At 32.7% G+C, this 57435-nt stretch carries 65 protein-coding genes (2 of these 65 running past the window's edge); 34 read left to right on the forward strand and 31 right to left on the reverse strand.

All coding sequences use genetic code 11. The features are described 5' to 3' along the window. Together STK_RS03295 and STK_RS03300 are read left to right on the forward strand one after the other, a co-directional pair. Window positions 1-317: the final stretch of a DHH family phosphoesterase gene (locus STK_RS03295; RefSeq protein ID WP_010978561.1), read on the forward strand. Its footprint begins 658 nt before the window's first position; only the last 317 of its 975 coding nucleotides appear in the window; its start codon lies off the left edge, out of view; its stop codon occupies window positions 315-317. A gap of 99 nt (window positions 318-416) precedes the next feature. Then, window positions 417-1064 carry a peroxiredoxin gene (locus STK_RS03300; RefSeq protein WP_010978562.1) on the forward strand — a complete coding sequence of 216 codons (648 nt, stop codon included), beginning with the start codon at window positions 417-419 and terminating at the stop codon, window positions 1062-1064. Here STK_RS03300 and STK_RS03305 read toward each other — a convergent pair. Further along, on the reverse strand, window positions 1052-1714 hold the full coding sequence (locus STK_RS03305; RefSeq protein ID WP_010978563.1) for a metallophosphoesterase family protein: 663 nt from the start codon (window positions 1712-1714) through the stop codon (window positions 1052-1054). The two genes, STK_RS03300 and STK_RS03305, sit on opposite strands and share 13 nt — an antisense overlap. A gap of 36 nt (window positions 1715-1750) precedes the next feature. On the opposite strand from STK_RS03305, the gene STK_RS03310 reads away from it, so the two are divergent. Genes STK_RS03310 through STK_RS03320 form a run of 3 tightly spaced genes read left to right on the forward strand, consistent with a single transcriptional unit; the run spans window position 1751 to window position 4668 of the window. After that, the gene (locus tag STK_RS03310) at window positions 1751-2902 is read left to right on the forward strand and encodes a DUF763 domain-containing protein (RefSeq protein WP_010978564.1); all 1152 of its coding nucleotides are present in this window, start codon (window positions 1751-1753) and stop codon (window positions 2900-2902) included. Beyond that, the gene (locus STK_RS03315; RefSeq protein WP_010978565.1) at window positions 2880-4001 is read left to right on the forward strand and encodes a citrate synthase/methylcitrate synthase; all 1122 of its coding nucleotides are present in this window, start codon (window positions 2880-2882) and stop codon (window positions 3999-4001) included. Before STK_RS03310 ends, STK_RS03315 begins: the two co-directional genes overlap by 23 nt. A gap of 7 nt (window positions 4002-4008) precedes the next feature. Next, the gene (locus STK_RS03320; RefSeq protein WP_052846896.1) at window positions 4009-4668 is read left to right on the forward strand and encodes a DUF47 domain-containing protein; all 660 of its coding nucleotides are present in this window, start codon (window positions 4009-4011) and stop codon (window positions 4666-4668) included. Here STK_RS03320 and STK_RS03325 read toward each other — a convergent pair. Then, window positions 4657-5622, reverse strand: coding sequence for an inorganic phosphate transporter (locus tag STK_RS03325; RefSeq protein ID WP_010978567.1), 966 nt, complete (start codon window positions 5620-5622; stop codon window positions 4657-4659). The genes STK_RS03320 and STK_RS03325 overlap by 12 nt on opposite strands. Then, on the reverse strand, window positions 5619-5846 hold the full coding sequence (locus STK_RS03330; protein WP_010978568.1) for a ribbon-helix-helix domain-containing protein: 228 nt from the start codon (window positions 5844-5846) through the stop codon (window positions 5619-5621). The genes STK_RS03325 and STK_RS03330 overlap by 4 nt, the downstream gene beginning before the upstream one ends. A 154-nt stretch (window positions 5847-6000) precedes the next feature. Here STK_RS03330 and hel308 point away from each other — a divergent pair, with 154 nt between their 5' ends. Beyond that, window positions 6001-8115, forward strand: a complete 2115-nt coding sequence (gene hel308, locus STK_RS03335; RefSeq protein WP_010978569.1) for an ATP-dependent DNA helicase Hel308 — start codon at window positions 6001-6003, stop codon at window positions 8113-8115. Continuing rightward, the gene (locus STK_RS03340; RefSeq protein ID WP_052846371.1) at window positions 8084-8266 is read left to right on the forward strand and encodes a hypothetical protein; all 183 of its coding nucleotides are present in this window, start codon (window positions 8084-8086) and stop codon (window positions 8264-8266) included. Before hel308 ends, STK_RS03340 begins: the two co-directional genes overlap by 32 nt. Here the strand turns inward: STK_RS03340 and STK_RS03345 are convergent. The 5 genes from STK_RS03345 to STK_RS03365 all read right to left on the reverse strand — a co-directional run bounded on the left by STK_RS03345 (window position 8238) and on the right by STK_RS03365 (window position 14398). Further along, complete coding sequence (locus STK_RS03345; RefSeq protein ID WP_010978571.1) at window positions 8238-9809, reverse strand: acyl-CoA carboxylase subunit beta; 1572 nt, start codon at window positions 9807-9809, stop codon at window positions 8238-8240. The two genes, STK_RS03340 and STK_RS03345, sit on opposite strands and share 29 nt — an antisense overlap. A 41-nt stretch (window positions 9810-9850) precedes the next feature. Continuing rightward, window positions 9851-10354 carry a biotin/lipoyl-containing protein gene (locus tag STK_RS03350; RefSeq protein ID WP_052846898.1) on the reverse strand — a complete coding sequence of 168 codons (504 nt, stop codon included), beginning with the start codon at window positions 10352-10354 and terminating at the stop codon, window positions 9851-9853. Continuing rightward, window positions 10354-11895: an acetyl-CoA carboxylase biotin carboxylase subunit gene (locus tag STK_RS03355; RefSeq protein ID WP_010978573.1), complete on the reverse strand. Its 1542-nt coding sequence runs from the start codon at window positions 11893-11895 to the stop codon at window positions 10354-10356. The genes STK_RS03350 and STK_RS03355 overlap by 1 nt, the downstream gene beginning before the upstream one ends. Window positions 11896-12044: 149 nt before the next feature. Continuing rightward, window positions 12045-13670, reverse strand: a complete 1626-nt coding sequence (locus STK_RS03360) for an ABC transporter permease (RefSeq protein ID WP_052846899.1) — start codon at window positions 13668-13670, stop codon at window positions 12045-12047. Between the two features lie 5 nt (window positions 13671-13675). Further along, window positions 13676-14398, reverse strand: coding sequence for an ABC transporter ATP-binding protein (locus tag STK_RS03365; protein WP_010978575.1), 723 nt, complete (start codon window positions 14396-14398; stop codon window positions 13676-13678). A gap of 258 nt (window positions 14399-14656) precedes the next feature. On the opposite strand from STK_RS03365, the gene STK_RS03370 reads away from it, so the two are divergent. From STK_RS03370 to STK_RS03390, 5 genes are read left to right on the forward strand one after another with little or no spacing between them, the layout of a single operon-like run. Continuing rightward, window positions 14657-14941 (forward strand): twin-arginine translocase TatA/TatE family subunit, encoded by a 285-nt coding sequence (locus tag STK_RS03370; RefSeq protein ID WP_010978577.1) that lies wholly within the window; start codon window positions 14657-14659, stop codon window positions 14939-14941. Between the two features lie 29 nt (window positions 14942-14970). Further along, on the forward strand, window positions 14971-15336 hold the full coding sequence (locus STK_RS03375; RefSeq protein ID WP_069168177.1) for a hypothetical protein: 366 nt from the start codon (window positions 14971-14973) through the stop codon (window positions 15334-15336). Then, on the forward strand, window positions 15333-16169 hold the full coding sequence (gene tatC / locus STK_RS03380) for a twin-arginine translocase subunit TatC (protein WP_010978579.1): 837 nt from the start codon (window positions 15333-15335) through the stop codon (window positions 16167-16169). Before STK_RS03375 ends, tatC begins: the two co-directional genes overlap by 4 nt. A 57-nt stretch (window positions 16170-16226) precedes the next feature. Beyond that, entirely contained in the window at window positions 16227-17474 is a 1248-nt protein-coding gene (locus tag STK_RS03385) for a 3-isopropylmalate dehydratase large subunit (protein WP_010978580.1), read from the forward strand. Continuing rightward, a complete protein-coding gene (locus STK_RS03390; RefSeq protein ID WP_010978581.1) occupies window positions 17471-17977 on the forward strand; it encodes a 3-isopropylmalate dehydratase small subunit in 507 nt (168 codons plus the stop codon). Before STK_RS03385 ends, STK_RS03390 begins: the two co-directional genes overlap by 4 nt. Before the next feature lie 233 nt (window positions 17978-18210). Here STK_RS03390 and bluB read toward each other — a convergent pair whose 3' ends face one another. Both bluB and STK_RS03400 read right to left on the reverse strand, forming a co-directional pair. Further along, entirely contained in the window at window positions 18211-18876 is a 666-nt protein-coding gene (gene bluB / locus STK_RS03395) for a 5,6-dimethylbenzimidazole synthase (protein WP_052846372.1), read from the reverse strand. Window positions 18877-18906: 30 nt separating this feature from the next. After that, a complete protein-coding gene (locus STK_RS03400) occupies window positions 18907-20076 on the reverse strand; it encodes a pyridoxal-phosphate-dependent aminotransferase family protein (protein ID WP_010978583.1) in 1170 nt (389 codons plus the stop codon). Window positions 20077-20087: 11 nt separating this feature from the next. Between STK_RS03400 and STK_RS03405 the strand changes: the two genes are divergently transcribed. Further along, window positions 20088-20531: a hypothetical protein gene (locus tag STK_RS03405; RefSeq protein ID WP_010978584.1), complete on the forward strand. Its 444-nt coding sequence runs from the start codon at window positions 20088-20090 to the stop codon at window positions 20529-20531. Here the strand turns inward: STK_RS03405 and STK_RS03410 are convergent. Then, a complete protein-coding gene (locus tag STK_RS03410; protein WP_010978585.1) occupies window positions 20511-20954 on the reverse strand; it encodes an EVE domain-containing protein in 444 nt (147 codons plus the stop codon). The two genes, STK_RS03405 and STK_RS03410, sit on opposite strands and share 21 nt — an antisense overlap. Before the next feature lie 125 nt (window positions 20955-21079). On the opposite strand from STK_RS03410, the gene STK_RS03415 reads away from it, so the two are divergent. Beyond that, window positions 21080-21343 (forward strand): hypothetical protein, encoded by a 264-nt coding sequence (locus STK_RS03415; protein ID WP_052846374.1) that lies wholly within the window; start codon window positions 21080-21082, stop codon window positions 21341-21343. On the opposite strand, the gene STK_RS03420 is transcribed toward STK_RS03415, so the two are convergent. The 3 genes from STK_RS03420 to STK_RS03430 are packed head-to-tail and all read right to left on the reverse strand — an operon-like array spanning window position 21317 to window position 23452. Next, window positions 21317-22051: a DUF1614 domain-containing protein gene (locus tag STK_RS03420; RefSeq protein ID WP_010978586.1), complete on the reverse strand. Its 735-nt coding sequence runs from the start codon at window positions 22049-22051 to the stop codon at window positions 21317-21319. The two genes, STK_RS03415 and STK_RS03420, sit on opposite strands and share 27 nt — an antisense overlap. Then, window positions 22051-22539, reverse strand: coding sequence for an NTP transferase domain-containing protein (locus STK_RS03425; protein ID WP_052846375.1), 489 nt, complete (start codon window positions 22537-22539; stop codon window positions 22051-22053). Before STK_RS03425 ends, STK_RS03420 begins: the two co-directional genes overlap by 1 nt. Beyond that, window positions 22502-23452 (reverse strand): AIR synthase family protein, encoded by a 951-nt coding sequence (locus tag STK_RS03430; RefSeq protein WP_052846376.1) that lies wholly within the window; start codon window positions 23450-23452, stop codon window positions 22502-22504. Before STK_RS03430 ends, STK_RS03425 begins: the two co-directional genes overlap by 38 nt. 27 nt (window positions 23453-23479) lie before the next feature. On the opposite strand from STK_RS03430, the gene STK_RS03435 reads away from it, so the two are divergent. Together STK_RS03435 and STK_RS03440 are read left to right on the forward strand one after the other, a co-directional pair. Next, entirely contained in the window at window positions 23480-24208 is a 729-nt protein-coding gene (locus tag STK_RS03435) for an ABC transporter ATP-binding protein (RefSeq protein WP_052846901.1), read from the forward strand. Further along, window positions 24205-25188 carry an ABC transporter permease gene (locus STK_RS03440; RefSeq protein WP_010978590.1) on the forward strand — a complete coding sequence of 328 codons (984 nt, stop codon included), beginning with the start codon at window positions 24205-24207 and terminating at the stop codon, window positions 25186-25188. The genes STK_RS03435 and STK_RS03440 overlap by 4 nt, the downstream gene beginning before the upstream one ends. Here STK_RS03440 and STK_RS03445 read toward each other — a convergent pair. Beyond that, complete coding sequence (locus tag STK_RS03445) at window positions 25178-25936, reverse strand: enoyl-CoA hydratase/isomerase family protein (RefSeq protein WP_010978591.1); 759 nt, start codon at window positions 25934-25936, stop codon at window positions 25178-25180. The genes STK_RS03440 and STK_RS03445 overlap by 11 nt on opposite strands. A gap of 180 nt (window positions 25937-26116) precedes the next feature. Here STK_RS03445 and STK_RS03450 point away from each other — a divergent pair, with 180 nt between their 5' ends. Next, entirely contained in the window at window positions 26117-27817 is a 1701-nt protein-coding gene (locus STK_RS03450) for a cbb3-type cytochrome c oxidase subunit I (protein WP_198429733.1), read from the forward strand. Here the strand turns inward: STK_RS03450 and STK_RS03455 are convergent. After that, a complete protein-coding gene (locus STK_RS03455) occupies window positions 27807-28046 on the reverse strand; it encodes a SelT/SelW/SelH family protein (RefSeq protein ID WP_052846377.1) in 240 nt (79 codons plus the stop codon). The two genes, STK_RS03450 and STK_RS03455, sit on opposite strands and share 11 nt — an antisense overlap. Window positions 28047-28189: 143 nt before the next feature. Here STK_RS03455 and STK_RS03460 point away from each other — a divergent pair, with 143 nt between their 5' ends. Beyond that, window positions 28190-28552 carry a hypothetical protein gene (locus STK_RS03460; RefSeq protein ID WP_010978593.1) on the forward strand — a complete coding sequence of 121 codons (363 nt, stop codon included), beginning with the start codon at window positions 28190-28192 and terminating at the stop codon, window positions 28550-28552. Here STK_RS03460 and STK_RS03465 read toward each other — a convergent pair. Continuing rightward, window positions 28546-28947 (reverse strand): rhodanese-like domain-containing protein, encoded by a 402-nt coding sequence (locus STK_RS03465; RefSeq protein WP_010978594.1) that lies wholly within the window; start codon window positions 28945-28947, stop codon window positions 28546-28548. The genes STK_RS03460 and STK_RS03465 overlap by 7 nt on opposite strands. Before the next feature lie 248 nt (window positions 28948-29195). Here STK_RS03465 and STK_RS03470 point away from each other — a divergent pair, with 248 nt between their 5' ends. From STK_RS03470 to STK_RS03495, 6 genes are read left to right on the forward strand one after another with little or no spacing between them, the layout of a single operon-like run. Then, complete coding sequence (locus STK_RS03470) at window positions 29196-29429, forward strand: sulfurtransferase TusA family protein (RefSeq protein ID WP_052846902.1); 234 nt, start codon at window positions 29196-29198, stop codon at window positions 29427-29429. Window positions 29430-29435: 6 nt separating this feature from the next. Continuing rightward, complete coding sequence (locus STK_RS03475) at window positions 29436-30590, forward strand: NAD(P)/FAD-dependent oxidoreductase (RefSeq protein WP_010978596.1); 1155 nt, start codon at window positions 29436-29438, stop codon at window positions 30588-30590. Between the two features lies 1 nt (window position 30591). Continuing rightward, window positions 30592-30975, forward strand: a complete 384-nt coding sequence (locus tag STK_RS03480) for a DsrE family protein (protein ID WP_010978597.1) — start codon at window positions 30592-30594, stop codon at window positions 30973-30975. Window positions 30976-30979: 4 nt separating this feature from the next. Beyond that, window positions 30980-32101 carry a DUF1641 domain-containing protein gene (locus tag STK_RS03485; protein ID WP_010978598.1) on the forward strand — a complete coding sequence of 374 codons (1122 nt, stop codon included), beginning with the start codon at window positions 30980-30982 and terminating at the stop codon, window positions 32099-32101. A gap of 49 nt (window positions 32102-32150) precedes the next feature. Beyond that, window positions 32151-33539, forward strand: a complete 1389-nt coding sequence (locus STK_RS03490) for a SelD-related putative sulfur metabolism protein (RefSeq protein WP_052846378.1) — start codon at window positions 32151-32153, stop codon at window positions 33537-33539. A gap of 47 nt (window positions 33540-33586) precedes the next feature. Beyond that, complete coding sequence (locus STK_RS03495) at window positions 33587-34462, forward strand: NAD(P)-dependent oxidoreductase (RefSeq protein WP_010978600.1); 876 nt, start codon at window positions 33587-33589, stop codon at window positions 34460-34462. On the opposite strand, the gene STK_RS03500 is transcribed toward STK_RS03495, so the two are convergent. Then, window positions 34455-34823, reverse strand: coding sequence for a DUF2203 domain-containing protein (locus STK_RS03500; RefSeq protein WP_010978601.1), 369 nt, complete (start codon window positions 34821-34823; stop codon window positions 34455-34457). The genes STK_RS03495 and STK_RS03500 overlap by 8 nt on opposite strands. Window positions 34824-34993: 170 nt before the next feature. Between STK_RS03500 and STK_RS03505 the strand changes: the two genes are divergently transcribed. Beyond that, a complete protein-coding gene (locus STK_RS03505) occupies window positions 34994-35314 on the forward strand; it encodes a hypothetical protein (protein ID WP_010978602.1) in 321 nt (106 codons plus the stop codon). A gap of 21 nt (window positions 35315-35335) precedes the next feature. On the opposite strand, the gene STK_RS03510 is transcribed toward STK_RS03505, so the two are convergent. Then, window positions 35336-36178 (reverse strand): hypothetical protein, encoded by an 843-nt coding sequence (locus STK_RS03510; protein ID WP_052846379.1) that lies wholly within the window; start codon window positions 36176-36178, stop codon window positions 35336-35338. 43 nt (window positions 36179-36221) lie between these two features. Here STK_RS03510 and STK_RS03515 point away from each other — a divergent pair, with 43 nt between their 5' ends. Further along, on the forward strand, window positions 36222-38567 hold the full coding sequence (locus tag STK_RS03515; protein ID WP_010978604.1) for a M1 family metallopeptidase: 2346 nt from the start codon (window positions 36222-36224) through the stop codon (window positions 38565-38567). On the opposite strand, the gene STK_RS03520 is transcribed toward STK_RS03515, so the two are convergent. The 4 genes from STK_RS03520 to STK_RS03535 are packed head-to-tail and all read right to left on the reverse strand — an operon-like array spanning window position 38547 to window position 44433. Beyond that, window positions 38547-39239, reverse strand: coding sequence for a hypothetical protein (locus STK_RS03520; RefSeq protein ID WP_010978605.1), 693 nt, complete (start codon window positions 39237-39239; stop codon window positions 38547-38549). The two genes, STK_RS03515 and STK_RS03520, sit on opposite strands and share 21 nt — an antisense overlap. 8 nt (window positions 39240-39247) lie before the next feature. After that, window positions 39248-42085 carry a leucine--tRNA ligase gene (gene leuS, locus STK_RS03525; RefSeq protein WP_010978606.1) on the reverse strand — a complete coding sequence of 946 codons (2838 nt, stop codon included), beginning with the start codon at window positions 42083-42085 and terminating at the stop codon, window positions 39248-39250. Between the two features lie 26 nt (window positions 42086-42111). Then, complete coding sequence (locus tag STK_RS03530; protein ID WP_010978607.1) at window positions 42112-43164, reverse strand: radical SAM/SPASM domain-containing protein; 1053 nt, start codon at window positions 43162-43164, stop codon at window positions 42112-42114. Then, window positions 43165-44433 (reverse strand): M20/M25/M40 family metallo-hydrolase, encoded by a 1269-nt coding sequence (locus STK_RS03535; RefSeq protein WP_010978608.1) that lies wholly within the window; start codon window positions 44431-44433, stop codon window positions 43165-43167. A 32-nt stretch (window positions 44434-44465) separates the two neighbouring features. Here STK_RS03535 and STK_RS03540 point away from each other — a divergent pair, with 32 nt between their 5' ends. Continuing rightward, window positions 44466-44771 carry a hypothetical protein gene (locus STK_RS03540; RefSeq protein WP_010978609.1) on the forward strand — a complete coding sequence of 102 codons (306 nt, stop codon included), beginning with the start codon at window positions 44466-44468 and terminating at the stop codon, window positions 44769-44771. A gap of 70 nt (window positions 44772-44841) precedes the next feature. On the opposite strand, the gene STK_RS03545 is transcribed toward STK_RS03540, so the two are convergent. From STK_RS03545 to STK_RS03555, 3 genes are read right to left on the reverse strand one after another with little or no spacing between them, the layout of a single operon-like run. Next, entirely contained in the window at window positions 44842-45051 is a 210-nt protein-coding gene (locus STK_RS03545) for a hypothetical protein (RefSeq protein ID WP_052846380.1), read from the reverse strand. Between the two features lie 24 nt (window positions 45052-45075). Beyond that, window positions 45076-45525 (reverse strand): DNA primase noncatalytic subunit PriX, encoded by a 450-nt coding sequence (gene priX / locus STK_RS03550; protein WP_010978610.1) that lies wholly within the window; start codon window positions 45523-45525, stop codon window positions 45076-45078. After that, window positions 45522-46478: an ATP-binding protein gene (locus tag STK_RS03555; RefSeq protein WP_010978611.1), complete on the reverse strand. Its 957-nt coding sequence runs from the start codon at window positions 46476-46478 to the stop codon at window positions 45522-45524. Before STK_RS03555 ends, priX begins: the two co-directional genes overlap by 4 nt. Window positions 46479-46514: 36 nt before the next feature. Between STK_RS03555 and STK_RS03560 the strand changes: the two genes are divergently transcribed. Continuing rightward, window positions 46515-47198 carry a hypothetical protein gene (locus STK_RS03560; protein ID WP_052846903.1) on the forward strand — a complete coding sequence of 228 codons (684 nt, stop codon included), beginning with the start codon at window positions 46515-46517 and terminating at the stop codon, window positions 47196-47198. Between the two features lie 23 nt (window positions 47199-47221). Here STK_RS03560 and cobB read toward each other — a convergent pair whose 3' ends face one another. Continuing rightward, window positions 47222-47974: an NAD-dependent protein deacetylase gene (gene cobB, locus STK_RS03565; RefSeq protein ID WP_052846381.1), complete on the reverse strand. Its 753-nt coding sequence runs from the start codon at window positions 47972-47974 to the stop codon at window positions 47222-47224. 67 nt (window positions 47975-48041) lie between these two features. Next, a complete protein-coding gene (locus STK_RS03570) occupies window positions 48042-48635 on the reverse strand; it encodes a hypothetical protein (RefSeq protein ID WP_010978615.1) in 594 nt (197 codons plus the stop codon). 217 nt (window positions 48636-48852) lie between these two features. On the opposite strand from STK_RS03570, the gene STK_RS03575 reads away from it, so the two are divergent. Then, complete coding sequence (locus STK_RS03575) at window positions 48853-49041, forward strand: hypothetical protein (RefSeq protein WP_052846382.1); 189 nt, start codon at window positions 48853-48855, stop codon at window positions 49039-49041. Between the two features lie 6 nt (window positions 49042-49047). Next, a complete protein-coding gene (locus STK_RS03580) occupies window positions 49048-50622 on the forward strand; it encodes a sodium:solute symporter family protein (RefSeq protein ID WP_010978616.1) in 1575 nt (524 codons plus the stop codon). Window positions 50623-50657: 35 nt separating this feature from the next. On the opposite strand, the gene STK_RS03585 is transcribed toward STK_RS03580, so the two are convergent. Further along, window positions 50658-51044 (reverse strand): hypothetical protein, encoded by a 387-nt coding sequence (locus STK_RS03585; RefSeq protein ID WP_010978617.1) that lies wholly within the window; start codon window positions 51042-51044, stop codon window positions 50658-50660. Between the two features lie 31 nt (window positions 51045-51075). Next, window positions 51076-52011 carry a hypothetical protein gene (locus STK_RS03590; protein WP_010978618.1) on the reverse strand — a complete coding sequence of 312 codons (936 nt, stop codon included), beginning with the start codon at window positions 52009-52011 and terminating at the stop codon, window positions 51076-51078. A 49-nt stretch (window positions 52012-52060) separates the two neighbouring features. Here STK_RS03590 and STK_RS03595 point away from each other — a divergent pair, with 49 nt between their 5' ends. The 3 genes from STK_RS03595 (at window position 52061) to sul7d (ending at window position 55375) form a co-directional block, all read left to right on the forward strand. Next, a complete protein-coding gene (locus tag STK_RS03595) occupies window positions 52061-53260 on the forward strand; it encodes a cation:proton antiporter (protein ID WP_010978619.1) in 1200 nt (399 codons plus the stop codon). Window positions 53261-53331: 71 nt separating this feature from the next. Then, a complete protein-coding gene (locus STK_RS03600) occupies window positions 53332-55086 on the forward strand; it encodes a molybdopterin-dependent oxidoreductase (protein ID WP_052846383.1) in 1755 nt (584 codons plus the stop codon). A 94-nt stretch (window positions 55087-55180) separates the two neighbouring features. After that, on the forward strand, window positions 55181-55375 hold the full coding sequence (gene sul7d, locus STK_RS03605; protein WP_010978621.1) for a Sul7d family chromatin protein: 195 nt from the start codon (window positions 55181-55183) through the stop codon (window positions 55373-55375). A gap of 1 nt (window position 55376) precedes the next feature. Here the strand turns inward: sul7d and STK_RS03610 are convergent, their stop codons facing one another. Continuing rightward, window positions 55377-56885 carry a M61 family metallopeptidase gene (locus STK_RS03610; RefSeq protein WP_010978622.1) on the reverse strand — a complete coding sequence of 503 codons (1509 nt, stop codon included), beginning with the start codon at window positions 56883-56885 and terminating at the stop codon, window positions 55377-55379. A 181-nt stretch (window positions 56886-57066) separates the two neighbouring features. Between STK_RS03610 and STK_RS03615 the strand changes: the two genes are divergently transcribed. Beyond that, on the forward strand, window positions 57067-57435 hold the 5' portion of the coding sequence (locus STK_RS03615) for a PaREP1 family protein (RefSeq protein WP_010978623.1). Its footprint extends 102 nt past the window's final position; 369 of the gene's 471 nt are visible here — the first part of the coding sequence; the start codon lies at window positions 57067-57069; its stop codon lies beyond the right edge, outside the window.

The raw sequence follows: 57435 nt of genomic DNA on the forward strand, positions 1-57435 counted from the left end.
GGAAAGGTCCGCCAGATATAAGTTATGCATCACAGTTCTTAATGAATAGATATAACGCTGTAGTATTTGCTTCTATTAATGGTAAGGCTATATCATTTAGGAGTAATTTGATTGAGGTCAGAAAATATGCAGAAAAGTTAGGTGGTGGTGGACATCCTTTAGCTGCTGGTGCTGGGTTAAAAGCTCCATTTTGGAGGTTCTTGCTTCATAAATTAGGTTATAGAAAACCTTTGTTAGATTGGGTGAGTAATATTGTAATTAATGTAATTAATGAGATAGGTTATGTGCCTTATCAAAGAAAAGACATAAGGATATAAACATCGATATTCGTCTTCTTAATATATAAACTCATCTATTAACTTTCATTTAAAAATAATTTAAAAACATGAAATGATACTAACTTATAGTGATTCTAAATGGTCAAACTATACTCTAAGTTCCCAGATGTTCAAGTATTAACAACAAAAGGTCCAATTGATTTCTACAAAGATATATTTGGTAAAGGAAAATGGTTATTCCTATTCGCTCATCCAGCAGACTTTACACCAGTATGTACAACAGAATTTGTAGCATTCTCGCAAAAGTATGAGGAATTCAAAAAACTTGGTGTAGAACTTGTTGGACTAAGTGTTGATAGTATTTACTCTCATATACAATGGTTAATGGATATTGAACAGAGATACGGCGTAAAAGTACCATTCCCAGTAATAGCAGACCCAGACAAGAAATTAGCAAGGATGTTAGATGCATTAGATGAGGCCTCCGGTCAAACTATAAGAATTGTTGTTCTAGCATCACCGGATGGAATAATCAGATTTGTTGCTCAATATCCAATGGAGTTTGGAAGAAATATTGACGAATTGTTAAGAATAACTAAAGCTGCAATAGTTAACTATAAAGCAAAAGTAGTACTTCCAGCAAATTGGCAACCTGGTCAAGACGTTATAGTACCGCCACCAGCCATATTTGATGAAGCAGAAATGAGAATCAAATTACCAAATGCAAAAGCATGGTACTTATTATTCAAGAAATATGAAGAACTTCCACCAGATCAGAAAGTCTGAATCAATACAATTTTTTTATTTGCCGGTAAAGCTACATTATAAACCCTCACGTTCCTGACCACGCTAAATGTTATTTTTGCATAATGTGCATGGCCATGTATTGCGATATGTGGCAAACATTCTGCCTCTTCAATAATTCTATCACCTAACTGTGGATAAGCACTCTTTCTTTCCCCAACCACAGTAGAAAAACTTGAGGCATAATGAGTTAATAATATTTTTAGATCTCCATCTTCACATAACATTCTAAGAATTTTCTCCTTTCTTTTTCTGTAGAATTCTTCATCAAATCCGTTAAGTTTTTGCCATTTAGTTGGTTCCTCTAATACACCTTCACTTCCTACTATAGTTACTTTTTTTCCATTGATATCCAATTTAGCAACTTCATCTTCAAGCCATATGATCTTATCAAAATATTTCCTATAATATTCTCTTTTTTCTGCAAAATCCTCATTACCAAACACTGCAACTGTAGTATACTTTTTCAAGACATCATATATAGGATAGAAATGATTATACTCACCTTCATTAACTAGATCACCAGCTAGGAGGAATAAGTCTATTTTTACATTTCTGATATTATTATATGCCATAAAGAATTGCGTAAGATATTTTGGTGAATGAATATCTGACGTAGAAGCTATAAGCATAATTTAAATTATTCTTTCTGCATAAGAAATTTAATTGTGAAATTAGAAGGAATAGCGGATTTACCGCTACATACTGGTCATGTTCCTCCATGGTTAGCTCAAATTATGAAAAGATTAAGTAAAGCCATTATAGATATTATGGTCATTGAATGGGGACCAGAAAAAGTTGTAGAAAGGCTTTCTAACCCATTATGGTTTCAAGGATTTAACAATATTATAGGAATGGATTGGGATTCTTCTGGTTCTACGACCGTAACTTTAGGAATACTAAAAGAAGTTATAAAACCTGAAGAGGAAGGAATAGCGTTTCTAGGAGGAAAAGGTAGAAATGCAATAAAAGTGCCAGAAGAGCTATTTATCCTTTCAAAAAAGTTCGACTTAGATTATGAAAAACTTGTGAGAGCTAGTAGATTAGTAGCTAAAGTCGATAGTGTGCTAATACAAGATTCTCACACTCTTTATCATCATTCTTTTATGGTAACAACAACAGGTAAGTGGGGTATAATACAACAGGGTATGAATATAGAAACTAGATTTGCAAGAAGATATCACTGGAAGGAAACAGAAAATTTTGTAAGTGAACCTCATTCTGGTATAGCTGGTACTAAGCAGAACCTAGCAATAAACGTAGTTGAAAAAGATAAAGAAAATACAAGAAAATTAATAGTAGATCTAGTTAGAGAAAGACCTTCTAATATTGTTGGTCAAGTTAAAAGAGCCATGTCTATGCTTAAAGGTCAAACTACCTTAGATTCTTTCAATAAAGCGTTCAACGTCATAATTTCTCCACAAGCTAAATTAATTTATATGAAGCCTATAGATGTAAACAAAATACAGAATGTATTACAGCAATTATATGAATATAATCCCTCAAATTTAGAGGAAGTTTTACTTAATGGACTAGGTCCCTCTACAGCGAGGGCATTATATTTGGTTGCTGATCTGATATATAATGAACCACCTTCATACAACGACCCGGTAAATTACCCATATGATCCATTTAAATATGCTTTTGCTAGTGGTGGTAAAGACGGAATTCCGTTTCCCGTAAATAGGAAAGTTGCATGGGAGGTTATTTATACACTAGAAGATATTATAGAAAAAGCTAAGCTTGAAAGGAAAGATAAAGATTTTGCCTTAAATAAATTAAAAGAGATGGTAAAGTATGGAGATAAAGAAAGGTCTTGAAGACGTTTATGTTAAAGAAACAGAGATAACATATATTGACGGGGAACTAGGTAGGTTATATTATAGAGGTTACTCCATATATGACTTGGCTGAATTCTCTAATTTTGAAGAAGTAAGTTACCTAATATTATATGGTAAATTACCAAATAGAGAAGAATTAAACTGGTTCCAGGAAAAGCTAAGGGAAGAAAGATACTTACCAGATTTTATAATAAAATTTCTAAGAGAAGTGAGAAAAGATGCCCAACCAATGGATATACTAAGAACTGCTGTGAGCTTACTTGGTATTGAAGATTCAAAAAATGATGAACGAACTGATATAAAGGGCATAAAATTAATTTCAAAATTCCCTACTATTGTAGCTAATTATGCAAGATTAAGAAAAGGGCTAGATATAATTGAGCCAGATCCTAAACTTTCACACTCGGAGAATTTCTTGTACATGCTATATGGAGATAGACCAAATGAAATAAAATCAAAGGCTATGGATGTCACATTAATCTTACATATTGATCATGAAATGAACGCATCAACCTTTGCCTCATTAGTTGTAGCCTCTACTTTTTCAGATTTATATTCTTCTATAGTAGCTGGGATATCAGCATTGAAAGGGCCTTTGCACGGAGGGGCAAACTATGAGGCACTAAAAATGTTTAAGGAAATTGGATCTCCCGAAAAAGTTAACGATTATATTCTAAATAGGCTTTCTAACAAACAAAGAATAATGGGATTTGGACATCGTGTTTATAAAACTTATGATCCAAGGGCAAGAATATTAAAACAGTATGCTAAACTATTAGCTGAAAAAGAAGGAGGAGAAATATATACTTTATATCAAATAGCTGAGAAAGTTGAAGAGATTGGAATAAAGTATTTAGGTCCTAAAGGTATATATCCTAATGTTGATTTCTTCTCCAGTATTGTTTTCTACTCTTTAGGTTTCGAGCCAGACTTCTTTCCGGCAGTTTTTGCTTCAGCCAGAGTAGTTGGCTGGGTTGCTCATATCATGGAGTATATAAAAGATAATAAGATAATTAGGCCTAAAGCATACTATAAAGGGGAAATAGGAAAGAAATATATTCCAATTGATAGTAGGTAATATTAAATTGATAAAAATTAGGATAAATAAAGAGGAAGAATTATTCAGTAAGTTAGTTAAGATGGGTGAAGATATTAAAACTGCTTGTGAAACATTAAAGCAACTATTTCTAGGTGCAATTTATAATAATGAAGATGCGGTTAGTAGTAATTTAGTAAAAATAAAGACTATAACTGAAAAAATAGCAATGGCTAGAGAAGAAATTTTAGAACTTTTATACGGTGGAGCGTTTTTACCCGATTTTAAGGAGGCCATGGTAATGTTAACTCAAGCATTATACCATACGAGTACATCTATAAAAGATTCAGCAAGATCTCTAGCATCAAGAAAGCCCTCTGAAAAATGCATTATCAGTATAAGGGAAAGTCTATTATCTTATCTTTCTCTTATTCAAGAAGCTTCAGAAAAAGTAATATTAATGCTTTCAACTCTTTCAAGAGATATGCAAGAAGCCCTGAAAGTAGGCAGGGAAATACAAATGTTGGAAAGAGCTGGAGATGATATGAAAGATACTCTAATAACAAAACTTTATGAATTGGAGAAAGAAATCGATTTAATAACAATTTTACAAATGCGTGATGTAATCTTCTTCCTTGACGATATTTTAGATTCAATGGAGGATGCAACTTTAAGTGTAGAAATTCTATATGCAACGTTAAAGGCCTAAAATGCTTTTTAATACACCATAAGTAGCTAAGCTAACTATTATTGCTAGAATTGGGGATACTGTCCAACCCCTAGCTATTTGTAATAATTGCCTTTTTATATCAAAACCAAAGCTCCTAAAACTCAGACCTATAATTCCTCCCATTATAGTTTGAGTTATTGAAATGGGAACACCAAATATAGTAAAAATTTCTGAAATTATATCACTACCAATTAGTGCTGATGAAGCCCCTATATATCCAAGTCTTGTAACTCTAAAACCTACTGTAATGGCTGCTTTCTTAGAACTTAGGTAAAGACCAAGAACAGAAGCAATTGCATAAGTTAAAGCCGTAATATAATAAGGCTCTGCAATTACTCCAGCTGATATTATTATTCCGATTGCATTAGCACCAGTAACATATGAAGTAAATATTGATGCTAAAATTAAAGAATATTTATAATATTTTATTTGTTTTAAGAAATTTCTTCTATTTCCTATTACTTTTAAGAGAATAAAGTACATAGATAAGGAAGTCACAATAGCTATAGACGGTGAAATACCCCACGAGCCTACAGTAAACCAGAATTTTCCCCAATCAAAATCTATTACTCCTCTGGAGATTAAAACTAGAACAGCAATAGAAGGATAAATCATTTGGCTTAATGATGCCGGTATACCTAATTTATTTAAATAATAAAATGTAGTAGTTGAAGCCAAAAGTATAGAAGATAATAAGATTTCTAAAATAATTATTTGATCAGATTTAACTATCCCGTAAACGCTATTAAGCATTGTGTAACTACCTAAAAAAGCACCTATAAATAAGGAAATCGCATTAATAGTATATGCATGTTTTCTTTTTAATACGTTTGTAGAGAGTAAAATTCCTAAAGATACCGCAGAATTATTTCCTCCAACACTAAATGAAGCTAGTAACCCTACAATAAAGATTAGTAATAACAAAGTATTCATATTTTCTTCTTTTCCTCGTTTTCGATACTCTTTAGATACTGTATATACTCTATAATCGCATCTCTAATTAAATCACTTCTATTAGAATAACCTAGCATTTTTGTCATTTCATCAATTTCTCTCAGAAAATCTTCTTCTAATTTAAATGAAATTGTCTTAACTTCTCCTAAGTCAATTTCAAATGTTGTTTCATTTACTTTTCTTATAGTAGCCATAAGTATCATAAACAAATTGTAAGGACATATAAAAAACCTTTTCTCATACGGACATCCACGATAGAACTTATATAATGCTATATAGAGTTACATTTTTCAAATAAGGACTATTAAGGGCAAAAATCCTTTTAAGACTTAATAAAAGAAAGATTATAGTTTTACAATGGAAACAATTTCTATTGACGATTTGCCGTTAGACATAAAAATTATAGATATTTTAAAAAGAAGAGGAATTAGAACTCTTAACCCACCACAATCTGAAGCAATAAGAAAAGGTTTACTAGATGGAAAAAGACTCTTAGTAACATCTCCTACTGCTTCTGGTAAAACTCTCATTGCAGAACTAGGTATGATAAATTATCTTCTATCAAAAGGCGGAAAAGCAATATATATTACCCCACTTAGAGCATTAACTAATGAAAAATATAATACGTTTAAAGATTGGGAAACTCTTGGTATAAAAACTGGAATGACAAGTGGAGATTACGATACTGATGACGCATGGCTCGAAAATTATGATATAATAGTAACTACTTACGAAAAATTAGATTCTTTATGGAGACATAAGGCTAAATGGCTTAACGAGGTTTCATATTTTGTTTTAGATGAGTTTCATTATTTAAACGATCCAGAAAGGGGTCCTACCGTTGAATCAGTTGCTATTAGAGCGAAGAAAAGAGGCATAGTATTAGGATTAAGTGCAACAATTAGTAATGGTAAAGAGATAGCTAACTGGTTAAATGCTGAACTAGTAGCTACTAATTGGAGACCCGTCCCGCTAAAAGAAGGAATAATATACCCAGAAAAGAAAGGATTTGTAGTAGTGTACAAGGATAATACCAGCAGGAAAGTATATGGGGATGATGCTATAATAGCTTACACACTAGATATAGTTTCAAAAGGAGGACAAGTTTTAGTGTTTCGCTCTTCGAGAAAATTAGCCGAAAATACAGCTAGAAAAATAGTTCAATATATGAATTTTGTAAAATTAGAGGATAAGAAATTACTGGAAATCGCTAGAAAAATTAAAGAAGTCGAAGATGCAGGGAGTAATGAGAAAGAGGACTTATATAACCTTGTATTAAGGGGTGTTGCTTATCATCATGCAGGTCTCTCTAAAGGACTTAGGGATATAATAGAATCTTCTTTTAGAGATAGAATATTGAAAGTGATAGTGGCAACACCCACATTAGCTGCTGGAGTTAATTTACCTGCTAGGGCTGTAGTTATAGGTGATATTTATAGATATAATAGAAAAGTTGTCGGATATATGGATTTAATCCCAGTTATGGATTATAAGCAAATGAGTGGCAGGGCTGGAAGACCAGGTTTTGATGAAAATGGAGAAGCTGTTGTAGTTGTTAGGAACAAAAGAGAGGCAGAAAAAGTATACGAAAGGTATTTAATGTCTGATGTGGAACCAATTGAATCAAAATTAGGTTCAGAAAGTGCATTTTATTCCTTCCTTATTAGTATTATAGCATCTGAAGGTGAAAAAACCACAGAGGAACTAATGGAATATGTAAAGGAAACCTTACTTCCGAAAGAACTAGCTAAAAAATATTTTAGATCTGGGTTAGATTGGTTACTACAACATGATATCTTTGCTGAAATCAGTGATAAAATCACATTAACTAGATTTGGAAGAAGAATCTCAGATCTATATATAAATCCTTTCACTGCAGTAACAATTAGAGAAGCCTTAGAGAAGAATGAGAAAGGATGCGAAATAGCATATCTTCACTTGTTAGCTTATACTCCAGATGGTCCTTCAATTGGAGTTAGTAGAGCTGAAGAAGATGCACTTATAGATGAGTTAAATTGTGAACTATTTGTTGATGAGCCTGAAGATGAATACGAATTTTCAAATTACATATCAGCATTAAAAGTAGCTTATATTGTTTATGATTGGGTAAATGAAATAGATGAAGATACAATCCTAGGGAAGTATGGAATAGGATCAGGTGATTTAAGGGCTATAATAGATACAATGGATTGGTTAACTTATTCTGGTTATCATGTAGCCTCCGTCCTAGAATTAAAAGATCATAAGGATATCTTAGAAGAACTTCATGCTAGAGTTAAAGACGGAGTTAAACCAGAGCTGATTGAATTGGTAAAGATTCCTGGAATAGGAAGAGTAAGAGCCAGACTACTTTATCAACATGATATTAAGAAACCAGAAGACATTGTACTAAACCCAGAAAAGGTTAAGCAACTTTTAGGTCCTAACTTAGGTGAAAAAATTGTCAGAGAAGCTGCAAGAACTATTGCTTGAATATATATTATATCAGAAACAAGAATTCTCAATTCCATGTGATAGCATTGAAAAAATAAGGAAATTATTTTTAGCCTTAGGTAGAAATGTAGTAGTGAAAGAGAAAAAAGGAGAAGAATGTGTCATAATGGTATATTACCATGTTTCTTAGGATACCTATATTCTCTCTTAGTCTTTAGCATTTCTAATCCAGCTACAATTACTCTTCTAGTATCTTTTGGCTCAATGACATCATCAACCAGTCCCTTCTCAGCAGCCCAGTACGGATTTGCAAACAACTTCCTATATTCTGCTATTCTTTGCTTTAATACATCATCTGGATTTGAAGCTTGTTGAATTTCTTTTCTATAAAGAATTCTTACTGCACCTTCCGGTCCCGTTACAGCAATTTCGGCTGTTGGCCAAGCATATACTAAATCTGCTCCTAAACTCTTTATGCTCATTGCTATATGTGCTCCTCCATAAGATTTTCTAACAATTACTGTAATTTTAGGTACAGTCGCTTCAGCAAATGCATATAGCATTTTTGCACCATGCCTTATTATGCCTTTATACTCTTGATCAGTCCCCGGCACGTAACCTGGAGTATCTACTAAGCTAATTAGGGGTATGTTGAACGCATCACAGAATCTAATAAATCTTGCTGCCTTATCAGCAGCATCGATATCTATAGAACCGCCAAATTCTTCTGGGTTATTAGCTACTATTCCAACAACATTACCCGCAATTCTCGCGAATCCTACTATTATGTTTTGTGCCCAATGTTTATGAACCTCAAGGAATTCACCATTATCTACAATCTTGTAAATTATTTCCCTCATGTTATAGGGTTTTGCCGCATCATTAGGAACTATTTGTTCTACTCCAGTTGCATCTCTATCTGCTGGATCTCCAGTATCAATATAAGGAGGTTCTTCCATGTTATTTGATGGTAAATATGATAATAGTCTTTTAGTTAAATTAATTGCTTCTTGTTCACTATCAACCATGAAATGTACTACACCGGACTTTGTTGCATGAACGACAGCTCCACCCAAATCCTGGAAAGATACTTCTTCTCCTAAAACTACTTTAGTAATTTCTGGCCCCGTTACAAACATATAGTACGCGTCTCCTTTAATCATAATTATGAAATCTGTTAGTGCTGGCGAATAAACCGCACCACCTGCTGCTGGTCCAGCCATAATAGTTATTTGTGGAATCACACCAGAAGCCATTACATTCATTTTGAATACAGCACCATATCCTTCTAACGATAATGCACCTTCTTGTATTCTTGCACCACCAGAATCATTAATACCCACAACTGGTGCTCCTACTTTTAGAGCTAATTCATAAGCTCTAACAATCTTATTTGCATGTGTCTCTCCTAAGCTTCCTCCTAATACTGTAAAATCTTGGGCATACGCAAAAACTGTTCTACCGTCAACTTTACCCCAACCAGTAACAACACCATCTCCATAGAATCTCTGCTTATCTAGACCGAATTCCGTAGCTCTGGTAGTTGCAAAAGTCATAATTTCATTAAATTTACCATCATCAAACAAAAGTGCTAATCTCTCTCTAGCTGTAAGCTTACCTTTACTGTGCTGGAATTGTATTCTTTCATCTCCTCCTCCCTTATACGCTTTTTCTTTTAATTGTCTTAATTCTTCAATTAATTTTTCAACTGGAGGTTTTTCATACATAGACATATTTTATCACCATACTTTTTATAATAAAGAAAGAAAAAATATCATTTAATAATAAGTAATAAATCACCTTTCTTTACACCCTGACCAGGTTTTACCATAATTTTCTGTACTACTCCACCTACTGGGGCGGATATTACAGTCTCACTCTTCATTGCCTCAATAGATAATAATGGCTGTCCTTTGTTTACAGCATCGCCTTCTTTTACTCTTATCTGAACAATTCTTCCTTGCATTGGTGATAAAATTTCGCCTTCTTTTCCTTTTATCAACTCTTCAATCGACTTACCTTGTTCTATTGGTGTTTCCGTTATTCTATCTACCTTAAAGATCGTTTCATCATCTATTACAATAAAACCATTGTCTACGTATACTCTATGAACCTCACCATTAATCTTGAAGAGTAGTTCTCCTTCTCTCCATCCGGGTCCAATATATTCTATTTCAAACTTATTATCCTCAAAGCTGACGGTATCTTTATTACCTTGTTGATCGTAAGTCATTACATAGCTATCTCCTAATTCTGAAGATACCCTAAGTAACTTCATTACCACATCACCCTATAAGAGGATTGTTGCAATAAACCGTATGTTTTCCAATTCGACCTCTTTGTTTGATTTTGTGGTTGAGTAGAATTAACTGTAGTCGTTGCTTTCTTTAACAATCCTCTTTGATATAACGTTGCAGCTAAAGCGGCTTTCATCTGCTCTTTTGCTTTTAAGTATTTTAGGTATTGTTCTCTCTTCTCAGCTATATATGCAGTTGAGAATTTACCTTTTTGAAAATCTTCCTCTTGTGATATCCATTTGTATAGTTCAATTGTTGTTCTAACTCCACCTATTTTATAATCATTTAAAGCTCTTATTCCAGCCTGTATGGCATAAGCTCTATTTTCGCCATATACAATGAGTTTTGAAATTAACGAATCGTAAAATGGTGGTACGTAACTACCTAAAGTAACACCACTATCTACTCTTACTCCCGGACCAGTCGGTTCCTTATAGTATGTGATAAATCCCGAGCTACCAGTAAAGTCATTTAACGGATCTTCAGCATTGATTCTATATTCGATTGCGTGCCCTCTTACTCTTTTATTTAATTCTTCTTGGGTAAAAGGTAAAGGTTCACCTGCAGCGATATTTATTTGAAGTTTTACTAAGTCAATTCTAAATATCATTTCGGTAATTGGGTGTTCAACTTGAAGTCTTTTATTTAATTCAAGGAAATAGAATTCTCTCGTAGTATCTGAGAAAACTGTTTCAAATGTTCCTAATGTGTAATAATGAATAATTTGACCGAACTTGATAATTGGTTCAAACATTCTTTCTCGTTCTTCCATTTTTAGAGCTGGTGAGGGTGCTTCTTCAATTAATTTCTGATTTCTTCTTTGAATTGTACACTCTCTTTCCCATGCTACTACATAGTTGCCATATTTATCTCCTATTAGCTGAAACTCAATATGTCTTGGATTAACTGCCGCCTTTTCAATATATAAATCAGCTTTACCAAAGGCTTGATAAGCTAATCTTTTATTCCTTTCCCAAACTTCGACTAACTGGTCTGGATTATCAACCCTAGTTATTCCAGTACCTCCACCACCGAATGCCGCTTTTACCATTATTGGGTAGCCAATTTTTTCAGCTAATTTTAGAGCCTCATCTAAACTATCAACTGGACCGTCAGAACCAGGTGAAATAGGTACTCCAGCTTGTTTTGCAATTCTTTTGCCGTCTAGCTTACTCTTAATAGCTCTCATCGCATCTACTGGTGGTCCAATCCATGTTAATCCAGCCTTTACAACAGCTTCAGCAAAATCTGCGTTTTCAGATAAGAAACCGTAACCAGGATGAACTGCATCAGCATGAGCTTTTTCTGCTGCATCAATAATGGCTTGAATATTTAAGTAGCTTTCTAATGCTGGTGGCGGCCCTATATAATAAGCCTCATCTGCATATTTTACGTGCAAAGCATATTTATCAGCTTCTGAATACACAGCAACAGCTTTCATGCCCATTTCTTTGATTGCTTTCATAACTCTTACTGCAATTTCTCCTCTATTTGCAACGAGTACTTTTCCAAAAGGTGGCATTTTTACCCTACTTATAATAGAGTATTTATGGTTTAAAAAGTTTTAATCTTTCAATTTTAATCATACAGATTATAAAAAGAATATAATTATAAAAAGAAAAAGAACTCAGTGCTCGCGCATTTCATCACAGTCAGTTCCCGGATTCCACATCATGCGAGATAAATTCCTTCTTCTGCAATATATTTCTTTCTCGCTAAATCCATTAATTTTCTAGTAAATAAAATTGAATAAACAGCTACTATTATACCAAAAATCAGAGAGACCCATGATGCTAAAACAATGTTTCCTTCATTTGTAGCTACGTCAATTAATTTCATCATCCCTGTATGTACCTCTAGATTATAATTCTGTATTATGTCTGGCCAATATTCTCCTATTGCTAATCCTCCCCAAGCACTGTTTATAGTACTAGATAATCCTGCAATGATATAAGGAAATGTTCCCGGTATAATTACATATCTAAGTTTTTGCCAGAATTTGAAATCATAGTTTTTCATTATCTCCCAATATTGTTGTGGAAGGTTCTTAACACCTATCCAAAAACTATAAAATACATAGTAAAAAGTAGATATAAAACCTAGAAATAAAACGTAAAACTCATTAGTAAATGGCCCAAAAATTGAATGTATAAATGGTAGTGTAACCAAAAGGAAAAGCGGATAATATGCTGGGGCTGGAATAGCTGAATATGCTTGAATAATCGGAATCACAATTTTTTCAGTTTTCTCGTGAGTAGTAAGATAGTAACCGACGAATATCGCAAAAACGAAAGAAAGCAAAGCAATGATTCCAACTCTTATATAATCAAATAATATAGATATTAAATCAGACGGTAATGTTGAAATTAAGTAACCCCAGGTTGAAAGAGGTACAGAAATAATTGTTGATATCGCACCATATAAGATAAAAGCCAAAAGTAAGACTCCTGCGACAATCCCACTTATCTTCCAGAAATATTTATGTTCTTTTTCTTCGTCCTCTTCTTTAATGTTAGATCTTAATCTTATAGGTGTTGGGAAAACTTTTGCTAATTTAGCTGGATAAGATAGAGCACTAACTAATCTTGTAGAGTAACCAAAATGAATTCTTCCTCTTTTTCTAATAGAGATTTCAGTATCTAAACCATATCTTTCTACACTATATTTTGAAAATTCTCTAAGTAGTAAAGTAATCGCTATAGTAAATATAGCCAAAACCGCTATTCCATATAATGCGTCTGTATATTCTCCTTCGCTTACTAAATTAGCTATAACAGTTCCAATACCAAACACTTGATAAGTATGTGTTCCTACAGCGAACACTTCGCTAACAGTTATATAAAATAAGGCGTCAGCGAAACTTGGAATTAAATTTGCTGCAATTCTGGGTATAGAAAATGGGATATATAACTTAGTCATAGTTCCCCAAAATTTAAGTCTGTAATTTTCAGAAACTTCCAATAGATCTTCTGGCACGGTTTTGAATGCTTGATACTCACCCATCCAAATATTCCAGGTAACAGCAGTAAAAACAAGAAATAAGACAGCAAATTCTACTCCTAAACTTCCACCTATATCATATATAAAGAATATTAAAACTATAGGAAAGAAACTAAATACCGGAACAGATTCAAAAACTTCAATTAAACTAACATAAATATTTTCAAATATTTTATTTTTTATACTAGCATAGGCTAAAAACCACCCAGAAAATATAGAGAATAATATAGTAACCCAAACCCTTCCAATCGTTACTAAAGAAGCCAAAATGAAAGTAATTAAAAGTGGAATATTCATATAACTCATGCCTCCGTTTCCTTATTATTTCTTTTCTTTATTGGAGTGAGGGCTTTATATAACTCGTCTAAGTATTGTGCAAATTTAGGATCTCTCGGATCCCTAGGTCTTTCTAATTCAACTTTTATCTCACCCACTACTGTGGCAGGACTTCCATTTAAAACATAAACTCTGTCTGATAACTCTACTACCTCATTAAGATTATGAGAAACTAGCACAGCTGCACGCAGATTAGTCTCTGGAGAGAATATCATTTGGTAAATCTCTTGTCGTAATCCTTCAGCTGTTAGTTCATCTAAATGAGAAAATGGTTCATCCATTAGTAATACTATAGGTTCTGCAGCTAATGCTCTAGCAATGGCTATTCTTTGCCTCATTCCTCCACTTAGCTGTTTAGGATATAGATTCTCAAAACCAGATAACCCTACTATTTCAAGCATTTTTCTTGCAATCTTATCTTCCTCCTCTTTAGGCAATTTCCTATATTTTAAACCTAACTTAACATTCTCAAGTGCTGTCATCCAAGGAAAAGTAGCTATAGATTGGTGTACCAAGGCAATTTTAGGGGTAGGTTTTGTAATCTTTTTTCCCAATAGTCTAACTTCCCCTTCTCTTGGTTGTATGAAACCTCCTAATATTCTCAACAGAGTAGATTTTCCAATACCAGAAGGACCTACAATTGCTATTAGTTCTTTATCATATGCTGTAATATTTACTCCTTTAAACACAAAGTTATCATCAATATAAGCATAAGCTAAATTAATTCCTTCTAAGATTCTTCCATTTAACCACCATCTGTTAGTTTTTTGATATATTTATAAATTTTTTCTTTACCTATAATTCTGAGATCTTGTGTTAACATACTAATTTTATTATTAGGATAATTTAACTCTGTTCAAGTAAATTATCTTAGTAATATATATATAAATCCGCATATTTTGAAAAATCGAAAACAAAGTTTATAAGTATGTAAAGCGGAATTTTAAATGATAAGAATGGCTCTTGGCTCAGTATATGATGCAGCAATTATAATAGTAGTTGCCATAATACTAATCTTTGGAGCCTCAAAGCTACCAGAAATTTTTAGATCATTAGGAAGAGCCACTGGCGAGTTTAAAAAAGGAAAACTTGAAGCCGAAATGGAGCTAGCTCAGTTACAACAAGTGCAACAACAACAGCAAACACAACAACAAAAAGATCTTCAGAGTAAGATTGATGAGTTACAAAAACAACTAGAGGAGCTAAAGAAGCAGCAATCACAGAATAAGTAAATATTTTTTCTTCTTTTAGGGTGATAGGAATGCTTGGAAGTTTAGATGATTTTTTAATTGTTTTATTGGTTGGAATATTATTGTTTGCAGGTGATAAAAATTCTGTTAATTCTATAAAAAATTTAATGAAGGGTTATAATGAATTTAAGAAGAGACGAGACGAGTTAATGGCTGAATTAAGGAGAGAATTAAATGAAGTAACTGAGGAGACTGCTACTCCTGTTAGAGAGATTTCTAATAAATTTAGGTCTGGAATACAAGAAATAAATAGCAATTATTCTGAGGTTAAAAATAGTTTTCAAGATATGCGGGTTAAATTGCTTGAAGAAAGAATTAAAGAATTAGAGGAAGAAATACAAAAATTAAAGAGTCAAACTAAAAGTGATACTAAATGAGTATACAAAAACCGAGTACAGATAAAGAGGCTCCTCTGATTGAGCATTTAAAAGAATTAGGGCTTAGAATTAGAAACATGTTAATCTACCTCGCAATCTTCTTCTTTATATATTTTGCGTTTGGAATTTCTACTATTAAAGTAGGTTCATTTACTTTACCTATTCTATATCCTTCAATTTATGATAGTATTGCAATTCAATTTACAAACGCATTTCTAGATAGAGAAAAACCGTCCGGTTTACATTTAATTACCCTAAATCCTTTTGACCCATTATACTCTTCTATGTATGTTTCTCTTCTTTTAGCCATTATATCTGCATTTCCTTTAATATTTAGGGAGTTTTGGGCGTTTGTTGCTCCAGGTTTATATGAGCACGAAAAGAGAACAATCAGAAAAGTATTGTTACCAGCTACATCTCTATTTATAGCTGGAGCATCATTTGCATATTTTATTATTATTCCTTTTATGATGTTATTCGTTTATAAGCTAGATTTGAGTTTAGGCGTAGAACCTACATTAAGTTTAAGAGCTTATGTTAGTACGATTGTAACACTTATGATAGCAGTAGGGGCTTCCTTTGAATTCCCCCTAGTTATGACATCGCTTACTCAACTTGGACTTGTTAAAGCACAAACTTGGAGACAAAATTGGAGATGGGGTGTATTAGTCTCATTTATAATTGCATGGATAGTTTCGCCTGGTACTACTGGTGGTCTAATAGAAACAACTATTGCAGTTACTCTATCCAGTTTATATTTTATTGGAGTTATAGTTTCGTCAATTATCGAAAAGAGAAATACTAAAAACAAAAACCAATTACTAGTCAAATAACAAAAGTCGAACATATTTTAAAATAATATTTATTTTCTCTGACTCTTTCTTATACTCGTGCCTCAAACTTTAACGGAAAAAATCCTAAGTAGAGCCTCGGGTAAATCAGTAGCTCCAGGAGATGTAGTGGAGGTTAAAGTAGATATTGCAGCTTTTCATGACTTGACTGGGTATCATGTAATAGAAGTTATGGAGAAAGCGGGTATGTTAAAAGTTTTTGATAAACAAAAAATTGTAATAGCTTTTGATCATTTAGCTCCTCCACCAGATGTAAGAAGTGCAGAGATTCAAACTCAAATAAGAAAATTTGTAAAAGAACTAAAGATACCAAACTTCCATGATATAAATGTAGGTATCTTACATCAAATATTACTAGAAAAATACGCTAATCCAGGATATGTAATAGTAGCTGCTGATAGTCATACTACAACTTCTGGTGCTGTTGGAGCTTTCGCACAAGGTTTAGGTGCAAGTGATGTTGCAGCTGCAGTTATAACTGGCAAAACATGGGTTATGGTTCCACAATCATTTAAGATAATGTTAGAAGGTAAACCTGGTAAATGGATAAATGGAAAAGACGTAGCATTAAAGATCCTTGGCGATTTTAAGGCTGACTACTTTAATGGAATGAGTATTGAAATATTTGTAAGGGAACCGTCTGCATTTCCAATGGACTTTAGGGCAACAGTTTCTAATATGGGAATAGAAATGAATGCTGACGCGTTAATGTTTGTTCCAGATGAAGAGACAGTTAATTACATTAAGACTAACAGAGGTTATGAACCAAATATTGTTAGACCAGATGAAGGAGCAAAGTATGTTGATGAATATACGATTGATTTAGGAAAATTAGAACCCTTAGTTGCTGCTCCTCATAGTGTTGATAACGTTAAAACAGTTAATGAAGTTGAAGGTTTAGATGTAGATCAAGTATTCATAGGATCTTGTACAAATGGTAGAATAAGTGATTTCGAGATTGCTGCAAAAATTCTAAAGGGAAAGAGAGTTAAGAGTAGATGCATAGCAATACCAGCATCTTATGATTTATTTAAGAAGGCTATGGAGCTAGGCTATATAGAGACTTTAGTTAATGCTGGATGTATTGTTACATATGGTACTTGTGGACCATGTCTAGGAGGTCACTTTGGTGTGGCTGGCCCAGGTGAGACAATAGTTTCGACTAGTTCAAGGAACTTTAAAGGTAGAATGGGGAGTAACGATTCAAAAGTATATTTAGCTGGACCAGCAGTTGCAGCAGCTTCTGCTTTACAAGGCAAAATAACTGATCCGAGGAGATTCTCATGATAGTAGAAGGTAAGGTTTTAAAATTCGGTGATAAAATAGATACTGACATCATTATACCAGCAAGGTATCTGAAATACACTGATCCGCAATACTTAGCACAGCACGCAATGGAACCTCTAGATCCAGAATTTTATAAAAAAGCTTCTGCTGGTGTAATTTTAGTTGCTGGCAAAGTCTTTGGAATGGGTTCATCAAGAGAGCAAGCTGCTATTGCATTAAAGGCTGCTGGTGTTAGGGCTATTATAGCTGAATCGTTTGCAAGAATATTCTATAGGAATGCTATAAATAATGGGTTGCCAGCTATTGTTTTACCTGGTGTAACTCAGCTAATAAACGAAGGTGATTATGTAAAGATAAATGTAGAAACCGGAGAAATAATAGTGAATAATCAGAAAGTTTATAAGGGAAGAGGAATAACTGGAATGCCGTTAAAAATACTTGAGAGCGGCGGTTTACTGGATTATTTAAAGAAAGTTTCGGTTCAGAATCAAGGAGGTAACTGAAATAAAAAAGTTTGTATACAACTTTTTTAAATTATTTCTTATGAGGTTTACTTTCGTTATACTCTCCCTCATTTTTATGTTTATAGACGAGTCTTTTTCACTTTATATGCTTGAAAGGATTTACGGATACGAGGTTTTTAAATTAGCAATTACACCATGGTTTCTAATTCCTTATTCAATTTTAATATTTCTAGTAGAATATATTTTGATTAGACTTATATATTTCTCAATAACTAAATTTTTGCATTTTTTAAGGCGTTTAGTAGCTTTTCATTAGGCATGTTGTTCCATGTATTTTCAAATACTATGGTTTCTATGGGTAGTCTTCTATTCCAACCTTTTTCCTCTAGTTCTGGTTTTTCTGGGAATTTAGTTACATAACAAAGGGTTAAATACCCAATTAGTTCTACTTCATCCGGTATTCCTAGTATTCTTTTAACATCTTCTTTTCTAAAGAAACTTACCCAGCCCACCCCTATTCCTTCGGCTGTTGCGGTTAACCATAGATTTTCTATAGCTAAGACAGTGGAATAGTTACAAGTCTCTGGAATTGTTAATCTTCCTAATACATAGGGACCAAATCTATTTCTATCACAAGTTATAGCAATATTAACTGGTGATTCAAGTATAGCATCTATTTTTATCCTATCAAAAATCTTTCTTTTCTCTTCATCAAGTTTCTTCCTAAATTCTTCTCTTTGTTCATCAACTAACTCTTTAATCTTTCTTTTTATTTTCTCATCTCTTATTATTATGAAATTCCAAGGCTGTGAATAACCAACCGAAGGTGCTAAATGGGCTGCTAGAAGTATTTTAGCTAATACTTCATCTGGTATCGGGTCACTTTTGCAATAACTTCTGATATCTCTTCTTCTTTTTATAACTTCATATATGTCCATGGATAGGTTATCCATAAGGAGGAATAAAAATTATTTTGCTAAATATAACTGAGTTGCTTTTATGCCTTCTCCTAATCTTATCTCTTCTCCTAATTTATTCAGCACTCTTTCTATTGAAGCTATTGTTACTATGGCATCATTTTCAGTCACCCATCCCATATGGCCAATCCTAAAGTACTTTCCTTGCAATTTTGGATGAACCCCTGGAGCTAATTCAACACCCTCTGAAACTATTTCAGAAAGTACGTTACCAGCATTAACTTTCTTAACAACTACTCCTGTTACAGTGTTACTATATGCTTCTGGTTTTTTAGCAACGATTTCTAATCCCATTCCCTCTATTCCAGCTCTTATTGCACTAGCCACTTTTTCATGTCTTTTAATTCTACTTTCTAATCCCTCTTCATCTATAATTATTTTTAATGCCTCAGACAGCATTAATATTGTATGCACTGGAGGTGTAGAGAAATATGAGGCTTTTCCATTTTCCATACTATTCATAACTGGTAACCAATTCCTTAAGTCTAAGTAATAACCAGCAATACTTTTTTCATCTTTTAACCTTTCCATAGCCCTTTCGGAAAGTACTAAAATTCCTAACCCTGGAGGAACACCTAGGGCTTTTTGACTAGCTGTTAAATAAACATCAACTCTCCAATCCTTTGCCTTTACTTCTTCTGCACCAACACTTGAAACTCCATCAACAACTACCAAATCAACATAATCCCTTACGGCTTTCACACTATCCTTGATTGGTTGCCTTACTCCGGTACTTGTCTCCACATGTGTAAAAGTAACTAATGTATATTTGTCCTTTTTTACTTCTTTTTCAACTGTCTCTGGTTCAACATAATAACCTGGTTCTGCGCTTAATACATTAACTTTCACTGGATATTTTCTGAATATATTTATCCATCTATCTCCAAAGACTCCGTTAGTAACTACTAATACTTTTTCACCTTCTTTAAGTAATGATGTTACACTTTCCATTGCTGATGTCCCGCCACCTGGTATTAAAAATGGTTGGTATGTATTGTCAGCCTGGAACAATTCTCTTGTTTTCTTTAACGAGAATTGGAAAGCTTCCACAAATTCTTGAGACGTAAACCCCACATTATTTTTTAAACCTGCATATAGTACTCTGTCTAAAATATTTACTGGGCCTACATGCATTAAGAGCTTTTTTTCTTTTTGAATCATGAGATATTAAGGTGAAATATAATTATTTATTCTTTCTATTCATAAGTTTAGCAAAATTTTTCGATATTCTAGAATTTAACATAGAAATACCATTATTTACTTATTTAATAATACTGAACAATATATTAATTATGACTGATTTAGCTAGTTATATTGTTATACGAAGAACTTATGAGAATTTTAAAAGTGAACTATCTATGTGTAGTAATGTTAAGGAACTAAAACTGAAGATACAGAAATTCTTATCTTTCCTTTCTTCATTTGATTTTGAAATAGAAACTAAATTAAAAGAATTTGTCAGTAAACAGAAGGAAATAGCTAAAAAATTACTTCTGATCATCAATATAAGATATGTGATTATCTTTATATACAAATATATAGTTAATAAACTTCTGTCAGAATTAATAAACCTAATAAATGTGGTGTTAAGAGAGTTAAATTATAGAGGCTTTTAAGCATTCCTCAATTTTTTTAGCATCCTCTTCTGGGATAGGTCTTTTCAAATTTGCTGGAACATTCCTTAGATACTTAGAAAATTGAAATTTATCTTCTATGAATGAAAGATTCCAGATAATATCTTTAGAAGGACATTCGCCTATGATTATTGGTTCTAGCTTTATTCTATAAACTTCAATAGCTTTACCTACGAGCTTTTCATTGGGAAAGACTACTGTTTCATCATAAAACCAATCAGAAATTACTTTAAATATTCCTACGAATTTACCTCCGTATTTTTTAGCATAGTATTTACCCACATAAAATATTATAAAATCACCTGGTTTGATGTATTTCTCAACAGATTCTTTATGAAAACCAAAGAGGTTTGTTTTTACTACCGTCTCCCAAAAATCTTCTTGCACTGGAATTAGCCAATACATCAATTTTTAACTCTCAGTTAGGCTATATAAAAGTACTGTAATACTACCGTTTGAAAACAAGAGGTGAAATTGTGGGAGTTGTATTTTTAGGAAACTTTATTAGTTATCTGTAATAGTTAAATAACGTGAAAAAACTATTTCTATTTACTACCCCTAAAAGAACCTCATCAATAGAAGATTATGAACTTGATATATTATATAAAATTTCTGATAAATTTTCACTAGGTGATTTACTTGAATATAGTAGATGGACAGAGGGGAATATTAATTTTATTTATGCCAGATTTAAGGGTGGTTCTGTTAAGCTAAAATATATTGAGGGTAAAGAAGGTATTGCTCTTATTAGGGTTAAAAAGAGGTATCTAAACAAGAATAAGGATTTCAGCTAACATAACGGCAAATAAGCCGGACATAAATATCCCATCAAATGTTCCCATTCCTCCTATACTAACTATTTGTGGACTTGACTCAATTATTCTCTTTAGATTAAATAAGTCTGCACCAATAAGTGAACCTAAAACACTACTTACATAAGCTGATACTGGAACCAGATAACTCATTTTAAAGAAAAACGCATAGCTTATTAATGCTGAGAATAAAGGTGCTATTAAAGGATTCATCACGACCCCTACTCCAGTAATCACTTTTGAGAATACGTTGCATATAATGCTCAATAAAATTATATCTACAATAAGTAAAATTATAGAAAAACCATGAAAGGCTAAAAATATTAGTGTTATCGATAATAACGAAGGAATAATAGCTCCTCCAACATTAACAGCAACTAATGTCTTTCTTAACTGATAAGAGAGTCTAGGCACGTAAATAGGAATACCAAAAACGTATACGACATCAACCTCTGGAGCTAGTGCAGGTCTATTTATTTCTTTCACAACAATATTCACTGGACTAAGGATTAAACTTAACAAAGCTAGTTCTACTGCTAAAAAATAACTTATTGCTTCATTAACTCCAACTATCTTAAGTAAACTTGAAAAATATCCTATAGAGATAATGAATATTATTAGGCCTAAAAATGCATAACCTATAGCATAAATTCCCCTAAAAGGAGTTAGTATTAGAACTCTTTTAGCCACTAGCTATATTCTATTGTCTTGCATAAATTTTTAACAGTAATGTAGTCTGATAAAGTGTTCACATTAATTATTTCTCCTTCATAATAAATATTCTCATAATCATTAAGTTTCATTTCGTTCCATAAGCTAATTCCTACAAAACCAGATTTAGTTACAAGAGTGCATATAGATTTCTTACATGAATAGAGCTTATATATTGCTTCTTCTGGAATAAATGGAGTATCTGCAGGGACTACAATTACTGGCAGACCAACTTTGCCTATAGCTTGAATAACGTCATTTTCATAACCTTTACCGTCTGTAATAACTTTCTTAAAAGAGGAAAATATAAGAGGATTATATCTTGTTATGGCTAAATAAATCTCATCTGTAAAGTTAAGTAAGGATCTATAAACCCAATAGAACATTGGATAACCGCACAAGTCAATCAATGGTTTTAATGGTGATAGTCTAGTCCCTTTTCCTCCAGCCATAATAATTGCTTTCAAACTTAACCAACTCTTCCTCAAAATCTTCCTTATATACTTTATCTCCTTTTACTTCTAAGACATCTTCCCCTTCTACTATCTTACCTATGATTACTCCTCCAAACTCTTCAATTTTTTGTGGATTTCTTGTTACTACAATAAAAGCTCCAGATGAAATTAGCGTGTAAGGGTTAATATTCAAAGCTTTAGTAATCTCTAAAGTTTCTTGTAAAATTGGAGGATCTCTAAAGATAAACACTTTTTTCCTAGTAGCCTTTGCAACCTCTAATAATGCTTGATATATTCCTCCTTCAGTAGCATCATGCATAGCTATTACATCATCCTTAACTTTCAGTGCTTTTTCTTGAACTGGAATGAAATATTTTAGTTTTTTGGCCTTCTCTAATGTCTCATGTTTAACCCCCTTTTTAGCTAATTCATTTTCAAATTCATTAGCCAATATCCACGTCCCTTCAGTACCAGCAAAGCCAAAAACTCCTATATAATCACCAACTTTACCATCAGAGAGTTTCATTATTTTATCACTAAACGAAAATGCAGTTGTAACTACAATATCTTGTTGTAAACCTCTTGTAACTTCTGTATGTCCACCTACTACTGAACATCCAATAAAATTACATGCCTCATTAATTCCATCAATTATTACATCCAGATTTTCCTTTTTTGTAAGAAGAACAGTAGTTAAAACCCATTTACATGGAACGCCTTTCATGTTAACATCATTGCATGCAACTGCTACTGATAGAAACCCAGCATCTTTTCCTGATTCCGTAATTGGGTCTGAATGGATAACCAAATAATTTCCTTCACTCCTTATGATTGCATCATCTTCTCCTATTTCTGGGCAAATCTCACAATTTCCGATCTTTATTTTATTCAAAAAGTCTCTTACTGGAATTTTTCCAAAAAACATAAATTTTATACGGTGAAGTGGGTAAATATGCATATTATTGAAGTTGAAGATCTTTGGAAGATTTATAAGAATGGCATTGAAGCTTTACGCGGTATTTCCTTCACCGTAGATGAGGGAGAAATTTTCTCATTTCTAGGTCCTAACGGAGCTGGGAAAACTACAACGATAAAAATCCTTTCTTGTGTATTAAAACCTTCTAAAGGTAAAGTAGTAGTCAATGGTTTTTCTTCACCTAAAGAATGCGAAAAAATTAGGAAAATTGTAACTACTGTTCCTCAAGAATTTCAAGGTTTTTCTGATCTCACTGTTAGAGAAAACATTGAATATTTTGCAAAGCTTTATGATACAACAGATAAAGTGGATGAAATTATACAGAAATTAAATTTGAAAGAACATGAAAGGAAGAGATTTAAGGAATTATCTGGTGGTTTGAAAAGAAAAGTTGCCATAGCGTGCGGTCTTGTTGGTAATCCAAAAGTAATATTTCTTGATGAGCCTACAGTAGGATTGGATCCCAAATCTAGAAGAAATTTATGGGAATTAATTAAATCATTAAAAGATATGAAAATAACTATTTTTTTAGCAACTCATTACCTAGAAGAGGCAGAACGATTAGCAGATAGAGTTGGTGTACTATATAAGGGTAGGATAGTCAGAATTTCAACACCATCAGAGTTAATGAATGAGTTCAAGAAAGAGAATTTAGAAGAGGCCTATTTGGCATTAATGGAAGAAATGAAAAGTGAGGAAGAATGAAAAAAATTATACCAACAACGATAGCAATAATAAAAGATAATTTAAGAAGTCCTATCACTATTTTCTTTATTCTATTTTTCCCTCTAGTGTTGGCAATAATATTCTCTTTAATATCAATAGTTCCTCAACAACATATAGTAGTTTATGTTAATGGTAAAAATGATAGTGAGATTGCTTCATATTTAAATCAAAGTAAATTATTCATAGGTATTGTGGGTGGTAATCCTCAGCTAGTAAAGCTTAATCAACAAGTTATGTTTTATAATTCGACAAGTAAAAAGGTCTATTACAATCAACTTGAAGCTAATTATGTTCCTGTCCTTGAGACGTATCTATTATCGATTCATCAAAAAGATCTTCTTTCCTCATATGAGCTAATAACAAGAAACACTCCAGAGGCTTATGAAATTTCTGGAGTTATTGGTGTTATATCTCTGTCTAATGGTATTTTAGGTATTACAGGAGTAGGAAGTGGCTATTATAGGGATAAACTTATTGAAAGATTAGCTTCTTCACCACTTAAAGATTATGAATGGGTAATTTCCTTAATGCTATATGAAGTTCTAATTACAATAATGTCTACTATAGTGGTTCTTATATTCGGTATAATTATCGGTTTCCTGCCAATTATTAGCTTGTCATTTATTGGCATTCTTGCTCTATCAACATTAATGTTCTCTGGTCTTGGTGCAATAATTTTCGGTCTATCACCAAAGGACAAGATAGCTATCTCTAATACGGTAGCTACAGTTATAGTTTTTCCATTGATGTTTATTAGTAATGCGTTCTTTTATGTTGATGAATTTCCACAGTTTTTCAGAGCCTTTGTTAGTTATCAGCCTGTATCTTTAGTTAATGATATGGTTAGGGATATTCTTATTTATGATAAATTGCCAAGTCCCACAATCTTCTTTATTATTATCCTTTTAACCGCAGTATTTATAGGAATAGGGAGTAGGCTGTTAAAACTTAGAGAATAGCCCATTTAGGCTTAGTTTTAGTTAGAAACGATATTACTCCTGTCCTAGCGTCTTCTGTTAATACTTGGTCAATTAGTTCTTGGAAAGCTTTTTCTAACTCTTTTTCATGTTCTGTGAATAAAATTTTCCTCATCATGGATAAAGACGAAGGTGCTATTTGCTTAAGCTCTCTAATTAAGTTAGTATTTGTCTCTTCAAAATTATCAGTTATTTCATAAACTAAGCCTATTTGTTTGGCTTCTTCAGCATTTAATTCTCTCCCTAAAAATGCCATTTTTAACACATTGTTCCATCCAAGTCTATATTTTCCTAGTGTAAGCATTACTGGAGGGAATACTCCTATTTTTCCACCAGGAACTGCGAATTTTGAATTTTTTGATGCAACAACAAAATCAGTTGCCAATAGGATTTCCATTGACGCACCATAAGCTATACCTTCGACATTTGCTATTGTAATTTTGGATAAATTAAGCAAAGTTCGAAACATTTCGAACATTGTTGAAAAGAAATTTGTGGCATATTCTCTATTTTCTGAAGCTCTTCTTAGTTCGCCTATGTCTGCTCCTGCACCAAAATTATTTATTCCCCTTATAATCACAAATCTAACTTCTTTATTTGAATCTAACATTCTTAAGGAATCTATAAGATTATGCATAAACTTTATATCCACTAGATTGTATTTTCCTTCTTCATTACTTATTAGTATTTTACCTATATCCGACTCTTTTTGAACAATTACTTTAGTCATTTATTAGTTGATTGCAAAGGTCTCTTATAATCTTTTCTTGCTTTTTATTGGAAAATAAGGAACTAAAAAATAAACAAAATTAAATATTTCGTTTAAATGCTTTTATACATCTTTATTAACTTTATAAAAATACATTTAAGTCAGAAAAAGTAAAAAGTGGTATCTGATTAGGTGAAAGTCATGAGTGCCTCTGATTTTATTAGAGGTTTAGGAAGAGCGATAGTTCTTGGATTATATTTTGGAACAAATTTCGCATTAGCTAAAGTATCCAATTTTGTTAAGGATATTTTCCAGCTTGATAAGGACTGGGTTACGAGAATTACTATGGGTATGATAGTTTTAAGCCTTATATGGGGGATTTTAGGAATTGTTGACGCTTTAATGGTAAGGGTTCAGGAAGCGTCATGGGGATTAGCCCAAACATTACCTTTAACAGTTCAAGAATATGAAGCCTCAATAACGCTTCACGGCATGAGAGATCTGTTTGGATTTGCACAACAGCTCATACTTGCTGTATTTATTTACTTTACATTCAAGATGCTTAATATTCAACCTAGATTAAAATGGATGTTTAATTTGGGCTTTGTACTATTTAACATTTCTTTCATGCTTTTTGAAGGACCAATAGTTATAACTACGCAAACTGGTTTTGACAATTATTTCTCTGCAACTGGTTGGTATTATTTAGCGCCAATAGGTGTTAACGGTTATTCATTATACGTAGTTTCTCCATTATGGTATATTGGCTGGATATTATTAGAAGTTGGAATATATTTAATGACTGGTTGGTATGTTTACCATTTCTATCTAGCTTCAAGGAATTTGAAAGAGAAATTACCAATCTTCTTAGTTTTTGGTCTTGTAGTAGGTATACTTATATTAGAAAGTTATTCTGGCTCATTTATAACTGCTTTATGGGATTTATTGGCTTTCTACCATATAGTAGGATATAATATTATTGCTGATCAAATATCCTTCGTGACTTTATGGCATGGGATTGTTTATATTGTTTGGTTCCCAGCTGTAGCCGCACTATACTTGCTAATACCAATGCTTTCAAATAGACCCCTTTATAGCGACAAATTAGCTAGAGTTTCAGCACTTTTATATTTAATATTTGCAACAGGTCCCCTAGGAATTCATCACTTATATATGGTTGATTTACCAGTTCCAGTAAAGATAGTGACTGAAGTATTAACAGATGGTATTATTGTTCCATCCATGATGACATTCTTTAACTTATGGGCCACAGTAAAAGGTGCAAACATACAATGGAATATACTTGCTGCTCTAACTACTATGTCTTTTGCTGGTTCTATATATGGAGGAGTTATGGGTATTTCTAACTCAGTAATAGCTTATGATGCTATAGTTCATGAAGGAATGTATGTTGTAGCACACTTCCATGCATTCATATTATTCTCAATTGTTCCAGCTGGATTTGCTGCATTATACTTAATGATACCAATGATGACAAAAAGAATGTGGTACTCTGCAAAATTAGCATGGATTCACTTCTGGGGATATACGGTCGGTGTTATTATGGTTGTTCTAGGCTTTTCCTATCTAGGAATTACCGGTTTAATAAGAAAAGAAATGATTTATCCTATTTCATCAACATTTGTTACTGGGCAATTAATTACAACTGTTGGGGCAATTATTGCTGATCTTGCTACTGTTGGTTGGTTAATTAATTTAGTTCTAACAATAGTTAAGGGAAGAGTAGTTGAGAGGGAAGGCTTAAACTTAGGAGAGCTTACAACAAGTATTGCTATGGCTCTGAACGGAAATAACGACATAGTCATTAATGGGATAACAAAAGGTATTGGATTAGTTAGAAGCGAAATTCATAATTTAATAGAAAAAAGACTTATGAAATAATAACTTTTTTTCCTATTTGTTTTAATATTTCTTCATGTTCTGGGAATCTTTTCTCTTGATATCTTGAAAAAATTAGTTCCCCATTTAAATATACATCAAATATTCCATTTTTACCCTGTTCCAAAGTGACTTCTACGTTCTCAAAATAAGCGAGTATATCTCTAGCTAAATTTATAGCTCTATCTAAATATCCGCAAGGTCTACAGTAAACTATCTTTACGGAGTGCATAATAATTTTTCTTTTTCTTTCTTAATATGTCTTTCTTTATAATGTTTTAAAGGTTGTGAAATAAAGGCTTTATAAAATTGTTTTACTTGACTTTTTATAAAATCATGATATAAGGCTATAATTTGTTAAGTATGTGAACTAAAATGAGAATAGTTGTAACATATGACAAGGAATTTAATCTAAAACCTCTCGATGAGGCAGAAATAATTGGGCTAATTGATGAAGAAAAGAAAGAAGTGGAGCAATACGAGAACCCTGGTATTGGGAGTAAAGAAATGACCATGGATGCAATCTTAAGTCTTAATCCAGACGCTATAGTAGTTAGCAAAGGTTTCTTATGCCCCGGTTCTTATATGATGTCTTATGGAAGAATAAAATATATACCAACAGAATTTAAGACATTAAATGATGTGTTGAATCACCTAGAAGAATTAAAAAAGAATATGAAAGAAGAATTAGAAGAAGACATGTATGCTGAAGAACATATGCATCATCGCTTTTACTGAAGCTCTTCTATCCACTTTTCCCATAATTTACCGTTTTCGTCCATGCCAGATGTAACTTCATAACCCATTTGCATCCATCCTGCCATTCCGCCAATCATGTAATAAACTTTTTTACCTTTCCATAACTCTGGCATACCATATGTTGCATATCTAGCTCTATTTCCATGTTCACAAATTACTGCAACTTCTTTATGTTGTATCTTATGAAGAAGAACATCTAAATAGTCTAATGGTACTAAAAGGGCTCCTGGTATGTGGTGATCCTCGTATTCCATTGGTGTTCTTATATCTAGTAATAAAACTTGGTTTTTCTTCCATAGTTTTCTTACAATTGAAGGAAACGCATCTATTATATGAGGATAAAATGGTGATACATACTGTTCGTTTACTTCCATTTCTAATCTATCTTTAACATTGTTAAAGGAGCTTAAATTTTTTTCTTTTAAAAGAATTTAACTCAATTAGTTTGTTTTCAATAAAAGAAACAATCTATATCTCATTTTGGTATTTCCAAAACTATTATTGACTTTGTAAAAACTATATTTAGTAAAAATTGTACATATAAAATAAAATTTTATGAAAATGCATTTAGCGAAATATTTAAATATTGTATAAGATATGAATATAATAAGGGGTGTATTATATGAGTCAACTCAAAATATATAAAGAACTTGATCTAACAAGCTCTTCATGTGCTGGTCCTATAGGAGAACTTTCTGGTGTACTAGAAGAAATTAAAGAAGGAGAGGCTGTTAAAGTAATTTTAGGAGATGAAGCCACTAAAAAAGACATAGAAGCTTTTGTAAAGAAGAAGGGATATAAGATAGTCCAATCCACGCAAGATGGAAAGAATTTTGTACTCCTAATTACTAGGTGAGAGGAAATGAAGAGAGTTATAATTGCTGGAGGAAATATAGCTGGTACAATTGTTGCAAATAGATTAGCTAAAAAGCTAGATGAAGAGTTAGATAAAGGCGAAGTAGAAATAGTAGTTCTCAATAACACCGATGAACATGTTTACTTACCCGGTCAGTTGTTAGTTGCTTATGGTTTAGAGAACCCAATAGAACTGAAAAGAAAAGAAAGCGAATTGTTAGATCCTAGGATTAAATTCCTTCATGGACAGAAGGGTACTATAACAAAAATAGATGTTGCAAATCACTCAGTTATAACAGCTGACGGTTTGTCTCATTCGTATGATTATTTAGTTATAACTACTGGTGTCGAATACACTTGGGATGAGGTCCCTGGTTATAGATCTGCAGCATTATCTCCATATGAGTTTGACGGAGCATTAAAGATGAGAGAAGCATTAGAAAAATTCCAAGGAGGTACTGTTGTAGTTAATGTAGCTAAGTTGCCTCATAGATGTCCAGTTGCACCATTAGAAATGACGTTAATACTTGATGATTATTTAAGAAAGAGGGGAATTAGGGATAAGACAAAAATAATATACACTTATCCGACTCAAGGAGTATTTGGTAGACCTATAACAAACAAGTTTATGTTAAAATTATTTGAGGAAAGGGGCATAGAAGTTCATTCGCCATTTAATGTTACTAAAGTAGATCCTAATGAGAAAATTATTGAATCACAAGAAGGTGGTAAAATTAAGTTCGACCTATTATTAGGTGTACCTCCAAACATGGGTGCTAAAGTTATTGAAGACTCCGGAATTGGTGACAGAAGAAGATGGGTACCAACTGATAAATTCACGCTAAGAATGAAAGATCAAAGCAATGTATATGTAATGGGTGATGCAACAGATTTACCAGTGTCAAAGGCGGGATCTACAGCTGATTTTGAATCTTATATTGTTGCTCATAACATAGCTAATGATATTAAAGGAAACATGGGTGTAAAGCACTATGGAGGAGATGTATTATGTTATATAGCTACTGGTACAGATACAGCAACATACATTAGATTTAGTTATACAATGAACGAGAATCCACCACCACCTTCATATGTACATTGGTGGGGTAAAATAGGGTATAATAAATTATACTGGACTGTAACGGCTAAAGCTGTGGTGTGAAATGGCCAAAGTAGGGATTGTTTTAGGTACTAATGAACTTTCAAAAGTCCTATATGCTGGAATGTGGGCTGTAATATCAACATCAATGGGAGACGAAGTAATAGTTTTTGCTACCATGGATGGTGTTAAAGCTTTCCTTAAGGAAAACCCAGATTTTAAAGTTACTGATGAGGCCTCAAAAAAAGTAAAAGAGAGCAAAGAGGATGTTCTGTCTTACTATAGAAAAGCTAAGAAAACTGGGAAACTTAAAATCTATGCATGCTCTTATGCATCTAAACTTTTCGGTTTAGAGAAAGGTAATTATGATGATGTAGTTGATGATATTGTAGGAATTACAAGTTTTCAAATGGATTTAGAAGGAGGTCAATTGCTTTCAATTTGGTGATTAAATGCAAGAGCTTAATTTAGAGAAACTAGTAGAGAAGCTTGATAATAAAAAGATAGAAGAATTAACGGAAATCCTAGATCAACTTCCGACATTAAATGAGACACTAAAAACTGTATCACAACTTAAAGAGTCTGGTGCATTAGATGCATTAGTTAATCTTTCATATTCAGCTAAAGTTGTAAGGGATATGCTAACTGATGATGCTATTGAAAATGTAGCAGATATGTTAGGAGGACTAATGGAATTATCTGAAATTATATCAGAAAATGGCAATAAATTTGCTGAATTTGTGAAGCATCTAGACTTAATGGACGAGTTACTTCATACTCTTCATCAACTTAAAGAGACCGGTGCATTAAATGCTGCAATTGACGCATTATATGGACTAAAGACTTTGCGTGATATGTTGAATGATGAGGCAATAAGTAATTTATCTGATTCTCTTTCTGGCATTTTAGAGTTTTCATCAGTATTCTTACAAAATTATGATAAAATTAGCGAAACTATAAGACATATAGGAGTCGTGAATGATCTTATACTAAAGGTTAAAGAATTAAACGATTCAGGGGCACTGAATGCGTTAACTGATTCAGCTTATATGTTAAAGACTTTGCGTGATATGTTGAATGATGAGGCGATAAGTAACCTAGCTACTTCAATATCCGGCTTACTTGAATTATCTTCCGCTGTGTATGAAAACTATGATCATGTTATGAAAGTAATTAAAAATATGGATGTGGCTAGTGAAATTTTAGATAAAATGAAAGAATTAAAGTCTAGTGGTGCTTTAGATGCAGTATTTGATGCAACATATTTTCTAAAGACTTTGAAAGATATGTTAAATGATGAAGCTGTAGCAAATATAACAACAACATTATCACTTACGCTAGATTTCTTACCTAGAGGTATAGAATTTCTCAATCATGCGATGAATCCAGTATTTTATAACATGGTGTCTTCGCTAACGTCTCCAGAAGCTCAGAAACTTCTATCAAATCCCCCAAAGATTACTTTAGGGGGATTAGTTGCAGCATTTAGGGATGAAGATATTCAACGTGGCTTTGGTATTTTCTTAACAATTTTAAAAATTTTGGGGAAAAACTACAAAATAAATTTATCGTAGAAAAGTTTTAAAGTGATCTTTTTTATATCTTTTTTTGGTGCATTCAAATATGGATATATTTACGAAATTTAAAGAGAATTTAGAAGTTTACAAAAGTATGGGTTTAAATCCTTTGTCTCTTGCAACTGGTTGTGCTGTCAAAGTTGATTTGATAGATACTGTATACCCAGCATTAGAGAAAATAAAGAAAATTCTTGAGGAAAGAAATATTACTATATTACCTAGAGAAGATGCTGATATCTTTGTCAGTAGAGAGAAAATGGAAATGAAAAGGCTAATTAATGGTGGAGAATTTGATGCAGACAGAGCTATAACTCTTATTCAAGTTAATCAGGAGACTGCTGGTAACCCAGACGCATTTTCAGAGTTTCTAGTTAGGGTTTATACTTCGATTAAAACTAGTAGGAAATTAACTATAGGAAAAGGTCATTCAATTGTCACTACAAAGAAAGATGGAGAGGTTGCAGTCTTAGATTTATTTAGATTAGAGGGAAGAGAAGAAAAATCTTATACAGTTGCAAACAATGATACTATACAAATAGTCGACCCACTAGATAATCCTGGTTCTCAAGTTCAAGTTGACGTTGCTATATCTAACTCTCTTAATGATTTATTTACAAAAGGAGTCTTTCAAGAGTTAACCGTCGTGCCTGTCGTAGACGCACCAAACAGTGAATTAAAAAAGAAGTTACTATCTAACTATGAAAATTACGTTAAGAAATATAATATGAACTTGAGAAATGATATTCAGCCATCTGTTGGAACTTTAATGATGGGTGCTACAGTAGTAGGTAAGAGTGATCATGAACTTCCAACTTTTTATGATAAAGTTAATGAGAACATGGTAATTATAACCACTAGGTTCTTCGGTGAATTGACACCGATAAATGTTCACCTATGGTCGTTGGCTGTACCAGAACTTATTGAAATGATGGAGAGTAGAGGAATATCTTTCTCTAGAATAGAGAAAGTTAAAAGTGAAGCATTAGAAATAATGAGAAGGCCAAATATCCACGTCGCTAAGGTTATTTACTCTTATTTACCAGAATTCGGTAAGTCTTTTGATGAGAAATCGCATATAGCTATGACAACTGATGTTACTGGTCCCGGAATATTTGTTATAAAGGAATTTGCTGAAAAGGCTAAGGTTGATGTTGAATTAAATGATATTCCGGTTATCGATAGAGATATATGTGAATTTGCAACAGAGAATTTCATAATACCGAATTCTACTATAGGAACTAATGGTGCTATTGTAATGTTTGCAGATAAGAGAATTGCTGATGATATAATGGAGGATCTGATTAAGGTTGGTGAAAAGCCAGAAATTGTAGGTTATGTTAAGGGTAAAGGTAATGGTACAGTATATGCACCTAAAGACGTAATGAAATTAATAAGAAGGGACAATGTATTGAAGCAATTTAAAATAAAAGAGTAGAATGTTTGATAACAAACTTTATTTTTTATTTTTACTACCTCCTTATTATGCGTGTTGGCTTAGCTGGTTTAGGTGTTATGGGGTATAGGATAGGTGCAAACTTAGTAAAGGCTGGTAAACTAGATGTAGTATATAACAGAACTGTTAGTAGGGCGGAACAGTTTAGTAAGGAATATGGTGTTAAATACGTAACTGACCCTAAAGAGTTAATTAAATCTGTAGATTTGTTAATAACAATGTTAGCTGACGATAGTGCAGTTTCTTCATTCCTATTGCCTTTATCCCCTTATGCTAAAGATAAAATAATTGTTGACATGTCTACAATATCTCCTTCAACTTCAATTAGTATTGCTAATGAAATAATGAAGAATGGTGGTATGATGTATGATGCCCCAGTAATTGGTACTTCAATATTTGCAGAACAGAAGAAATTGACTGTATTACTAGGCGGGCCAGAATCTCATGTAAATACTGTTACGGAAATTTTGAAGGAAACAGCTTCCACGATAATTTACATGGGTAAGAATGGGATGGGTCTTTATGCAAAGTTAGTTAATAATCTTATGGTTGGTGTATATGTAGCAGCTTTAGCTGAGGCTTATAATTTTGGAATTTCTGCTGGATTGAAACCAGAGGATGTTCATAAAGTTTTAGCATTATATGGTAGTGCTAAATCTCCAACCTCAGAGTTAAAAGTTCCAAAGATGATGAACTCAGATTATTCAACTCAATTTGCAACTAAACATATGAGAAAAGACTTAGAAATTATAACCAAGGAAACGCAGAATTTGCACGTTGTTAATCCGTTATCATCTTTAGCACTTCAGCTTTATCGTTTTGCTGAAGCTTTAGGATATTCAGAATCTGATTATGCAGCTGTTCTTGAGGTATACAAGAAGGCTAACTTAGTTAAAGTTAAGTAAGGGCTAGGATATCTTCTTTTCCATTAATTTTCTTTCTACCTCTAAATCCTTCTTCTGCGTAATGCCAGAATTCAATGTCTTTTTCATCAATTTTCCAGCAAAGGTACGCTGGCCTATTATTAATTACTGCAGGGAAGTCTACTAATCCCATATCTGGATCTCTAATAATAATCCCTTTTTGTGTTATTTCTTTTACAATTCTGTCAATCTGAATAGTATACTGAATTAGTGCTTCTTTATCTCCTTTCATTAATGCCTCTTCAGTAAGATATTTAATTTTTTTCATTTCTGAAAGTTTATTTCTAAGCCATGGTAGTAATTGTCTAGCTGTATTTAGATCAAAGTATGGATATTCTGTCACGTAATATAATATGTCATCATAAGTTAAAAACTTAGAATAGACAAATGTCTATTACATTATATGGCTAAGGTTAAAATAATACGGGGATAAGTACTATGTTGATCAGAAATGATATACAGAGAAATAGATTTAGATGAATATTTAACCTTGATGGCACTAGGATTTTATTAATGAGACTATCAGAGCAATACATAAAAAATGCTTTATCCTTAAGCTTAGAGATGCTTAATAAGAATGATGGAACTATTGCCGCTAGGGTATGGGAAAACGTTATAAAGGCTATAGTAGCTTTTGCACAAGAGAAGAGTGGAAAAGATGTTTTAGCTTATGCTTTAGCTTTTGCCTCTTTTCAGTCCGAGTTTAGAGCTGGAGATTATATACCCATAATAAAGGAAACATTAAGGGTAGCTGAAAAAATTGGAATAGAAGATAAAGAGACAAAAGAGTTATACGATAAGGTTAAAGGTCAGTTAAGTCAAAGGTCTTCATAAGATCCGTGGGTTCTGACCTCATCACCAATTTTTCTCGTTAGATACTATAATTATTTTACTTTTTGTTTCATTTATCCATTTTTTCACTAATTCTTTTTCTTCCTCATCTAAATGCGCTTCAGGATCTTCTATCATTAACAATTCTTTTTCCGTACCTCTAGTTAAAAAGAGTTTTAGTGATAAAAGGCTTAACACGTCTGATGTAGCGTTATAGAGTATGTTATCGTCAACATATACATAATTATTTTCTTGATTAACCCATATTTTATGATTATTTATTTCGTCGGTAAAACCTTGAGGCAAAAGCATTGAGTTAATAAATTCTGCAGCAATTCCAAAGGCTTTCGGAATTCCTGGTGCTCCCTCATATTGATACACAAGGAATTTAGAGAAGGCGTAGAGCAAGCCAGCTCTAGAAGAAGGAATTATATACGGTTTTATTCTTTCTAATTTAGAAAAATAGAATGAGTCAACTTGAAAATTACCTTGTATACCTTGAGATATGTTTATAGGTTTTTCTTTTAGAATAACTTTTACAGAAATATTGAGGTTATCAATCTTACCAGAAATGTTAATACTTGGTTGATCTATCTCAAAATCACCCTTAAAAAATGTTGATGAAATTTCTAAATCAGACTTTAAAAGCTGAAGAAAATATTTCTCAAAATTCTGCCTCCAGCTCTCTATGGGATCTCCTTTTAGATATCCATATAGTCTAGGTATATTATAGATACTTTTCATTAAATAATATAGTAATCTTACTGTATAATATTTATTTTCTCCCTTTTCTGATATTATAATTTTCTTTGCATTTGTAATATCTAATACTTTTTCACTCTGATTGACGTTTATTTTTATTATCATCACTAAAGGGTAGATTTATAGGTATATATTTTTCATATTGAATATGGTCTCTATAGATAAATACGAAATCTTCCTTGATTTTGATTTTAAGAATTTGATATATAAGGGATATGAGAAGATATATTTAAGCACTGATAATGAAGTAGTTCTAGATAGCGTGGGACTAAATATAGTTTCTGTTAAGACTGAGGGGAAGAGTGTTCCATTCAAAATTTCTGACAGTCAAATATTCATTCAAACTGGAAAATTTGATGGAGTTTTAGAAATAGAATTCGAAGGAAAAGTAAAAGAAAGAGGCTTAGTTGGTATTTATAAAGCTCCTTATGATCACAGTTATATAATTACAACCCAATTTGAATCTGTTCATGCTAGGGAATTTATACCTTGTATAGACCATCCAGCATTCAAAGCTAGATTTAAATTAAGTGTTAAGGTGGACAAGGATTTAGATGTAATATCTAATATGCCTATAGAGGATGTAAGGGAGGAAGGTGATAAAAAAATTGTGACTTTTCAAGAGACTCCGAGAATGTCAACATATTTGCTATATTTGGGTATTGGTAAATTCGAAGAAATTAAGGATAAACTTGGAGAAGTTGATATTATAGTTGCTACAGTTCCGGGAAGAATAAGTAAAGGTAAATTCGCTCTAGATGTTGCAAAGAAAGTAATTGAGTATTATGAAGATTACTTTGGTATAAAATATCAGTTACCCAAAGAGCATCTAATAGCTATCCCAGAATTCGCTTTTGGAGCAATGGAGAATTGGGGAGCAATAACCTTTAGAGAGACCGCTCTGCTTGCAGATGAATCTTCTTCAGTGCAGCAGAAAATGAGGGTAGCTTCTGTTGTTGCTCACGAATTAGCCCACCAATGGTTTGGAGATTTAGTAACAATGAAATGGTGGGATGACTTATGGTTAAATGAGAGTTTTGCGACCTTTATGAGTCATAAAGCTATTGCTGAATTATATAAGGAATGGGATTTCTGGGGTACTTTTATAAATAGTGAAACTTCTGGAGCTCTATTTAGAGATTCCTTAACTACAACCCATCCAATAGAAGCTCATGTGACTTCTCCAGAAGAAATTGAACAATTATTTGATGATATAAGTTATGGTAAGGGAGCTAGCATTTTAAGGATGATTGAAGCTTATTTAGGAGATGAAGATTTTAGAAAAGGTATTCAAATTTATCTAAATACTTACAAATATAGTAATGCTACTGGAAGTGATTTTTGGAATAGTTTAGAGAAAGGTTCTGGAAAACCAGTAAGTGAAATAGTAAAGGATTGGATAACTAAGGATGGTTATCCTGTAGTTTATGTATCCGTTAATGGTAGTAAGATAAACTTAGAGCAAGAGAGGTTTTATTTAAAAGGAAATGGAAAGAATGCAGTCTATAAGGTTCCTTTAACACTTGAGGTAAATGGAAGAAAAATAACGTATTTACTTGAAAAGGAGAAGGATAGTATTGATATTGGAAGTGATATAAAGAGTATAAAAGTAAACATAGATAGAACTGGATTCTATAGAGTGTATTATAACGATTTATCCCTAGTTTTCAACTCAAAACTTTCTCATTTAGATAAATGGGGACTATTTAACGACTACTTTAACTTCTTCTTAGCTGGTAGAGTAAATTACACAACTTATGAGAGTATAGCAAAACAATTTATGAAAGACGACAATTATTTAGTAGTGGATGAACTTGTTAGTGAGTTATACTATCTCTGGAGAGTTAATAGAGATAAGTATAAATTATTATATGAGGTATTACCATATCAAGTAAAGCGATTTTCGAAGAGAAAGGATGAATTATCAAGAAGGACCTACAGTTATTTATTAAGTACTTTTGCATTTGTTGATGAGAAGTTTGCTAGTGGACTCGCTGTAGCGTTTGAGAAATACGATACCTTAGATCCTAATGTAAAGGAAGCTGTTGCAATTGCATATGCCGTAACTTATGGTGAAGATGCTTATGATGAGCTTCTTAATAAGTATAGAAGTGAAAAGTTTGATGAAGAGAAAACTAGATTATTATATGGTCTCTTAAGTTTCAGAGAACCCTATTTAGTTGTTAATACGATGAGTTTAGCATTAACTGGTGAAATTAAGAGACAAGATGTAGCTAGGATATTACCTTATGCAAGTTATAATCCATATTCTCGTTTAGCACTGTGGAAGTGGCTTAAGACTCATATGGAGTTCTTGAGAAGTATATATGCCGGTACAGCAATATTAGGTAGAACCTTAAGGAGCGTAATACCCTTCTTAGGACTTAATAACGCTGAAGTTGTTGAGTACTTCACTACTAATAGATTCCCAGAAATGGAAGTGGAGATAAAGAGTGGTTTAGAGATTTTAGATTCACTGAGAAGAATTATCTAACTTTTTAAAAATCTCTTTTATCTTTTCCTCATTTAGTTCTTCGAAAAAAGTAAGCTCCTGCAGGTTTTCTTTACTACATAATCTCAAAGGTGTAACTATACCTTTTCCATCTACGATTACTACAGTAAACCCAACCTTTTTATTTACTTTTACAACTAAATTCTTTAGGATTTCCTGCCTTATTCCTTCTATCTCTGTTTCTCTTTGGCTAATCATAGTTTTAAGAACAGCAATTTGATTATCGAATTTATGAACTAACCTATTAAAATAATAAATAAGAATCCCGCTAATTATGACACCAGGTAATATGGGAATCCAAAATAATTTGAAAAATAATAATAAACCCGTTATAACAGAGACACCAATAATTGTTACTGGTAAAATTGTCTGTAAAATTTTTAATTCTCTTTCTTTTTTGAGATTATAATTCATTTCTTTTTGATAATGTTGTATTTCATCCATGCCGTAAGAAGACTTCTTACTTTCTAACCAATCTGCCCAATTAGTATCCCTTGTGATGACATTAACCCTTATACCTTTAGAAGCTTTTAGAAGAAGTATTTCAGCTATCTCATCACTTAATTCTTTAGTCATAACTGTAACGACCCTCTCAGCGGAAGCTAACATATCTTTAATCTTATTAAACAAATCTAAAGATTCTATTAATTGCATAATATCACCTATAATATTGCTATTCCCGGTTTATATGGTAATGCCAAATCCTTTTTACCAAGAATATTTGGTGCTTTTTCATCAGTAGAAGAATACACTATCATTTCTCTCAAATCCAATTTATTCATTAAGAAATTAATATTTTGTACTATAACCTCTTCTTCATCAATATCAGTTGTTACTATTAGATCTCTTATAGTACTAGGAAGAACATTAGCTAGCTCATATATTCTCCTTGCTGTTTTATCGTCGACATTATTTTCTATCATAAAGTCTCTCAATGATTTTCTATCTTTTATTGCAATTATTGCCTTTTTCAGCAATTCTCTTAAATTATTATCGTCATTAACATAAATTACGACTTTCTCTGCTTCTTTCCCTAATTCAGATGATAATCTATTTACATCCTCAATTATACTTCTTAAATACTCAACTTTCAGTAATGACTTCTCATTATACTCTACTTCATTTATGCTAGGAAATTTCTCTTTGACTACGAAAGTGTTACTCATTTTATGCCACAATTCCTCTGCAAGATGAGGAGTTATAGGAGCCATTAATCTTAACCAAATCGAAATTACTTTTTTAATAATATCCTTGTTTATCTTAGCGTTTGTAAGTTCTATATAATCTTTAATTGTTTCGTATATTGTGTAATAGACAGTCATGTATACTGTTCTTAAGTCTAGGTTCTCGTAAGCTTTGTCTACATCTTCAATATATCTCCTAAATATTGAAAGTAACCATACATCTGGGTCTCTTCTTTCATTAACTCCTTCAATTTCAAGCAGTTTAGAAATAAGATCATGGATTTTTTTCAACTGTTCTGCAATACTTTTTGCAATATTTGAGTTAAACTCAATATCATCCGAGATAGAAGAGGTAGAAGTAAGTGCTATTCTAACAGTTTCTACACCATATTCGTCAATAGCCCTATTTAATGGGTAAATGTTTCCGAAACTTTTGCTCATTTTCTTTCCTCCAACTCTAATGAATCCATTAGTAACAATTTGTCTAGGTAAAAATTTCTCGCCAAATATAGCAAAATGATGAAATAGATAGTATGGTAAATGATTTTGTATTAAATCTCTTCCGCTATGCCTCGAATCTACTGGATACCAATACTTAAATTCGCTCTTGATTTCTTCTAACTGTTCTTTAGGAATTCCTAATTCTTTAGATATCTCATCAGCTGTGCCTCTATCAAGTAGAATATAGTCCCAGAACTTGTCACTAAGTAGTGAGATAGGGTATTTGAGTTTATGAACAATTGTATAAAATGCGGTGTAAATTGTTGAGTCACTAAGACTATCAATTATTTCTTTTTCATCCCAAGGTAATCTAACTCCTAAACCTCTAGATCTTGTAAATGCTCTAGGTTGAAGATTAAAGATTATCTTTTCCATTTCTTTCTTTGAATCAGTAGGAATAAAATTGATTTTATCCAAGGATTTGAGAACAGAAGTCTTCCAAATCGGATTAGAGTAATCTATAAACCACTGACCTTTAATAACTTTAACCACAATCTCTGCTCCACATCTGCAATATACTGGTCCATTACTAATTTCATAGATAGTGATTCTTGAATTTAACATATCCAGTAATTCTCTAGTCTTTTCTCTTGCGTCTTTAACGAGCTTTCCAGCAATTTTATCCTTTACGAACTCTTTCATAAAATTTGGGACTAGATCAACTAGATCTTCTCTCATTATCCCCTTATGATACTCGATTCTATAGATCGTGTCAATATAATCTTTTAACTCAGCTGGATTTCTTGTCTGAGCTAATCCTACTGCTTCTACTCCAGGTAATTCTCCTAATTCATCGGTCTTAATAACGGGTATTAACTCAAATTCCTCTTTAAGTTCTGTCAAAGCAATATAGTGTAAGGGTTCATGTGAAGGTACTGCCATAACAACTCCAGTGCCTATGCTGGGGTCTACAAACTTGCTAGGCAATACTTTTATCTCCTTTTCTGTTACTGGGTTTTTAGCTATCATTCCTACAAGATCTTTTCCTTTCTTCTCTCCTTCCTCTCTGAAGCTTATCTGATATTTTAACTTATCATAAGCTTGTCTTGATATGATCACTTTCCTATTAAGACTATCTGTGGCAATAACGTAATCTGCTTCAGGGTTGACAAGAAGTGCCACTGCACCAAATATAGTTTCTGGTCTTGGAGTAGCTGCTATAAAAAAGTAATCCCCAGAAGGAAAGTAAATTCCGTCTAAGTCTGTTATTTCTGGTTCTACATCTCCTTTTGTATCATGCATACCAACTGGGAACTCATCCCTTGGACAGTAAGCTACTGGTGAATCTTCCCTCTTTATATATCCTAATTCCATTAATTTCCTATACTGCCACTGCACAAATTTCTCAAAAATTGGGTCAACTGTAGTAAATTCTCTTCTCCAATCTATACCCAATCCTAATTTTTTAGCAGTATTCTTCATATTATTTTTGAAATACTCTGCAAGATATGTCGGGTCTGAAAATTTTTCAATTTCCTCTTTAGGTATTTGATAAATATTTACAAAAGTTGATATTATTTCTTCGTCTCCTCTCTTAACAGATTCAGAAATTGAAAGAATTGGTGTCCCAGTAAATTGGAATGCAAAAGGGAAAAGGACGTTATAACCTTTCATTCGTAAGTACCTTGCATAAATATCTGCAGTTATGTAAGTTCTTCCATGACCAATATGTAAGGGGCTGTTTGTATAAGGAAAGGCAACTGTAATGAATTTCTTAGGTTTGTCTGTCTCGGGATTAGCCTCATATACTTTGCTATTTTCCCATTCTTTTTGCCATTTAAAAGCAATCTCATTAAAGAAATTTGCGAGACTCATACATAACTCTAATAAAAACAGATATATTAAGGTATAACCTCGGTAGAATCCTCTGTGGGATCATAGTATAAATCGCTCAACTTAATAACACCTTGTTTTACAAGCTCTGTAATTTCTGGTACTAAAGATAAAACACTCTTTAGATATTCCTTAGTAACTTCATCAACAATCTTAAATCCCTCTTCTCCCCAATATTTCTCTTTAATAGTGTATAGGCATCTTCCTCCACAATAATCTTTGTATTCGCAGCTTCTACATTCCTCGGGTAAAGGTTCATCAAGAAGCCTAAATGAATCTAAAGTACCTAATTCAGCCCACTTTTCCCTAACCGCTATAGGGCATGAAAGTACTCTACCATCAGTAGATATTGATATACTATCATACCCTGCACCACAAGCTACTCCTCTATATTTCTTGAAAAAATGAGCGCTTAAAACACCTAATATTGGTACAATCTTAACAACCCTTCCTTTCCTCAATTCTGAAATAAAATAGTCGATAAGTTTTTTCAGTCCAGGCAAATAGGACTTATAAGCCCATTCTTCGAAATTCCATCTCTCACTCCATATTACATTTAATTGCCAATGTATTTTATCAAATACTCCAAGAGAAATTAAATGCATAACCTCTTCATAAATATCTGAGTCTTCAGTTACAGCCATTCTTGCTATAGTTTCAACTCCTAATTCTTTTAAGTACTTAGCATGCTTTACAACAACCTTGTAAACTCCCTTACCTCTGTGTTTGTCAGTTATTTCTTCTCTACCATCGATTGAGAGAAGTGCTACATTCATCTTTTTCCAGTATCTTTCTGGTAATAGTTTTACAGCAACACCATTAGTTTGTATGCCCCACCTCTTAGCCTTTATATTATCCATCACTTGCATTATAAATTTAGGATTCATTAATGGTTCTCCACCGTAGAAAATTACAGTAGCATTTTGGTCTTTTTCAATTGCATTTTTGAGTTTCTGAATATCATACTTTACACCCCAGGGAACTATATGGCTGGGGAAAGAACCTCCGCAATAATCACATGTTAAATTACACTTTCCAGTTGTTAGTACTAACCACAACATCTAGATCACTCTGAGAAATTCTTTCATCCACGACATAGCTTTATAATAATCGTCAACGTATATATTCTCATTAAATGAGTGAATATTAGAACCATAATAATCAACTCCTATACCATCTGCTATTTGGTTTAATTTCAAATACCTAGCTATCATTTCCATTGGTCCGGTACCTGGACTATTTGGCAAAACAATCGGATCTTGGCCATAGACATTCTTTGCTGACACAATTAATGCTCTCGCTATTTCACTGTTAATTGAAGTTCTGTATGGTCTTACTTTCCCATGTACTATGAGTTCTACGTTATATGGCGATATATATTCTTCTAAGTATCTCAGTATTTCATCTGGGTCTTGGTCAGGCACAAGTCTAAAGTCAATTTTTACGAAAGAATATGATGAGATAACAGTTTTAGAGCCTTCTCCAGTATAACCGGCATAAATTCCGTCTATATTACACGTTGGATTAGATACTAATTTTATCATAGCATCCATGTCCTTTATATTTTGTCCTATTGCGTCTTCTAGGTATTTCTTGTCGATATTTAAATATTTTTTCTCTTCTTCACTTAACCATTTGACTTTATCATAGAAGTGCGGAACTAATACTTTGCCATCTTCAGTTCTTAAAGATCTTAATAAGTAAACTAAATCCCAAGCCGGATTTTGGGCAATAGGAGCATACATAGAATGAAGATCTTTACTTGTTCTTTTTCTTAATTCTACATAAAGTAATCCCTTTACTCCTAAGACTATCTGTGGAGCATTATTAGGAGCTTTACCGGATCCTTCCCAAAGAACATAATCTGCTTTTAATTTTTCAGAGTAATCTTTAAGGAATTCTTCCATGTTAGGACTTCCTATTTCTTCTTCACCCTCATATAGAAACTTTATATTTACATGTAATTTTCCCTCTTTCATCAACTCTATAATGGCCTGTAACCTAGCCATTAATGTACCTTTATCATCGCCTACACCTCTAGCGAAAATTTTCCCTTCCTTTATTGTTGGTGTAAATGGGTCCGTATTCCATTTATCTAATGGCTCAACTGGTTGTACATCGTAATGGTTGTAGATTAGTAACGTCTTTTTTGCACCAACATTGATTTCTCCATAAATGTAAGGATTCCTTGCCTTATGTCTTATTAATTCAGCTTCAATCCCATGATTTTTCATATAATCAACAATGAATTTAGCACCTTCTTCACCTTTTCCTTTAGCTGATGTAGTGTCTATTTTGAGGAATTCAAAGAGGTCTTGTAAATAGTCCATAAGGTTTTTAATGAAATCGAGTAAATTAATTTATGCTTAAATATGTTGAGTATACAAGGCATTCAATGGCAGAACCTTTAGCTACAGTTAATATATATAAAAAAGTTGAAGATGGAAAGGTAATTTCGACGTTCAAGATTTTGGTGTACAAGAATATGAGTATAACTGTCTTTGAGACTGATAAATTAGAAGGTGGACAAGTTATTGAAATGACTTCAGAGAAAATTGAGTCTATAATAAAAATTATAAACAAGTATTACGATGAAAAAACTGATGATTTAACAATTTTGGGAGAAGAGAGAATAGTAGATGAGATAGTAGATAAATTAAAAACTTAGGAATTAGCTAAAAAATCAGATGACGAAAACACTGGGACATCTGATTGATGAGGAACCATTCATGCGCTGATTAGCCAAAGATAAATTTACCCCATTTGTGTCTAAATACTGCCCCTATTATTAGGAAAACTACAGCCATAGGAACAGCAATATATGGCACTAATTGCCATCCTGGAAATTTTTCTAATTGTTCAGCAACCCATATCGTAATTACCAGAAATACAACTAGTGGGCCTACAGTTACAAACCAAGTAGTTGCACTCCACTTCTTAGAAGTCATAAAGTCTATTTAGAATTCATAAATTTAAGTTTGTTTATTTAAAACTTTGGAAATGAGAGAATACATTTCTTTATCTTTTTCTTGAATTCTTTTTAGACTCCATGGTTTCAAACCCTTATTTTTTACACCTCTTAAGACAGACTTTAGCCAAGATTCGTAAATCTTTCCACCACCTTTTTTATAGTAAAACTCCTCTAACCTTTTTATAGCTTCATCCTCAGATAATCCTTTAATGTTTACAAGATACCTACTTCCAACGTAGAGAATAAATCTTTTTCTAGCATCTTCTAGCCCTTCATCCAACACTTTATCAATCCATTCATAGTTTATTTTCCTCGGTTTTGGAGGGAAAATGCCTTCTACTTCAAAAAGAAAATTACCATTTTCATCGTAAACCTTTGATGTTTTTCCGTCAAATATAACATAACCAGCAGGTGTATCATCGGGATAATGTAAAAATATTTTAACTTTCATTTTATATTAATTGTCTGTCCAGTCATTTTTAACCTTACTGCACAAAATGAGCAGATTTCTCTATCCTTAGTTGTGGGCCTACCGCAAATCTTACAATGGCCTATTTCTTCCTCTTTTATATACTTCTCCTTTAAAGCTGGTTGAATTTTATTTATGAAATTCTCTACTAACATTAACATATAACCTGGTATTGCCTCTTCGAGCTCTTCTAATTTTCTCCTTATGGTATCTTGAGTAGCACCACCAACTCTGAATGTATGAGGGCATGAATCATATAGGAACGGAATTCCTTTTACTAAGGCATAAGTTAAAATTTCTTTCTCATAAATTAGGAAGAGTGGTTTAACTTTCGTTACTTTATATCCCTTTTCTGGTGGAGTTATGATATCTAGTCTTGCTAAATCTCTTACATCACCATTAAAATATCCAGCCATTATAAATTGTGCCATATCATTTAAATTATGGCCAGTCACTATCGTATCTGCTCCTTCTTCTTCTGCAATTTCTGTTAGAGTATACCTTTTTACTAATCCACAAGTACTGCATACGGGTCTTTTTATCTTATGCTTTGCGTCATCAATTGTAAACCCATACCTCTCTTTTATCCTTACAATTCTGTATTTAACACCTAACATTTCGAAATTCTTTAAAGCAAACTCTGTACTCTTTGAGGAATATTGTTTACCCATATCTATACCTAAATCAATGTTTATACCGATTATTTCAAACCCCTTCTTTTCACTCAGCTTCTTCATTAAATGAAGCAAAGTCGTACTATCTTTTCCCCCAGAAACTGCTACAGCTATTTTCTTTGAGTTTTCAAACATCTTATACTTATCAACTATCCTCTCAAATCTTCTTTCAAACCACTCAATAAAGTGATCTTTACATAATGCCAGATTAGAATAAGGGATTTTTATAATAGCCTTATTATTACACTTACTGCATTTCATAATGCTTTATAATACTTTTATCCTTTTAAGTTAATGATGGAAATTCTGGTCGAATTACATCCGAAGACTAAGATAGAAAAGATAGAGAGAGAAATTAAGGAGCTAGAAAGCTTTGACGGATTTGATATACCAGATTCACCATTAGGATTTCCATCTCCTTTACCTTCTGTAGTTGCAACGCTCATTAGAAGTAGGTATGGAGATAAGAGAATAATAGTTAACCAGAGACTTTTAGACGTCAATGAGTTATTTATTGCTTCTTTATCTTTAACGTCTAAATTAGTTGATTTCGAGATAGCATTTACTAGAGGGGATAAACCTAAAATAGGAAAGGAAATAGGTTATTTAACTTCGGAACAAGCTCTCTTACTATCAAAAAAGTACAATAAAGATTTGAAGGCAGGTTTAATGATAAGCTTTAGAAAGGAAAAGAGTGAGATTTTGAAGAGACTTAACTTCGAGCCAGCTGACTTCTTCTTGGTATTACGATTAGAAAGTGAAGATCAGTTGGAAGGCATTAATACTTCTAAATTAATTCCTTACATTATAATAAAGACAGAAAAAAACAAGACTTTAGCTGATTCGTTATCACAGCCAGTTTTTGATGAGAATGTTGTATTAGATTTTATTTATAAGCTTGAGGATAAAGGAATAGAAGGGATTTTATTATCTGCATTAGGTGACATAGAAGCTTTAAACAGAATAATCAAAAAATATTAGGTGATGATAAAAAATAATCGGATTTATGAAGAGCGGTGTAGGGTCTGACTTTTAATATAATCTACAACACACGGCAAAAACTCTTCGACTCTTTCTCTAACTACAATATCCGCTATGTTATCAAGAGGTGTTTCTTCTGCATTTAAAATGATCAGTTTTCCACCCATTTCTTTAACAGTTAGGGGTATCATGTTTGCTGGATATACTGTTAATGAGCTTCCAATTGCCAAAACTAAATCAGCTTCTCTAGCTATCTCTAAAGCCGATGAAATATTATATACTGGCTCACCAAATAAAACGACATCTGGTCTTATTACTCCTCCGCACTCACATTTAGGTGGTAGTCCCTCTTTATCTATTTTATCTAATACCGTATCACTATCATAAGTTTTCAGACAGTTCACACAATAACATTTTCTCATATTTCCGTGAAGTTCAATTACATTTCTTGAACCAGCTAATTGATGTAAACCGTCAATATTCTGTGTTATTATAGCTCTTATTAATCCCATTTTCTCTAGTTCAGCTAATGCGTAGTGTGCTCTATTTGGTAAAGCTGTAAATAGTCCTCTCATTCTTAACCTGTAGAATTCCCAAAAACCTTTAGGATCTTTTTTAAAATACTCTATTGTAGCTAACTCTGGTGAGTATTTTTTCCATAAACCATTTGGTCCCCTAAAATCTGGTATCCCAGATGCCGTACTTATTCCTGCTCCAGTAAAGGCTATAGCATAAGTTGATGTTAAAAGTAAATCACCAACTTTATCACATTCCATACAAATAAGATGTTTGGAAAAAATAAAAATGATGAGTTTGCCGAGTACGGAAAGATGAAGAAAAATATTATCTGATATAACAAATTGTTGTATTATCTTCATTCTCTATTTTATCGCATTCTATTCTGCTTGTCCCTACTAGCCTGCTCAGTTCTTTTCTTAATTCTGGCGTTATATATAAAACTCTATATGCAGTTAACATAAACCAGGGATCACGTTGATTTACAATGAGTAATGTAGGTTTAATACTTTTTAGGGAGCCTAATTCTTCTTCAAAATTCTTATTTGTACCTACTACTCTATATTCTTTAATTACTGTTTCTCCATCCACTTCACATACAGTTACTCCATCAACATAAATAGTAAGTAAAGCGTTTTCCCTTAAGACAATCCTAGTATCTAAATTTTCTATTCCTATTTGATATTTACTAACATAATTTTCCCATCTTTTTAATTTTCTTCCTCTTAATTTTCTGTTAAGAATAGAATAAAAGCTAAATGATTCTATAATATCTTGTGGAGTTATTAGCATATAATCTGGATCTCTAAATATCATAGACCCCTTGCATTCACTTTGTTTTATCTCTCCGTCACAAATATAGGAGTATTCTGGTAATGGAGGAACAAGCAATTCCTCTACTCTCTTTGTAATTAATCTCACAATTATAATTAGTATCGTATACCGTATTATATTTTCTTATAGAAGCATGGAGAATCACATATTTTGTCCATTTTTAATTTTCTTTTTCTTCAAATAGAGAAATAGAATTTTACTACTAAATTATACTTCTTAAATGTAGTTAAAAAATAGATTTATTATGCTAACCGGGGATATAAACTTTATAAGCAAAATAAGAATTTTTGTTTTTTGATCAACTATGAAACAAAAGTATTATATCGCAGTACTTGTAGCCCTTTTGCTTGATATTATACTCTACTCAATATTCCCAGTGTATAATATAGCAACACCTAGTATTGGAGGACTTCCCTTCTTTTATGTATACCAAATAATAATGCTGGCTGTGACTACGATAATCTATTTAATAGTAGCATTCATAAAGGGGTGATAGAAAATGAACAATTATAATTTAAATGTAGATTATGTAACTGTCACTGTATTTTTGATACTTTTTGCTATCTTTACATTCTTAGGATTTTACGGAGCTAAATGGAGAAAGGGAGACTTAAATAAGCTTGATGAGTGGGGACTTGGAGGAAGAAGACTAGGGTGGCTACTGGTATGGTTTTTATTGGGGGCGGACTTATTTACAGCTTATACATTTATTGCTGTTCCTTCAGCATTCTTTGCTACTGGTTCATTATACTTCTTTGCTGTTCCTTATGTAGCCTGGGGATTTGGGGTAGCAATGCTAACGATGCCTAAGCTTTGGACAGTAGCTAGAAATAAAGGTTATGTGACTGCTGCAGATTATGTAAAAGATAGATTCAACAGTAAAGGATTAGCAATTGCTGTAGCAATAACTGGTGCTATAGCGGAATTACCTTATATTGCATTACAAATTATAGGAATGCAAGCAGTTATTGCCATACTCTTTATAGGACTAGGAATTACAAGTACAAAATTGAGTAGTGATCTAGCATTATTAGTAGCATTTATAATACTAGCCGCATTTACCTTTGTTAGTGGTTTAAGAGGTGCAGCGCTAAGCGGAGTTTATAAGGACATACTAGTTTGGATTACAGTGTTAACTACAATTGGAGTAGTATTGGCTCATTATGGTAATTTCCAAGGAGCGTTAGCTATAGCTCATCAAGTATCACCCAAAGTAGATTTCCTTGATTTACCACCTAAACTCTTCTTAGCTTATTGGAGCTTAGCACTAGGAAGCACATTTGCCCTATATTTATATCCACATGCTATAAACGGTTCGTTATCTGCTGAAAGTAGAGAAAGATTAAAAATAGGTACGGCATTACTACCTTTATACGGAATAGGGTTAGCATTAATTACGTTGTTTGGATTATTAATCTTCTTAGTACCAAACGCATTAAAAGTTGTATTAACTACTAAAAATGGTGCGTTAACAGTTCCTTCCCTAATTGCAGCTACAACTCCTGACTGGTTTACTGGTTTAGCATTTACAGCAATATTTATTGGTGGTCTAGTCCCTGCGGCTATTATGGCTATAGGCGTAGCAAACTTATTGACAAGAAATGTAATTGGCGAGTTTACTAAACTTTCGCCAACAAATGAGGCTAGGCTTGCTAAGATACTATCAACAGTATTTAAGTTTATAGCGTTAGCTTTCGTATTTATTGTTCCAGCAACATATGCTATACAACTTCAACTATTAGGCGGCATAATTGTGACTCAAACACTACCAGCAGTATTCCTTTCCCTATTCACTGATAAACTTGAGAAAAACTCTACTTTAGGTGGCTGGGCAGCAGGTGTAATAAGCGGTGTAGGGTTAGTGGTTTACGTTAACTTGATCTTGGAGCATTACGGTTCACTAAAAACCTCATTATTTACTACGCCATTAGGTCCTATATATATTGCTTTGATAGCTTTAGGAATTAACTTACTCGTAACGTTAATCGGTTCCTTGGTTGCATATGCTAAAGGTTGGAGACCTTATAGGAAAATAAGTGAAAAAGACTTTGAAGTAAAAGAAGTTGCAAAGTAAACAAAGGAATAAAATATTTTTCTTTTTGTTTCTTTTTACATATTATTAAAAATATCAAATAAAATTATGTCTTCAAGCATCATCGTTTCTATTAAAGATAATGAGACCATGAGAGGAATTAAATCTATGTAATCTTCTGGTATCTCGTCTCCTCTCTGAATTATTTGCTGTAATTCATTAGTTTTGTTTTGCACTTTTTCATAGGCTTTCTCAGCTTCCTCTAGTCCAGTAGGAGTCAACTCATAAGCATCATGTTTTCTAATAAATCCTTTCTTCACTTTCCTTACTAATTTCTCATTTTCTAAGACTCTTAAAGTAGCTTGAACATAATCTATCTCTTCTTTTATGTTATCAGCTATTTCTTCAGCAGTAGCACTTTTCTTATCGAAAAGATAAGCTAATACTTTATCTCTTAGATTCATAAAAAAATCTTCGTTAACGAGGTATAAAATCTTATCTTGACAGCATTACGTAATTCTCCCCTTCTTTTGTGATTTTGAGATCTTTTAATAAATCTGGCACTCTGGGTTTCTTTTCAGATACAAGTATAATTTCCTCAAAATTATCCTTTACCACAGAAAGGATTTTGTTTATAAATTCTTCATTATATATTGCTTGAAGAGCTTCTAATTTGTAATAATTCCCCTCCTCAAAATAATTTTTAAAATATTCTCTCCAAATATCAATAATTTTTCCATCCTTCTTGGCTGGAGATGAGAATAAGGGAATTACTGCAGTCTTTCCTTTTAAGTTATTTGTAAAATTCAGAGTTTTGAAGTAATTATCTACAACATCGAAGAATTTTTTCATATAATATGTAGCAACTTCTATAACATACACTTTATCTTTATCGTACTTTGCATGGAATTCACTATAAATTTGGTTGTAAGCCTCAATTATTTCATCTCTTCTGTTACGTATTACGTCATAATACTTTGCACTAGGAATTCTAACACTCATACCTATAACCACTATATCGTCTTTACTGATATCTAAGCTAGGCTTAAGGTCTGCTAATGGTTCAGCACCTATTCCGTAAATTACGCCTTCTCCATATTCCGTGGTAGAATAAAATACTATTCTGTAGTGATCTAAGAAAACAGCGTTAGGATACCATTGTTTATATTCTTCATGTCCTTCTTCTTTTATCTCTTCGATTGCTTCGTAAATTTTTTCGAATGCATCTTCATAACTATTAAATTTTCCATTCAATTCTCCATAAGGAATAAATATTGGTTCTCCTACTCGTGGTGTCAAATATTTTAATCCATAATATTTGGCAATATCATGTAGGTTCACATCCATAACAGTTTTCAGTGTTACTCTCATTTTTTCTGGTAAATGATCTATGTGATATATCTTCTCTTTTCCTCTTCTTAAAATTGGCATTAGGTATATGTAACAAATTATAAAAATAAAATTACGCTATTTGAATCATGTGAATACAAATGATATAGTAATTTTGACACTCCTTGAGCTTTCTATTTTACTTACAGCCTCTCAAACAGTTAGACTACTAACCCAAAAATATTATTTACCATCGATATTCGCAGAGTTACTAGTTGGTATAATTCTTAGTCCTTATGCTGTAGGCGGAATTATAAATGAGGTATTTAATGTGCACTTATTTGATATAAACTCGTATCTGACATTATTTGCGAACTTCTCGGTAATTTTACTGATTTTTGCTGCTGGTTTGTCACATGGCTATAAAAATTTGAAATCTTCTGGGCTTCTAGGTTTTCTAGCAGCAACATTCGGAGCCGTTATACCAACTATTTTAGTTTACTTTACCTTTGGTATAATTTATCCTTCTCAAGTTTCCGCATTAATGGGTGCTGCTAGTGCTGCTACAAGTTTAGCTGCTACTTCGTCAATAATAGAAGATTTCAAATTATATAGAAGAAATTTCGCTAGAATAGTTATATCAGCAGCAGCAATAGATGATGTAGTTTCCTTAATAATTCTTTCTGTTGTACTAGAAATATTAAGTATAAAGATTCTGTCATTTATAACAATTTTCTATAATATTTCATTAACTATAATTTCCTGGGTCATAGTTCTATTTCTTTCAATAATTATAATTCCACGAATTTTGAAATACATAAGAGATGATTTAGTTAACGATGTATCTTTAGTTATTCTCTTTTTAGTTGTTTTTCTAATGATTTTGTTAGGATTTGAACCAATTATAGCTGCTTTTATAGTTGGTATAGCTGTAGCAGAAAGTGTCAAATCATCGAGAATAACATCCTTCACTTCTTCCCTATTAGCAATTTTCGGTCCGGTATTCTTTATTTATGTTGGAATGGAAACACCAATATCCATATTTATAAACGTTGACGATGTATTATTAGGTCTTCTTATGACGTTTCTAGCAATAATAGGTAAAATTGCCGGTATATTTCCTTTTGCTTTTCTTTATACTAAAGACCTTAAGGAGTCTTTTTTAGCATCTGTAGGTATGTTACCAAGAGGAGAAGTGGGATTAATTATTGCGACATTAGGTTTATCTTCTGCAATACTTGACGTTAATCAATTCTCTCAAGTTGTAATTATGGCTTTGCTTACTACGTTAATAGGTGGTTCGCTTTTCTCATATCTTGTGAGAAAATGGATTTTAGAGCATTCAGCTTAAAGGAATTTCTTCACCATTCAGTTACGGTCGCACACATCACTAAGTTTTAATATATACTAGACTATAAAAGAATAATGATTGCATGTACAAGGGACTGTTATGATACTTGTATATTTGATTCTAATTATAAACCTTTGAACATTTTCCCTATAAACGGATTTACTTGTTCTAGAGGAATTGCAGATTTAAAAAGAAATGAGATTAACAGAGTGGACTCCGCTTACATAGAGGGTAAGCCTGTTTCTATAGATGAAGCCGTAAAGTATATAGTAAAAAAGATAAAAGAAACTAAAAGAGAAGAAATTCTTCATATTGACTATGACGGCAATCAAGGACTATTAACATGGTACTATCCTGCAAGATTTTGGAATGCAATTGGTTCATCATCTACTGACTATTCAATTTGCTCTGCTGAAGGGCACGAAGCTATTAAGATTCACTACGGTACTTCTTTTGGTGCGTTACCAGAAGATTTTGTTAGATATAACGCTGTAGTCTTTTGGGGATCAGAAGCCGTTTTCTCTTTTATTCATGGATGGAGAATTCTATCTAATAAATACAAGATAACAATTGATGTAAGAATGAGTGAAACCGCAAAAAGAAGTGAAAAAGCCTATATCATAAACCCAGCTTCAGATGCGTTTTTAGCAATTGGTGTTATTAAAACGTTATTTTATGAAGGTCTTTATGATCCTTCAATGATTGATAACGTCGAAATTCTAAAGAATTATGTAAATTCTTATGATTTCTCGTTGATAGAAGAGACTACTGGTTTATCTCAGGAGGAAATTGAAGAGTTAGCTGAACTTTATTACTATTATAAACCCTTAACAATAATTGGTTTCGCTTTAGGAAGAACATATAATGGCGGTGATGCTATCTCATTAATTTCTTTGATTCCCGCTTTATTGGGCATGAAAAGAGGATTCTTTTACTCAAACAGTCAAGGATGGGGAATAGACTTCTCCTATCTTCGCGGGTTGCATATAGCAAAACCAAGCAGAATTATAGGTATGGCTGAAGTAGGGAAAGAAGTTGAAAAAGGAAATGTAAAGTTTCTATTCACTTGGAACTCTAATCCTATTCATTCTTTGCCAGGAAGTGATAAAATAAAAGAAGCTGTCGAAGAAGGAAAGTTGTTTTTAGTTTCTCATGATCCCTTTTGGAATGAGACCACAAAAATAGCAAATGTTGTTATTCCAGCACCAACTTTTTTAGAAAAGTATGATGTAGTATATAGTTATTGGCACAGCTATCTAGTCTATAACGAACCTATTAGACCACAAAGAGGGATTACTGAAGTTGAATTGATGAAAAAGCTTGCAAAAGAATATGGGATTATTTCTCATCCTCTCATTGAGGAAAACGAATGGATTGCTGTAGATAACGCAATAAGAGGTACTGGAGTTTCTTTACAAGAATTAAAAGACAAGAAGATAGTTAAAATGAATAAGACTATTGAAGTTAACAAAGTTAAAGTTGAGCCTCTACCCAAACTAACTCCTCCTCCTAAGGGAGTTTACTTGGTCTTCTCTTCACATCCTAACCATACAAATTCTCAATTTAAGGAAATATACTCTCAGATGCCTATAGCATATAATAATCAACTTGATGGTATAGGTTATCTAGAAAATTCCAATGGGAAAGTTAAAGTACTTCTGAAAAAGGATGAGAGCGTACCCAACAATGTAGTTTTCATGTTTAAGAGTTCCTTAATTGGATTAGATGACAAGCCAATCAACTCGCTTATTGGTAGTGAAAAAGGAAAATATGGAGGAACTCCATTACTTAACGGGCATACTGTTAATATTAGATTAATAAAATAAATGTTATACTATTGAATAACTATTATATTGTAATACCACAAATAAAAGCATAATCTTAATTAATTACTGTAGTCAGACATAATCTTGACCAGAAATGGTAACAGTAAAGTTCAAGTATAAGGGAGAAGAAAAGGAAGTAGACATTTCAAAGATAAAGAAAGTTTGGAGAGTCGGAAAAATGATATCATTCACATATGACGACAACGGTAAGACTGGTAGAGGCGCTGTAAGCGAAAAAGATGCACCAAAAGAATTACTACAAATGTTAGAAAAATCTGGAAAGAAATAAACTAAACTATTTTTTGTTCACTTTCCCCTTCTGCTTTTTCTTCCCCAAAAATACATTTAAACAATTTTCCTTCTCCAATAAGCCGTATCCTATGTCCAGGGTTATTCCCAGCCCTTAGCTTAATCTCCTTTAATCTTCCCTCTCTAGATATAGTAAGAAGAACTTCTTCCTTAACTTCTATTTGCTTTTTAATTCCGTCCACGGCTATTATTTCGTCTCCTATATTTAATCCAGCTAAGTCAGCTGGAGAATTATCTTCAATAAACGTAATAACGTTATTCTCAACCCTTATACCATAGTAGGGTTTATCTTTATCGGTAAATATTATTTTCATATAACGGCCTAGATATTCTAAAATTGGCGGATTCCTCTTGTATACTAATTCATCTAGGTTTTTAAACCCTAAGCTCTCAGCAATTTCTTTTACATCAGCGTAAGTATATTCCCCTACCTTATACAGCTCTCTGAAAAAATCTACTATGCTCTTTTTACACTCATTATTCTCCCTTATAGCGAAGTCCATTAAAAGTCCTAAAATAAATCCTGCATCGTAATAGGAAATGCCAATATTAGGATAATTTTCGTCTCTTTTATAGAGTTTAATCCAAGTTAACTTAGATGATTCTGCAATACTCATTCTCTTAAATCCTAGGAAAGTGAGATTTTGAAGAATATTTGCGACAGCTTTCAGTGCATCATTTGCATTTATAACTCCACTTTCTATTAGAGATAAGAATGCCATGTAGTCAGTTAAACCTTCAGCAACCCAGAGTAGCTCAGTATAATTTTCATGTTCGTAGTCGATCTTTAAATCCTTCGGTTTAATTCTCTTTATATTCCATCTGTGAAAGTACTCATGAGCAAATAACCATAAAAGATCTTTTCTATCCCAAGTAGTAACTATTGCAGAAGAATCTTTATGCTCTATTCCCCCTAGGTTTTTATCACTTCTTCTAAAGAAGAAAATATAATTTGGCAAAGAATCTGGGAGATAAGAATCTATCACACGTATAACATTTCTAAGCTTTTCTACTTCTGTGAAATCATCTATAGTTGAAATTGAGTGCTTTTCGTCAATCTCAATCAGTTTTAGATGTGGTGATGCTTGGATAGGTGAGTCAGCGAATTCGTCATAGTTATCTCCACAATACCATTCACCTTCTTTTCTTAAAGTAGTATGAATAGGCCACTTAACATTAATTTTTACACAATACTTTTCATTTAGATCTTGAAATGGGAATAAGGACACCGGATTTATGAAAAGATAATCTGACAGTGAAATAACCTCTCTTTGATCCTTTGAGTTCGCGTAATAAATGTATTTGAATTTTCCATTTATCCAAAATTTATTTTTAGAAATTTGATAGCCATAATCATAAAATATCACGTTTCTTTCTTGTTCCCTTATAAAATATGAGCCAGGAACCCATGTAGGAAAAGTTATTATCCCTTCTCTACCTTCTCCTTCAACTTCAATATATCTATTTCTTGGTGTTACAATAAATCTCATATGACATATTCTGACAATCTTAGAAGCTTTAATGTTTTATCCATAGCAGATATTGCGAAGCCACACTTTTGGACATTCCTACTAATCCACAGTAAAAATACGGGTTAATGGAAGATTTTGTCTTTTTATAATTATTGAAATATTGGCTTTAATTTATAATCTCACTTTCCTAAATTTACTCGTGGAAGAACTAATTAAAAGAGCTAAAGAGAAAGGTATTGATGTAGAAGATGTACTGATTAGAGAAATATCTAAAGAAGACCCACAAGAAGGAATTAAATTAAGACTAGAAATTGCAGAAAAATATATGAATGAAGCATATGAGTACTTGAATAAAGGCGACTCTATTCAAGCATCTGAGAAAGCTTATAAGGTCGCTGAGGAAGTAGTAAAAGCCTTAGCTGAGAAATTTAATACTGAAGAATATAAACAAGCTATAACTGAAGGTAGATGGTATACGTATTTACTTGTAAGTACTACTAACGATCTGTCAAAGAGATTAGGTGATTGGGTTTCTGACGGATGGAATGCGGGTTATGTCTTACATGTT

The organism is Sulfurisphaera tokodaii str. 7 (assembly GCF_000011205.1).
Taxonomy (GTDB): domain Archaea; phylum Thermoproteota; class Thermoprotei_A; order Sulfolobales; family Sulfolobaceae; genus Sulfurisphaera; species Sulfurisphaera tokodaii.

What these genes read in the sequence shown, in the direction of transcription:
- STK_RS03590 (WP_010978618.1), bottom strand. Translation starts at nt 52,011, where the DNA reads ATGCCAATTTTAAGAAGAGGAAAAGAGAAGATATATCACATAGATCAT.
- STK_RS03445 (WP_010978591.1), bottom strand. Translation starts at nt 25,936, where the DNA reads ATGACTAAAGTAATTGTTCAAAAAGAGTCGGATATAGGTAAAATACTA.
- STK_RS03440 (WP_010978590.1), top strand. Translation starts at nt 24,205, where the DNA reads ATGAAAAAAATTATACCAACAACGATAGCAATAATAAAAGATAATTTA.
- STK_RS03305 (WP_010978563.1), bottom strand. Translation starts at nt 1,714, where the DNA reads ATGCTTATAGCTTCTACGTCAGATATTCATTCACCAAAATATCTTACG.
- STK_RS03430 (WP_052846376.1), bottom strand. Translation starts at nt 23,452, where the DNA reads ATGTTTTTTGGAAAAATTCCAGTAAGAGACTTTTTGAATAAAATAAAG.
- STK_RS03545 (WP_052846380.1), bottom strand. Translation starts at nt 45,051, where the DNA reads ATGACTTCTAAGAAGTGGAGTGCAACTACTTGGTTTGTAACTGTAGGC.
- STK_RS03315 (WP_010978565.1), top strand. Translation starts at nt 2,880, where the DNA reads ATGGAGATAAAGAAAGGTCTTGAAGACGTTTATGTTAAAGAAACAGAG.
- STK_RS03410 (WP_010978585.1), bottom strand. Translation starts at nt 20,954, where the DNA reads ATGTATTGGCTAATTCCAGTGCAAGAAGATTTTTGGGAGACGGTAGTA.
- STK_RS03585 (WP_010978617.1), bottom strand. Translation starts at nt 51,044, where the DNA reads ATGAATCTAAGAGATAAAGTATTAGCTTATCTTTTCGATAAGAAAAGT.
- STK_RS03475 (WP_010978596.1), top strand. Translation starts at nt 29,436, where the DNA reads ATGAAGAGAGTTATAATTGCTGGAGGAAATATAGCTGGTACAATTGTT.
- STK_RS03560 (WP_052846903.1), top strand. Translation starts at nt 46,515, where the DNA reads ATGGAAATTCTGGTCGAATTACATCCGAAGACTAAGATAGAAAAGATA.
- STK_RS03400 (WP_010978583.1), bottom strand. Translation starts at nt 20,076, where the DNA reads ATGATTCAAAAAGAAAAAAAGCTCTTAATGCATGTAGGCCCAGTAAAT.
- STK_RS03355 (WP_010978573.1), bottom strand. Translation starts at nt 11,895, where the DNA reads ATGCCACCTTTTGGAAAAGTACTCGTTGCAAATAGAGGAGAAATTGCA.
- STK_RS03460 (WP_010978593.1), top strand. Translation starts at nt 28,190, where the DNA reads ATGAGAATAGTTGTAACATATGACAAGGAATTTAATCTAAAACCTCTC.
- STK_RS03360 (WP_052846899.1), bottom strand. Translation starts at nt 13,670, where the DNA reads ATGAATATTCCACTTTTAATTACTTTCATTTTGGCTTCTTTAGTAACG.
- STK_RS03485 (WP_010978598.1), top strand. Translation starts at nt 30,980, where the DNA reads ATGCAAGAGCTTAATTTAGAGAAACTAGTAGAGAAGCTTGATAATAAA.
- STK_RS03540 (WP_010978609.1), top strand. Translation starts at nt 44,466, where the DNA reads ATGCTTAAATATGTTGAGTATACAAGGCATTCAATGGCAGAACCTTTA.
- STK_RS03535 (WP_010978608.1), bottom strand. Translation starts at nt 44,433, where the DNA reads ATGGACTATTTACAAGACCTCTTTGAATTCCTCAAAATAGACACTACA.
- STK_RS03330 (WP_010978568.1), bottom strand. Translation starts at nt 5,846, where the DNA reads ATGATACTTATGGCTACTATAAGAAAAGTAAATGAAACAACATTTGAA.
- STK_RS03370 (WP_010978577.1), top strand. Translation starts at nt 14,657, where the DNA reads ATGATAAGAATGGCTCTTGGCTCAGTATATGATGCAGCAATTATAATA.
- STK_RS03465 (WP_010978594.1), bottom strand. Translation starts at nt 28,947, where the DNA reads ATGGAAGTAAACGAACAGTATGTATCACCATTTTATCCTCATATAATA.
- STK_RS03450 (WP_198429733.1), top strand. Translation starts at nt 26,117, where the DNA reads ATGAGTGCCTCTGATTTTATTAGAGGTTTAGGAAGAGCGATAGTTCTT.
- STK_RS03610 (WP_010978622.1), bottom strand. Translation starts at nt 56,885, where the DNA reads ATGAGATTTATTGTAACACCAAGAAATAGATATATTGAAGTTGAAGGA.
- STK_RS03580 (WP_010978616.1), top strand. Translation starts at nt 49,048, where the DNA reads ATGAACAATTATAATTTAAATGTAGATTATGTAACTGTCACTGTATTT.
- sul7d (WP_010978621.1), top strand. Translation starts at nt 55,181, where the DNA reads ATGGTAACAGTAAAGTTCAAGTATAAGGGAGAAGAAAAGGAAGTAGAC.
- STK_RS03515 (WP_010978604.1), top strand. Translation starts at nt 36,222, where the DNA reads ATGGTCTCTATAGATAAATACGAAATCTTCCTTGATTTTGATTTTAAG.
- STK_RS03505 (WP_010978602.1), top strand. Translation starts at nt 34,994, where the DNA reads ATGAGACTATCAGAGCAATACATAAAAAATGCTTTATCCTTAAGCTTA.
- STK_RS03345 (WP_010978571.1), bottom strand. Translation starts at nt 9,809, where the DNA reads ATGTCTATGTATGAAAAACCTCCAGTTGAAAAATTAATTGAAGAATTA.
- cobB (WP_052846381.1), bottom strand. Translation starts at nt 47,974, where the DNA reads ATGGAATGTGATAAAGTTGGTGATTTACTTTTAACATCAACTTATGCT.
- STK_RS03480 (WP_010978597.1), top strand. Translation starts at nt 30,592, where the DNA reads ATGGCCAAAGTAGGGATTGTTTTAGGTACTAATGAACTTTCAAAAGTC.
- priX (WP_010978610.1), bottom strand. Translation starts at nt 45,525, where the DNA reads ATGAAAGTTAAAATATTTTTACATTATCCCGATGATACACCTGCTGGT.
- bluB (WP_052846372.1), bottom strand. Translation starts at nt 18,876, where the DNA reads ATGGACATATATGAAGTTATAAAAAGAAGAAGAGATATCAGAAGTTAT.
- tatC (WP_010978579.1), top strand. Translation starts at nt 15,333, where the DNA reads ATGAGTATACAAAAACCGAGTACAGATAAAGAGGCTCCTCTGATTGAG.
- leuS (WP_010978606.1), bottom strand. Translation starts at nt 42,085, where the DNA reads ATGAGTCTCGCAAATTTCTTTAATGAGATTGCTTTTAAATGGCAAAAA.
- STK_RS03300 (WP_010978562.1), top strand. Translation starts at nt 417, where the DNA reads ATGGTCAAACTATACTCTAAGTTCCCAGATGTTCAAGTATTAACAACA.
- STK_RS03350 (WP_052846898.1), bottom strand. Translation starts at nt 10,354, where the DNA reads ATGAAGTTACTTAGGGTATCTTCAGAATTAGGAGATAGCTATGTAATG.
- STK_RS03555 (WP_010978611.1), bottom strand. Translation starts at nt 46,478, where the DNA reads ATGAAATGCAGTAAGTGTAATAATAAGGCTATTATAAAAATCCCTTAT.
- STK_RS03390 (WP_010978581.1), top strand. Translation starts at nt 17,471, where the DNA reads ATGATAGTAGAAGGTAAGGTTTTAAAATTCGGTGATAAAATAGATACT.
- STK_RS03495 (WP_010978600.1), top strand. Translation starts at nt 33,587, where the DNA reads ATGCGTGTTGGCTTAGCTGGTTTAGGTGTTATGGGGTATAGGATAGGT.
- STK_RS03375 (WP_069168177.1), top strand. Translation starts at nt 14,971, where the DNA reads ATGCTTGGAAGTTTAGATGATTTTTTAATTGTTTTATTGGTTGGAATA.
- STK_RS03530 (WP_010978607.1), bottom strand. Translation starts at nt 43,164, where the DNA reads ATGTTGTGGTTAGTACTAACAACTGGAAAGTGTAATTTAACATGTGAT.
- hel308 (WP_010978569.1), top strand. Translation starts at nt 6,001, where the DNA reads ATGGAAACAATTTCTATTGACGATTTGCCGTTAGACATAAAAATTATA.
- STK_RS03470 (WP_052846902.1), top strand. Translation starts at nt 29,196, where the DNA reads ATGAGTCAACTCAAAATATATAAAGAACTTGATCTAACAAGCTCTTCA.
- STK_RS03325 (WP_010978567.1), bottom strand. Translation starts at nt 5,622, where the DNA reads ATGAATACTTTGTTATTACTAATCTTTATTGTAGGGTTACTAGCTTCA.
- STK_RS03510 (WP_052846379.1), bottom strand. Translation starts at nt 36,178, where the DNA reads ATGATAATAAAAATAAACGTCAATCAGAGTGAAAAAGTATTAGATATT.
- STK_RS03455 (WP_052846377.1), bottom strand. Translation starts at nt 28,046, where the DNA reads ATGCACTCCGTAAAGATAGTTTACTGTAGACCTTGCGGATATTTAGAT.
- STK_RS03575 (WP_052846382.1), top strand. Translation starts at nt 48,853, where the DNA reads ATGAAACAAAAGTATTATATCGCAGTACTTGTAGCCCTTTTGCTTGAT.
- STK_RS03520 (WP_010978605.1), bottom strand. Translation starts at nt 39,239, where the DNA reads ATGCAATTAATAGAATCTTTAGATTTGTTTAATAAGATTAAAGATATG.
- STK_RS03435 (WP_052846901.1), top strand. Translation starts at nt 23,480, where the DNA reads ATGCATATTATTGAAGTTGAAGATCTTTGGAAGATTTATAAGAATGGC.
- STK_RS03490 (WP_052846378.1), top strand. Translation starts at nt 32,151, where the DNA reads ATGGATATATTTACGAAATTTAAAGAGAATTTAGAAGTTTACAAAAGT.